We start from the raw sequence: 57,671 nt of genomic DNA on the forward strand, positions 1-57,671 counted from the left end.
AAGCTTATCTCCAGTTTTTTTTGTAATTCAAAAAGTATAGCATCTACTGAACTAAGAATGCTGTCTATCCTTTTAGAAATACCATCAGTTGTGACTTGTAGGTATAAGTCATCTATAGTGAAGTTTTTATGAAAACTTTGTAGATTACTATATTCCTGCTCGAAAGTTAATTTAGCCTCTTTCTCATAGTTAATTGATAGAGTAGATTTTATATGCAATAGCGTATGTTTTATTGAATATATACCTCCAATAAGTATATGATTTTCCTCTAAGTTATAAGATTCTTTGAGAGTTTCCCTCTTAATATTGTCCAAAGAATATCTTCTCCCTCTAATATTTATAGAAGTAGGTTCATTAGATGGGAAAATGTCTGATATATTATTGAATATCTCATAAGGATCTAGATTGAACTGATTTGATTCATTGACGAAATCTTTAGCAATTTCTAAACGTTTTTTTAAAATTGTTGCATAATTTCCTTTTTTAGACAGAAAAATTTTTAATATATCTTCTGATAGCGTCATCACCGATTCTATATTTGGTGATGAATCTTTGAAATTATCTAATTCTAACTTAGTTCTGGATAAACATATATCAAGGACTCGGTTATTATTTTTAAGGAGATACATAACCATCTCCTTAATTTGTTCGAATTTAACTTTTTCGGTTAAAACATTAAATATTATTTCATGTTTTAACTCATTAGCGATGTAGATACGAACAGTACTATATCCAAAGCTTTCTCTAAAAATTTTATCTTTAATAGAAAAGTAATCGGATAAAGAATCTATTCTTTTTTTTAAAGGCAATAAATAATCTTCAACATAGACTTCTATGTCTTCATCCTGTCCAACTTTTAAAAAAAATTGAACGTCATGAAAATCCATTACATTTATACAAGATGAAGAAATAGGATATATTTCTTCATCATTAATATTAATACTTAACTCCATTAGTAATTACCAGCAGAAGAAATCATATGTATTGAGATCTGAATCTCCATTACTGATAATTGTCTCTAGGCAATCTGAAGATTTTTGAAGATCATGAGAGAAAAGCAATTGATTAAGTGCATTTAGCCTGTTGCAGAAATTCTTCCCATTTCCTCGAATCTGTGGAAGAATTAATTGTAGTACTGCATAATCTAGAGCCAATACATCGTTATCATCAGAATAAGCTCTCATTAAAGGTCTTGCCTTATTACAATATTGACGAATTGCTATAGACTTACGGTTACTAATTTGAATAGTTTTACCAAATTCAAATTTTTTATCTTCTAAAATCAATTTAATTTGATCAAATATACGCTGTTCTTTATCTGTTAGCTCTGGAATATAGGCTACTGTGCCAAAGTAATATTCCATAACATCATATGTAACTGGCATATCCAATAAATCATTGGAGTTTTGAATCTTATCAATCATAGAAGCGGAAATATTACTATTTTCTAATAAGATAACAGGAGCTCTATCTAATACACGATGTGACAAGAACTCAGTTGTATTATCATAGTTAATAGTTGCTACAAATCTCAGATGTTCTGGAATTTTGAGATCATCCTCACCTAATTTAATAGGTTTATTCCCTTTTAAATCACTAATTCCCATAAACGATGACCAATAGTGTTCAATTGGGCTTAAGTTAGCCTCATCAAGTAAAATCAATGAACATGGGGTTTTGGTACCTTTTTCTAACTCTTTATTTAAAGCGTCAAGGAAATTATAAATTCCAGTGCTAGATGGTTGAAATTTATTAGATATTGGGTTGAAATAACCTATTAAATCTTTTTGTCCAGTCCATCCTCGTGCAACTGGAACTTCTAAGAATCTTTTTCTCTCAAGCCCTTTTACATCTGCCAAAAGACGGACTAATGAAGTTTTACCACCACCAGGTAATCCAGCAATAAAGCTTAAGAACGATTGTTGAATGGTTACTACCAAGTTAATAATTTCAATAGGTGAAATTGATCTATTCTTGATATTAAAAGAATGCTCAAAATAATTAATAAGAGTAGAAACAGTATTATTTCTATTGATATCAATACTATATGTAGGTATATGAACATCTAAATCGATGTTTTTTGATGTAGAGATATTATTCCCATTAATTGCTTCTACATAAGGCTTAAGTTCAAATAACTTAGATCTTAAATCGTCTTCAGATTCCTTATAAAGTTTATTTAAACGATCTGTCTCTTTTTCTAAGCTAATTTGTCGCGCAACCTCGTCACGATAATTGGTTTTTGCTTTACTCAAGTTTTCTAATAATTCGTCATATGTTTTTAAAGTTAAATATTTCTCATTTAAAGTATCATATTCTTGTTTTAAATTATTAAAGTCCTCTAGTTTTTTAGAAAAATCTTTATTTAGGTCAGAATTTTTCTTAGCATTATCAAGTAACTCACTATCAAACTTAACCTTATTACGGTCTTCGATTTCTTTACCTAATGCGACTAGCTCCTGTTTATTATTATTGATTTTACCTAATAAATCTTCTAGCTCTTGATTCTTCTCTCTAAGAGATTTTTCAATTTCATTACTATAGTTTTCTTTAATGCTCTTCAAATATTCATCTTTATTACGTGAAATAAAATTTTCAACGATTTGATCCCCTAAATTAGTCTTTAAGAACTTCTCGAATCCATCAACTAAATTTTCTTTGAAATCAAAATTGTTATTAGCAATTTCTTTGAATCTTGGAAGCTTATCTGTAATGGATTTTTGATTAAATTTAGGAATTTTTTTGATTTGAGCTTCTAGAAATAAGAAGTCAGCTTTCTTACTATTATAATTTAACTCTTTAGCAATTTTACTAAATAGTCCAACAATATCCTCATCAGAAGAGTAATCAATGGATGATAATTTTGGATTGTTATGTAATGTAGTAAGGTCTGTAAAGTACATTCTACTACCTTCTGGTAAGTCTTGGCATACTAATAAATTATCATCAAGCTGACTAAAATCACCTTTTAAAATATTACCTGTATATAGAACCCGACCAGGTAATGGACTATCAATTTTCTTTAAAAGAATTTTTTCTTGATCCCTTAAAACTTCCCATTTAAATGGACCATAACTAATTGATTCATTGTCTACTAAATAAATATATGTCGTACTAGGCTCAAATTTATAGTCAATCACAGGGAAGTTAGGATCAGGAAGGTCACTCAGTAGAACTTCAACAAATTCACGAGGTTTGATGTCTGTAGTTTTAAAACCTTGTGTAACGTAAATACAAGTACGATCATCTGGGATATCAGGGTTTCTGTACTGTGATTCAAATACTGTAACTTTAAATAACTCACGATCATCGTATTTTGAATCCAACTCATCATAAGCACTTGTAACAAACACTTTCCCTGAAGGACAAAAATTTTCGTTTGTTAACGGAATAAATTTTTCTCCATTCCATTCTGCTACAGGACGGATGTATCCTTTTATTAAATCTGCATGTGCATATAATTTATAGGCTATGATTTCACGTGAGCTATTTTTTTCCATGATAAAAATCAGTGTAAAATGAATTGTAATTATTATAACTATATATAATTCAAAATTTTATATATAACACTTTAAATTCAAGAGATATCATTAGATATCTAAGCATAAATTAAGCATTTGATTCATCTTTATTGCGAAAAAAGATTAAATTTCTCCTAAGATTGGCGTGCTAATCACATACCACATTGACACGATTTCAAATCTACTTAACATAAAATCTCTTATGCGAAGTCATTATCTACACTATACAACTCATAATATATAAGAAAAATTAGACTTAAAAATAGGAAAAGTGTCTCAAAAATTAAATGTAACAAAATTTTTATAACTCTCTAAAAGCATCGAACTAAAATTAATTCACCCCATTTCATTGAACTGCTACACTTCCTCCAACACATAAACAATATCAGACAGGTCATGATCGAAATCCACTCAAAACTCCCTGCACAAGGCGTGACTATTTTCAGCATCATGACCGCAATGGCACAACGCCTCAACGCACTGAATTTATCGCAAGGTTTTCCTGACTTTCCTGCACCACCAGATCTACTCCAAGCACTCAGCCAAGCCACGCTAGATGGCTATAACCAATACGCAGCTGGAGATGGATTGCTTCCACTTAGAGAACAAGTTTCACAACTCTTTCTAAATCGAGATCAATTACAACTCGATCCTGTCACAGAAATTACTATCACACCGGGCGCAACCATTGGGCTGTTTAGTGCAATTCAGGCTATCGTCCATGCAGGTGATGAAGTCATTATTTTCGATCCAAGCTATGACAGCTATGCACCTAGCATACAGTTGGTTGGGGCAAAACCAATTCATATTGCCCTAAATGCACCTGACTTTTCTGTGGATTGGAATCAAGTTAAATCTGCCATTACCGACAAAACCCGCATGGTGATTGTGAATACACCACACAATCCAACAGGGGCAATTTGGTCAGAACAAGATTGGTTCAATTTAATTGAATTGATTCAAGATAAAAATATCGTGGTGCTGTCTGATGAAGTCTATGAACACCTCATTTATGATGGCGAAAAACATTATTCAGCACTGTCATTTCCAGAACTACGAGAACGTAGCTTTGTGGTCGGCTCTTTTGGTAAAACCTTTCATGTGACAGGCTGGAAAACAGGTTATTGCGTGGCTGCGCCTGAGTTGATGAAAGTCTTCCGCCAAATCTACCAATTCGCCAACTTTTGCGGGGTGACACCTGTACAAATGGCACTTGCCAATTATATGCAACAACACCCTGAGCATATTTCAGGGCTTTCGAGCTTTTATCAACAAAAACGTGACCTATTTAATTCAGGCATTGCGGACTCAAAATTCAGCTTCATTCCATCAAAAGGTACATTTTTCCAAAATGTCGATTACAGCAATATTCGCCCCGATTTAAACGATCTTGAAATGTGCAAATTCCTTGCTGAAGAACATAAAATCGTGGCAATTCCTGTATCAGTTTTCTATAAACAAGCACCTGAAAATTTACGTTTGATTCGCTTTTGTTTTGCGAAAAAAGAGGAGACCTTAGTTCAAGCCTGTAAAATTTTAAATCAGGTTTAACTTTAGAAACGGAATAAAAACCAGAATAAATTATCAAAATAAGATATTTATGAATAATTTATGGAGCCTGAATTACTCAAATACTTAGGCTTTTTTACGCATGTTGTTATATGATCAAGGAGATAAAGACAGACGAAATTGACAGTAGAATAAAAGATGCCAGCTCGCCCCGACATGCTTCACCAGCCCAAGTTTTGGAAGGTTTTTTTAATCTTTCTAGGTCCACTGATTTTAACCAATATTTTGCAAAATCTGTCGGGCACGATTAATACCATTTTTGTCGGGCAAATGCTCGGTGTTGATGCAATTGCCGCCATCGCTGTCTTTTTTCCTATTTTATTTTTACTACTTGCTTTTGTGATCGGTTTATCCACAGGTGCAACTGTTTTAGTGGGTCAGGCGTGGGGCGCCAAAAACACTGAAAAAGTCCGTACCATTGTCGGTACTCTGCTCTTTATGACCATCATTGGTGGAACGATCATTGCAATTTTGGGTGTGGTTTTTGCCAAACAAATTCTTATGCTGTTAGGCATTGATCAAAGCATCATGCATCTTGCCTTGCCCTATGTGCAATGGATGCTAATGAGTAGCCCATTTCTGTTTATTTATATTACCTATACCTCGATTCTCCGTGGCGTGGGTGACAGTACGACACCTTTACTCGCTTCGGGTTTAACCATTTTAATCGGTGTGATTATTACGCCATTGCTGATCGGTGGCTATTTCGGTTTTCCAAAACTCGGTATCATCGCCCCTGCGATCGCCAGTGGTTTAGGATTTCTTGGAACATTGATTTTTCTTTATATTTATTTAAATAAAAAAGATCATGTGCTTAAACCTGATTTTGCAATGATTCAACACCTACGTTTTCACCCTGAGTTAAGCAAAACCATTTTAAAACTAGGAATCCCGACAGGTATTCAGATGATCACCAATTCTGTCGCAGGATTGGTTGTGATTGGTTTGGTCAATAAACACGGCGCACATGCAACCGCAGCTTATGGCGCAGTCAACCAGGTATTGAATTATATTCAATTCCCTGCGCTATCTATTGCTATCGCGGGTTCTATTTTTGCAGCACAAGCCATTGGTGCTGGGAAATCCGAACTGTTATCTAAAGTTACCAAAACAGCATTAGTCAGCAATATTGTGATCACAGGTTCATTGGTAATTTTGGCTTATATCTGTTCAAAATATTTGATGGCCCTGTTTATTACCGACCCTTCTGTGATTGAACTGGGACAACAGCTTTTATTTATTGTGTTGTGGTCAATTTTATTCTTTGGTGCAAGTGCTATTTTTGCCTCAATCATGCGCGCGAGTGGTACAGTCACTGTTCCGATGATTTTCAATATCTTGGCAATCATCTTAATCGAAGTCCCATGTGCTTACTTATTTAGCCAATGGTTCGGTTTAAAAGGCATTTGGTATGCGCTTGCACTGACTTTCTTTAGTTTGTGTCTCATGCAAGGTTTGTATTATCAATTTGTATGGAAGAAAAAGACAATTAAGGCTTTGATCTAAATGTGGATTCACATACATTTAGATCAATAAATAGCATTATTCTTTTGAATAAAGATCAATGACATCAAGTTTAGAATGACTTAAAAGCTTGCTTTTATTGCTTTCCAAGATTTGTTGCGTATTTGATTCTTTTGGATCAATTATCATCACTTGAGCAGGAACAGATGCGTCATCGATATACCCTCTCTCCAAGAGAATCAGAATTTTTCCATTTTCAAGTAATTCAACTTTTGCAGGTTTACTTGGTAATTTGAGTGTTACTTTCTCGCTATCTTGTTGTCTTTGATCGACAAGATTGAGCAGATAAAGATCCAAATTTTCCGCTTTAAAAGCAGTGTTTAGGTCATCAAATCGGCTAAAGTTTGCCTGTTCAACATAATATAAATAATCATCTCCCAAATATCCCATCAATACTGGTTGAGTCTTAGACGCAAGATCCTGATAACGATGATAAACAGATGTATCTGAATCAGGATCTTTTTCTTTAAATGCATCTTCTTCAACCAGAATTAAATTGACCGCCTGAGCCACACGGATGTCATAAATTCCGATCTGTATTGTGGAGTCATGATAAAACTCGACCACAGAACGATAGGGATCGACTTGATATAGCACTTTTTCAGGAATGTCATAATTGAGTTCGTAAAAGCTAAAATCATCCGTATTCATATAAATATAAGGATGATCTGACCAATCGCCCAAAATACGAATCGCTTTCTGATCAGACTCAAAACTCATGCCGATTTCACGGCAAAAATGCTCTTGATAATTATCCGGCAATGCCACTGTTTTGATGTTGCCTGATTTTAATTGAATGCGTGAAATACTATTACCCACACCGTTGTATACATATAAATTTGACCCTTTCGCATCCAATAAAATTTTTCGTGGATAACGTCCAACTGCAAACTTTTGTACGACTTGTTGAGTTGCCAAATCGATTGCAAAAACTTGGTCATAATCTAAAGAAGTTACATAAGCGGTTTTTCCATCATGACTCAATACCAGATCTGTCGCACCTACGCCACGACACATATTGTGATCACAACCATCTTCCTCTCGTGGCAGTCGATGCTCATAAATCAATTCTTCTTTTAAAGACTTCAAATTGAAACGGTAGACCGCATTTTTCTCCGTTTCGGTATAGTACAGATCATCACCATAACGCTTAAAATCTGCCATCGAATTCATATTTTGAATCGGTGCAATTTGTGAGGGAACTGGCGCGACAAAAACATGCTGATCATAAAATTTTCTTACCTCTGTTTTACGTTCAGCACATTCATTTAAAAATTGTTGTTTTAGTTTTTCGACATAATAAGCAATTTCACTAAAGTCATCACCTCTCCAAAGATAAGAACAATAAGAAGTTGCTCCTTTTAATTGATCCATCTCTTGCTCTAATGCCGAAGATTTTTGCTGCGCTTCTTGTTCAGAAGGAATTACCGCCAATAATGCTTTTACTTTCTTTATATTTGCTTCAGTCTGAGCTGCTCGTTGGTATTGTTTTGCATAGCTTGGAGCATGTTCAGCATCATAATTATCTAGTTCATGATAAGTTGCGATGAAAGCATCATAGGCTTTTATGTTGGCAGTTAAATAATGCCCAACCGCCAATGCCTGTTGATTTAAATAATTAATATTTTCTTGATGTTGCTTTCTTACCCGCTTCGACACAATTGAACCAAATTCATCCAATTTTTCTTGGTACTGATCAATGTGTTTGGTTAACTGCAACAATTTTTCCTGTTGTTTCTCTTGCACTTCTTTCATATCGTTTAATGCATAACGATAATTACTTCCCTGCTCATCATTAAACAATGGATATGGCTGATCAATCTGAATGTTATTTAAAATCACCTGATTGAATTCAACATAAGGGCTAAGTGCCTTTTGAATCTGTGCAAATTCAAGATTAATTTGAGTTAAATCTGAATACAACATCGCATCCAGTTTAGATAAACTTGGATCAATTTTACGTGCTTGCGTGTTCGACAATGTCGTTTTGTATAAATTTAGATATTGTGCTGATCGAGTAAAATATTTAGTCCAAAATTGTCTATTTTTATAGTCTTCTACAAATTGTGAATACAGTGAATCATCCGCATCTATTTTAAAATATTGAGGATATAAGCGTTCTACATCAGCTCTGAATGATTGACTAGATTCCTCAGCGTCTGGTTCTGAATGTACATGCTCGCCCATACTTGCATCAGCATAAGCGGATGCCGATGTATCTTCTGATTCCGCATAACAAGGCTGACCAATAGATAAAATAATGCCTAAACTGAGAGCTAAATATGTTTTTTTCATGTCTTACTCGATTTAAATTATCTTTCTAATAAAAATAAATACTTAATTTTTCGAGCACATCCTAACAAACTATTTTATGAATCCCAAATTTTAACCACAGATCAAAAAACTTACGTTTTGCTCTTATTTAAAAAATAAAGTGAATTTTAGGCAAAAAAATCGCCAATATATGGCGATTTTTTCAAAATCTAATTATTTCGGTTCAAAACGCTTGGTTAATTTAGTTAAACCAGTCGCCAGTTTTTGATAACCTGTTGGTAATAAACGCTGCGCCAAATCAACAATAACCGCATCACCACCAATCAATAAACGACGCTTATCTGCAATCACGGCATCCAAGATTTCTTGAGCCGCTTCAACTGCTGGCTTACGCAATAACTTATTAAATGCTTTTGCAGATTTATCAGGATTCATGCCCAATGATTTTAAACTGTCATTCATACGAGCATCATTGGCGATGTTAGTACGAATACCACCTGGATGGACACAAAGCGCACTCACACCGCACTTCTCAATATCAAGCTCTTGACGTAATGATTCCGTAAAACCACGTACCGCAAACTTCGTTGCATTATAACCAGACTGCGTTGGTTGCGCGGTTAAGCCAAAAATACTTGAGGTATTAATGATATGACCATCACCTGTTTTCTTAATATAAGGTAAGAATTCTTTAGTACCGTAAACCACGCCCCAGAAGTTGATCCCAACGATCCACTCAAGTTCTTCATAGCTTTCACCTTCAACGGTAGCGCCGAGTGCAACACCAGCATTGTTGAAGATCATATTAACAGAACCATGATTTTGAACAGTTTCTTCTGCCCAAGCTTTCATTTCTTCTTGTTTTGCAACGTTTACTTTTTTCGTTGTTACACGAACATTATAAGGCTTTACCAACTCAACAGTTTCAGCCAAGCCCTTTTCATTCACATCACTAATCGATAAATGGCAACCTGCTTTTGCAAGTAAAACAGCAAGTTGTTGTCCCATACCAGAGCCAGCACCAGTAATTGCAGCGACTTTGTTTTTAAAATTTTTCATTGTCTATCCTTTTTTAAATTCCGCACACAAAAATACAAATATGTGCAGCTCTCATGCACAATATAATTTTGACAATTCATATTGTCAATATTATATTATCAATTATCCGATGTTTTTTTATACAAAAATAACAGAATAGGTTTCAATGGCTTTTATTGCTAAAATAGCCGCTTCTTTGTGACAATCGATCATGACACGAGTATTTTTTTAAGATGACTGAGCAAACTTTAACTGAAAAGAAAACCATAAAAACAACAAAAGAACGTCAATTTAAAGGCATGTCTCTGTCTGAGCGTAAACTTGCACGTCGAGAAAAATTAATCGAAGCGGGGATTGAAGCCTATGGAAATCATGGTTTTTTTTCTGTGACGGTCAAAGACATTTGTAATGAAGCAAAACTGACTGAACGTTATTTCTATGAGTCATTCAAGAAAAGCGAAGATCTTTTTCAAACCATTTTTTTACAGCTCATTGAACAATTACAACAGACTGTCATGACAGGTGTTATGCAAGCTGCACCTGATCCAAAAAATATGATTCGAAGTGGTCTCACTGCAATTTTTACCATGTTAAAAGATGATCCACGCGTTGCTCGTATTATTTATGTGGATGCCATGTTGGTTCAAGAATTACACAATCATGCCACCATCCATGAAACCATGGGACGTTTCGATCGTTTAATCCATTCCTTTGTCACGCTGATGTTGCCTCATATTGAGCGCAGTGAACAAGAAATCTCCCTTGTTGCGACTGGACTGAATGGTTATGTTACTCAAATCGCCATTCGTTGGGTAATGGGTGGCTTTAAACAATCCCTCGATGAAATTGTTTCAGCCTGTGAAACCGTATTTGTCTCATTAATAGATTCATTTTCCACAAAATAGTTTTTACTTTTAATCATTTGAGTTAAATTAGATTTGTCATAAAACTGTCAAATTTTAATTATTTTCAAATCATTAAAGACACTTTTACTGAAAAATAAAAGTGACTTATTGTTCAAATGTCATAGTTCATTCATCAGAATGGCATTTTTTTGTCACATTTTTTTGCAAAAAAGCACCAACATCTCCTTTTTGCAATGATACTGTCATAATTAATCTTTGTAATAAGCCTGTCATAAATAAAAAACGGTACACCGTTCATACATAGGATATTGCGTTGTGAAAGATGACTATATATTAATCGTCGATGACGAACTTCCGATTCGAGAAATGATTCACACTTCATTGGATATGGCTGGTTTCCAATGTTTACAAGCTGAAGATGCGAAACAAGCCCACCAAATGATCGTTGACCAACGACCAGCTTTGATTCTACTCGACTGGATGATGCCTGGTGGTGTCAGTGGTGTAGACTTATGTCGTCGCTTAAAGCGTGATGAAAATTTGTCTGAAATTCCTGTCATCATGTTGACTGCCCGTGGTGAAGAAGACCATAAAGTTCAAGGTCTAGATGCGGGTGCAGATGACTATATGACCAAACCATTCTCAACACGTGAATTGGTTTCTCGTATTAAAGCAGTATTACGTCGTGCCAATGCACTCAGTGGCGAAAAAACCATTGATGCCAATGGCTTAGTCCTAGATCCTGTTAGTCAACGTGTTAGTTTTGGCAACAGCATTTTAGATATGGGACCAACGGAATATCGCTTATTGGCATTCTTCATGACCCATCCAGAACGTGCTTATACGCGTGCTCAATTACTGGATCAAGTTTGGGGTGGCAATGTCTATATCGAAGACCGTACCATTGATGTACACATCCGTCGTTTGCGTAAAGTGCTTGAACCTTATGGTGCTGACCGCTATGTACAAACTGTCCGCGGAACAGGCTATCGCTTCTCTACACGTGCAGATGTTGCTTTAGGCTAAATATTTTCAAAGCAATGATTCTCTAGGTAAAAAATTTTCTATGTATGAACCCTACCCCGTCCCAGACCTTGCACGTGAACATAAAAAATTCCGCTATAGCAGTCTGTGGGAGTTTGCTAAACAAGATTTACGTCTACTGGCTTTCTTAATCGTTATCGGTGGATTTATTGGTTTAGGGATCGGGTACTTTTGGATTTGCATTTCCATCGCCTTTGCTGTTTTTTTTATGTTTCAGTTGCGCTCTTTATACCTTGTGAACGAGTGGATTTCTAATCGACCTTACGATTCACCACCCAACTTAGAGGGGATTTGGGGCGCACTGCTTTTCAATGTTTATCGTGCTCAACGCCAAGAACGTGTTGTTCAAGCCGAAATGGTTGGGCTCATTGATCGCGCACAATCTTCACTGGTTGCCTTAGCTGAAGCCGTTATTCTTACGGATGAATTACACCAAATTGAATGGTGGAATCCTGCGGCAGAAAGACTACTCGGAATCCAGCCTTTGGATCGTGGACGCAATATTCTCACGATTATTCGTCAACCCAGTTTTATTGAATATTTTAATAATATTGACCAATCACCTGATGGAATCAAAATCAAATCATCAGTTTATGAAGAGCACTATGTTCAAATTAAATTGACCAGATTTGGTAGTGAGAGTCGTTTACTCGTCGCTTATGACGTTACACGTGTACATAACTTAGAACAAATGCGTAAAGATTTCGTCGATAATATTTCACATGAATTGCGTACACCGCTGACTGTACTCAGCGGTTATATCGAAACATTTACCGATCAAGAAGATTTAAATCCGCGTTGGAAACGTGCCTTTGAGCAGATGCAATCGCAAACCCGTCGTATGAATGCTTTGGTGAATGATTTATTGCTATTGTCACGTTTGGAAGGCAATAAGCAAATTGCGAAGAATCAAATCATTGATATGCCAAATTTAATGAATCAATTATTTGATGATGCACAAGCCTACAATGTCGATTATGGACATACTTTAAACCTCGACATTGACAGTCATTGTGACTTGATTGGTTCCGATGCTGAACTGGCGAGTGCATTTAGTAACTTAATTACCAATGCCATTAAATACACCCCGAAAGGCGGTACAGTAACCATCGGATGGCATGATGATGCTGAGCATGGTTATTTCACTGTTGAAGATACGGGCATCGGCATTGATCCGAAACATATCCCTCGTTTAACCGAGCGTTTTTACCGTGTGGATAGTGCGCGTAGCCGTCAAACGGGTGGAACAGGCTTAGGATTGGCGATTGTAAAACACGTACTTATGCAACACGGTGCTTACTTAGAAATTGACTCCAAAGAAAATCAAGGTTCAATATTTAGAGTGGTTTTCCCGAAAGAACGTCTTGATTTTGCAGGATAATTTAATCAAAAATCACGTAATTTATAGAAAATTCGCACAACACTTTTTAAATCACGCCAATTTAAAATAAAACACCTTCTAAATTAGAAGGTGTTTTTTAATCAGCGTAGTAAAGCAAATAGTTATGCTTAAATGATGATACTTAAACAAATAACAATTAAAGCGTATGACCTAAAGCTTCACCCATCACCACTTCCGAATTTGCCTTAAATTGTGCATCCCAATTCATTTTATCTTGTTCAAATAAAACAATCGCCGTAGAACCTAAATAGAAACGACCGAGTTCAGCACCTTTTTCTAACTTTAATTCGTGATGATTGAGTTCAACACGACCTGTAGGTTTGACCTTACCAGTCGCGACTGTTTCAATGCCCGCAACAATCATCGCGCCGACCAAAACCACTGCCATACGACCCAATTCAGTGTCAAATAAACAGACCATACGCTCATTACGTGCAAACAAACCTGGGATATTTTCAGCAGTGGTTTGATTCACTGAGAACAACTCACCCGGAATATACAAAGTTTCTGTCAAAGTCCCTGCAAAAGGTACATGCACACGATGGTAATCACGTGGTGATAAATAGACTGTCGCAAACTCACCATTGATAAATGGTGCAGCCAATTGTGGATCACCAATTAACTTATCAACTGAAAAGCTTTGACCCTTGGCTTGAAACACATCACCGTTTTCAATTTTACCGAGTTGCGAAATTGCGCCATCTGCTGGCGATACGATACTGGTTGGATCAGCATCAATTTCACGAGTCCCATCTTTTAAAGCTCGGGTAAAAAATTCATTAAATGATTTATATTTTAAAGCATCGGTTTGTTCTGCAATCGAAAGATCAATACCGTATTGCGCTTTAAATGCTTGAATTACGACATTTTTAATGATTGGATTTTCACTGGCTGCAACTTTACCGACAACACGGCTCAATTGCTGTTGTGGAACGACTTTTTGCGCTTGAATAAAAATTTGTTTTTTTAACTTAGATGTAAGACTCACGCAGGTGATTCTCCAGTAATAATTGGACTGTCAAGGCGATTGCCCCATTCGCTCCACGCGCCATCGTAGGCTTGAATTTTCCAATTCAATAAACGACCTAGAATATAAGCTAAACCTGAACGATGATGTGATTGACAATATACCACCACAGGTTGATCAAATCGAAAGCCCAATTGTTCTAAACGTTGTTGCGTGCGTTCTAATGGATGCAATTTTAAATGATTTTGACGATTAATTGCAGTACTCCACTCAAAATGTCGTGCACTTGGAATGTGACCGCCGCGTCTAGCTGCCAAGCGTTGCCCTGTATATTCTTCTGAAGTCCGACAATCCCAAACTTGAATCGCCTGTTGCTCAACTTTTTCGAGTAATTGATTATATTCAATACGATACTGATCAATATCGGTTAAATTTACCTGTACCAATGGGGTCACTTTCTCAAAAGTTTCTATGTCTGATGAGGTTGGATAAGCTTCCGCCAACCATGCGTGAATGCCACCATTTAGTAGACTGGTATTATAAAAACCTAAACTATGCAGGTTCCAAATGAGACGCCCAGCCCAAGCACCACCTTCATCATCATAGACCACCACATGATGATCTGGGGTGATATTTAGATATTCAACTAAAGCCTTTAAGCCCTCTTCATCAGGCAACAAACCCGAAGCTTGTTCTTCTTGTCGAACCAATAACTGCGGTTTTACATGTAATGCATGCGGAATATGTAACTGTTCATAAACTGAAGTTCGACTTAAATCGACAATACGGATTTTGTCGTGCCCTAAAAATGGCACAAGTTGTTCTGCTTCAATGAGTAATCCGAAGTTAAAGCTTGTAGTTGTCATACAATTTTTCTATTTTAAGACCTTGGACAGTCATGATCTTAGCACAGTGTATTTCAGCAATATGCTGATTTTTCGCATTCTTTTAGCAAAAAATCAGCTATCAATTTTCCATTATTCAACAACTTCTGGTATTTCAAACACCTGACGTAGATATGCCAAGAAAGTGTCATTATCGGTCATGGTTTTACCAGGACTATCTGAAATTTTAGCCACAGACTGTCCATTACATTCTACCAATTTCAACACAATATTAAGCGGTTTTTGCCCCATATCATTGGTGAGATTTGTTCCAATACCAAAACTGACTTGAAAACGATCTTTGAAATATTGATATAACGCCCAAGCTCGTTCGATATCCAAACCATCACTAAAGGTCAACATTTTAGTTTTTGTATCAATTTTAAGCTTACGATAGTGCTGATAAGCTTTATCGCCCCATTCAAATGGATCACCACTGTCATGACGTAAGCCATCAAATAACTTGGCAAAATATAAGTCAAAATCACGTAAAAATGCATCCATACCGACCACGTCAGTCAGTGCAATTCCTAAATCACCACGATATTCCTGTACCCAAGTTTCAAGTGCCGATTTTTGGAAATCTCGTAAACGAACATCTAGCGCTTGAAAGGCTTGAAGAAATTCGTGTGCCATGGTTCCGATTGGGAAAATATTTAACTCTTTGGCGATCAATACATTACTGGTACCGCGAAATACGTTAGGCACAGCTTTATGGAAAGTCTCAATCACATGACGTTGCCAATCTAAGCTATAACGACGACGCGTCCCAAAATCAGAAACCAAAAGTGGTGGATCATTCGGATTTTGTTCTTTTTCATATTGCTTGAGCAAAGCCACTTTTGCCTGCAGTCGGCGTTCACCTTCTGCCAAAACTTCATCGGAACGAATGCGTTGGAAATAGAGTTCATTCACAATAGCGAGAACGAAAATTTCAAACATCATCGCTTGAACCATCGGGCCTTCAACCCAAATATCCAAACGACCTTCGCTGTCGATCCCAGCTTTAATAAAGCGGCGTTTTAGTTGGAATAATTCTAAATAATCAACAAAATCACTTTTGATAAAGCGTAAACTGCGCAAATAGACCAATTCATCTTCTTTGAATTTTAAGGTACAGAGCAAGTCTAATTGTTCGTTCAAATCATCCAAAATATCCGTCAATGGATATACCGTGTCATCTAAATTTCGACAACGAAAGTGATACACACTATGCGTTTGAGGGAATTTGTGTAAAACCACTTGTAGCATGGTGAATTTATATAAGTCCGTGTCCAACAAAGACTGAATTATTGGTTGCATAGCAAACTCTTTAGATAATCTTGTTCCACTATAAAAAGTAAATCCTTTCTTGCAAATCTAAAATTACGATTTTCAGAAATATTTCACACATTGTTCCATATTTCTATCAATAACGTTTAATTTTCTACTGTTCAAGATAAATAACAGAAAAGAGATTGTTACTAAAACAAAAACATTAACATACTATTATCATATAATATTATTCAATATTTTTTTATTCACCGTGATTGTAATCACATTAGTTTTTAATTATGATTCATCTTAACAAAAATTGTACTTTAATGTTCATAAAAACAATTTACTACCTCGCCTAAAAGGAAACTCAAATGGCAAAATTTAGTTTAAATGCGTTAGTTGATATTGATGGGTTTATTGCTGCTGCATTAGTTGACAGTTCAAGTGGTTTAGCACTTGCAACTGCAGGTTCTGGACTTGATTTGGAGCTTGCTGCTGCTGGTAATACCGAAGTGATTCGGGCAAAACGCAAAGTTGCTAATGCATTAAATCTACAAGATAAAATCGAAGATGTTTTAATCACTTTGGGCAAGCAATATCACATCTTGCGCCCACTCGATAACAACGATGAATTATTTTTATATTTGGTTTTAGATCGTCAAAAATCAAATCTTGCAATGGCACGCCATGAATTAAAAGCGTTTGAAAAAGGTTTGGATTTCTCTTAATTCATTTATTTGCTTACATAAAATAGCCCTATTCATTAGGGCTATTTTATTTTCACAATCACATGATTTTTTAAACCTAATTTATGTTCATTTGACATTATTTATCTTGTATTGTCATTCTGAATATTTTGTACTTTCGTTGCATACTCAATCCCATGAGTATTGAGATAATCACGAATTAATTGACGCACAACCTGTGACGGTGTCAAATCCTGACGATGACATAATTCTTCAAATGCTTGCTTTTTAATAGGATCGATTAAAATCGTCAACCTTGCTGTTTTATTTTCCATGTCTTAATCCAATTTTAATTACCATCAAATGATAATATGATTATCATCTTATTTTTTCAAGCAATACCCTTGACCGCAAAGTATCTGAACAAAATTAAAACATTACTAGCGTAGCTGAAACTGATTTAAATAACCATATTTTTATTATGGTTTTATTTGTAAATTATCTAATATTCTTAAAAATCCTTTTTAATATTTTAAACCTCTAATTTTTATAAAATTAATCGCCAAGTATCTAAACTATTCAAACTCAGCTATTTATATACCACTCAATTTTAATTTTATAGAAAATACAAAATGAATGGGATTTGTTAAACTTTAAAAATATATCAACTTTTAACTGTATTTACGAAATGCGCGCATTATTACAAAGAGTTCTTGAAGCCAAAGTGGTTGTCGATGGTGAAACAACGGGTGAAATTCAAAAGGGAATTTTAGTTTTTTTAGGATTGGGCAAAGAAGACAATCTTGAAAAGGGCAAAAAGCTAATTGATAAAATCTTAAAATATCGTTTTTTTGATGATGACCAAGGCAAAATGGGCTGGAATGTCAGCCAAGCCAATGGTGGCTTATTATTGGTTTCTCAATTTACCCTAATGGCACAAACACAGAAAGGCTTACGTCCAGATTTTGGTCCAGCAATGCCTCCTGCTGAAGCGAAAGCATTGTATGAACAACTAGTTGAGTATGCGCAATCACAATTTGAACATGTACAAACTGGTATTTTTGCCGCAGATATGAAAGTGCACTTGGTCAATGATGGGCCTGTGACCTTTAATTTAGAAGTGGAATAAGCTCATTACTTTATAAAGAGCCGTAAACAAAAAAAGCCCTTATGAGATAGTACTGATCAATAAGAAAAATAATTGGATAAATTCTTAAAATCTCCCTTAACCCCTCTTTGAAAAAGAGGGGGACTTGTTGTTACTAAAATAATTTTTAGTATTGAAAAGCTCCCTCCTTTGGAAAAGGAGGGTTGGGGTGGATTCAAGAATTCTTAATTGACTAGCATTACGTATGAAAGGCTTTTTTTAGAACTAAACTCTAAATCAAATTATTAAAACGATTTACCCGTTTTTTCTTTTAAGAACTGACGCGCCAATTTAATTTTATCTTTGACTGGCTTTGGCACTTTAGGTGGAATCAATTTCGCCACTTGGTTAAACCATACCAATAAACTGAAATCACCTTCCATCTTGATCGTGCCATTCTGCATACCCGTCATAAATGCAGTTGGATCACCTTTAACCAAAGTTTTTACACCTTGCTCACTATCAGCAAATTGCAAAACAAAATCCGCTTTTTCTTCAGCACCAGAAACTGTTTCAATTTGACCATTGTTGACAATAATCTGGCGAGCTACACCCAAGTCTGTACCAATTTGAATACGGAACTGACGGTCATGGGTTAATTCAATAAATTTTGGACTAGTACGTGCCAATTGCTTCATACGAAGAGATAAACCCAATACAAGTAAATCCAGTGGATCTGTACTTGCATCAACGATTGGTAACTTCACAACTGGAATTGCAGAGAGTTTCATGACATTAAAGCCTGTTGTATTTTAAATTAGATTTGAATTTGTTCATCCTAGCATAACTTGTCATTTATTCGACATGGCTTTTGGAACAAAGTATAAGCTGAAAAAAAGGTATACCATTTTGATATACCTTTAAATGTCTAAATTGAATTTTTTCGTGTAATTAAAGTCATTGTGATTGTTTATAGATTCTCAGAAAACTTTCAACACAACTCATTCATCATCATACACTGGAGTATGTTCGATATATTGGCGATTTGCCAATGCTTTTTGCGCGCGATTATCTTCACGTAACAACAACACAATCAAAGCAGACATCGCTAACATGATCGCTGTTAAATAACTATATGCCATCGAAATGTCGAAAACATTTTGTACACTATAACGAATCGCTTCGAGCGTCGCCCAAAACAGCATTCCAGCAAACATAAAACCTAACCAATGACGGTAAGGGGAAAAGAAAACAGTAGCCAACGCTGCAGCAATCAGACCGAATCCAATAAGAGTTGCAAATGTCGCTGATACCATAAGAACCTCCGTCACAATAATGTCTTTCAAATACCGTCTAAATGGTGTTTCACAACACAACAAGCTTTATAATTTTTCTTTAATCATCTTAGAAAGCTTATGCTTTGCATTATGTCGTGTTTTTAACAGAAGAAAAGCGCTGTTTTCACTCCAAACGACATACTTTGTCGCAACATTCATTTGTCATTACATTTTTTAAGAATCCTGTTTTTCGTAGAATCTAATCACCATCAATCTTGGCGTGTCATTACAAAAAAATACACACAGTTTTTAAACATAAAAAAACTTTTTTAAGTTCGAAATGAATATTTTTACTGGTCTGTTTAAAAGTGATACAACCACCATGATGTGTTTAATTTACATACAAAAATAGCGGCTTATTCGCCGCTATTTTGTCATCGTTTTGCAATATATCGTTTACAGATTATGCACGACTTAAATCTTTATCATGCACACCGAGCAGATACAAAACACCATCTAAACCGACGCTCGAAATCGCTTGATTGGCATTTTGACGAACCAAAGGTTTAGCACGGAAAGCAACGCCTAAACCTGCGATTGAAAGCATAGGTAAATCGTTTGCACCATCCCCTACCGCAATCGCTTGTTCAGGTGAGATACCCATTTTTTCAGCCAATTGAGTCAATAGGAACGCTTTACGCGCACCATCCACAATATGACCTTGAACTTCACCCGTCACCACACCATTTTCAACATCGAGAATATTGGCATGCACTTCATCAATGCCCAATTTCTCTTGCAGATACTCAGCGAAGTATTGGAAGCCACCAGATAAAATCGCAGTTTTATAACCCAAAGATTTCAGTGTTGAAATTAAACGTTCAGCACCTTCAGTAATGGTTAAGCGTTCTGCAATTTTCGGTAATACCGCAGCATCTAAGCCTTTTAACAATGCAACACGGGCACGGAAGCTTTGTTGGAAATCCAACTCACCTTGCATGGCACGTTCAGTAATTTCAGCAACTTGATCACCAACGCCAGCTTCTTTAGCGAGCTCGTCAATCACTTCTTGCTCAATCAATGTGGAATCCATATCAAAGCAAACAAGGCGACGGTTACGACGGTACGCATTGTCTTCTTGTACAGCAACATCGATGCTAGATTCGGCAGAAAGACGTAAACACGCTGCTCGCATGGCTTGTGCATCGAGCATTTGCCCTTTTAAGCCAAACTGAACACAAGAACGCTTTGGTCCTTCATTTTGCCCATCACGTTCTGGACGACCAGATAACCGAGTAACAGTTTCGATATTGAAACCTTGGCTCGATACAATATTGGTCACTGCTTGTAAATGCGCAGCGGTTAATTCGGGTGCTAAAGCCGTCACGATATAACGGGTTTGCCCACCTTCACTCACCCACTGGTCATATTCTGCCCCGGAAATCGGTTTAAAACGAACTGTTAAACCAATATCATGTGCTAAAATAAGGATGTCTTTCATTGCTAAAGCTGTTGCAGTTTGATCGTTTGACGAAACTACAATACCTAAAGTCAATTGATTATGGATAACCGCCTGCCCTACATCTAATATTTGCAAAGAATGTACGGACAACACTTGCATTAATCGAGTAAACTGATTGGGTTGGTCAGGTCCTAAAAATGAAATAAGAATGATTTCTCGCATGAATTGACTCGGGTCTGAGCTACAACAATTGTTAGAATCATAATCGAAATCGAAAATTTTTGCTTTGGAAGTTTACGTTGAATGCGCCAAGACAAGGGCTATTTGCTAGCCTACTCATTGTAAGTTTTGCATTTCATACCTTTTTATTGGTAGTTGCAACAACACATCAGTTAAATGAAAACCGTGCCAGTCAAGGTCAGCTCATGACCAGTCAGCTGGTGACAGACAGCTTATCTGAACTTGAACCTGCCAATACAGTTTCATTGGCATTGCTTGCAAATCGCTATGCGACCAATCCAAGTGTGGCATCGATTCGTATTCTTGATTCAAAAAAACAGGTACTTGCAACCAGTGGCATGGCAAAAACCCGCCAAGGTGAGATTTTTGTCCGTGATGCATTACAGAATGAAAAGAATGTCGGTACAGTTGAAATTACTCTGATTAAGCCAAGTATTGGTGAAATTCTGCGTACTCAATGGCTCGCTATTTTGGTGTCATTCCTGATTCATGCTTTCTTATGGTTAGCTTATCGTGCCATTGCTCGTCCGACACGGAGTGAGTTTTTAGCACGTATGAATCATGAAGCGCGTTTAAAGCATGAAATTCAACAACTCACTGAAGCATTGGAAGCTGAAAAAGCCAATCACACCATTGCGATGGCGCAAGCTCAGCAACAGGCTCAAGTGAAAGCAAAACCTGAACCTAAAGTTTTGGTCACTACACCAACAGAAAACGATCGTGAAGTGATTGCACTGAACATTCAGTATTACGATCCAAAACAATTGATGAATACAGTCAATCAATCTGTTTCATTGCCTTATTTTAATTTATGTCAAATTTTCTTAAATAAAAGCATTGAATTATGTGCGCAACATTTCAAATTAAATTCTAAAGATTTCACTGTGCACCAAGAATTTAATCAAAATGGTGCTTTGGTTAGCATCGACGCTGAAAAAACCAATGCAGCTCAATCCATTTTAATGATTGGCTCGGTCTTTCAACTTTTATCTGAAGTGCTGTATAAACGTTATCGTGAAGATAAGCGTTTTGTTCTTCAAACCCGTTGTGCCGTGACCAATTCGGTTGAAGCGATGCAATTGGATGCTTTAGAAGCTGCAGATCGTTTGGTGAATCATCTGATTGCCAAAGAAATGGCATTGTATTTAAGCAACGATCAGCTCAAGCATATCGATGAATGTTATCAATTGGTTGCATTACCAAATCCAACCAATGTACTGACACGTCATTCATTTATGATCAATGGGATGAACAATGATTGCGCTGAACTTGCACAGTCTATTCGTACCGAAATTTTAAAAGGTAAAAAGAATTCAACAGCGTCTGAATCTACCTCATAAAATAAATCGATCATGCAAAAGCCCTCAACATTTTAATTGCTTGGGGGCTTTTTTATTGTGAGAAATATCTATTACGAGAAATTTCTCATAAGTTAATCTTAAATTTATCGCTATGAATGTTGAAACTTTATACAAAATTAACTCAAATCAATTTTTCTTCTCTTTTCATACCCCTACAAGCTTGTGTATAACTATGTAGCGCAAAGGAAGATGATTAACATAGGCAAAATACGTAAAAACACGTAAACTATGTGCCGAATCAATTAAACGAAAATGTCATACGACAGAACAAAAAGGTGAAGGTTGATGCCGCTCAATACCGTTGAAGAGCTTGTAGCAGACATCCGTGCAGGGAAAATGGTTATCCTGATGGATGATGAAGATCGTGAAAATGAAGGCGATTTAGTCATTGCTGCAACACACGTACGTCCTGAAGACATCAACTTTATGATCACCCATGCTCGTGGTCTAGTTTGTTTAACTTTAAGCCGTGAACGCTGTAAACAACTCGATTTACCCTTAATGGTAGATAGCAATGGTGCACAACACGGTACAAATTTCACGCTTTCAATTGAAGCTGCGAACGGTATTTCTACGGGTATTTCACCGGCAGAACGTGCTCATACCATTCAAACAGCAGTCGCTGCGCATGCAAAACCTGCTGACATCGTGCAACCCGGTCATATTTTCCCATTGATGGCTCAACCTGGTGGTGTATTACATCGCGCAGGTCATACTGAAGCTGGCTGTGACCTATCACGTTTGGCTGGTTTAGAACCTGCTTCTGTCATTTGCGAAATTATCAATGAAGATGGTTCGATGGCACGTCGTCCAGACCTTGAAGTATTTGCAGAAAAGCATGGTTTAAAAATTGGTACGATTGCAGATTTGATTCATTATCGTATGACCAATGAGCAAACTGTTGAACGCATTGATCAACAAAGCATCGACACAGAATACGGTACTTTTGAACTATACCGTTATCGCGAAATTGGTAATCCAGATATTCATTTGGCTTTAGTTAAAGGTGAGCCTAAAGAAGGCGTAACCACTGTTCGTGTACATGGTTTTAATCCTGCACGTGACTTGCTCAAATTGAATAAGCAAGATGGTGAAGCCGCATGGAACTTGGACAAAGCACTTAAGACGGTTGCTGAAAGTGATCGTGGTGTTTTAGTCTGGATTGGTCAACGTCATCTGACTGACCTCGGTCCTGCACTTGAAAACCTAGGCAAGCCAAAACCAACCAAATCAAATGCTGCACTTTCACAACAGTATCAAACCATTGGTGTGGGTGCACAAATTTTACGTGATCTGGGTGTAGAGAAAATGAAGCTTCTCAGCTCACCATTACGTTTTAATGCATTATCAGGCTTTAATTTAGAAGTGGTGGAATACATCACTGCTGACAACAAAACAGCGCAATAATTTTTTTGATCGTCGCTACTTCTTGTTATAAAAAAGTAGCGACGAATAAATAACTTCACTATTAAATACATCGAGGTTGCTATGGCGATTCGCCGAATTGAAGGTTTATTACATCTCGCAAGCGAAGACCGTTACGCGATTTTAGTTGGTCGTTTTAACAGCTTTGTTGTTGAACATTTATTAGAAGGTGCAATTGATACATTGCATCGCCATGGTGTAAGCGACGATAATATCACTGTCGTTCATGCACCAGGTGCATGGGAACTACCTGTAGTTGCTAAAAAATTAGCTGCTTCTGGTAAATTCGATGCAGTCATCGCACTTGGCGCAGTGATTCGTGGTAGTACACCACATTTCGACTTCGTTGCAGGTGAATGTGCTAAAGGTTTAGGTGTAGTTGGTTTAGACACTGGCTTACCTGTAATCAATGGCGTATTGACGACTGACAGTATTGAACAGGCGATTGAACGCTCTGGTACAAAAGCAGGTAATAAAGGTGGCGAAGCTGCCCTTACTGCAATTGAAATGGTTAACCTGTTAAAGGCAATTTAAAGCATGTCGCAAACACTCCAAGCTACTTATGCAGCAAAACGTAAAGCTCGTCGTTTTGCTGTACAAGGGATTTATGAATGGCAAATGAGCCACAACCCAGTGCATGAAATCGAAGCACGTACACGTACTGACAATGCGATGCATAAAGTGGATCTCGGCTATTATCATGAGTTGCTCACTGCTGTGATTGCAAATCATGAAGCATTGGATGCTTTACTGATTCCAGTTCTAGATCGTGAGATCGAAGCATTGGATGGTGTCGAACTTGCTACATTACGTTTAGGCGCGTATGAATTGAAAGATCATCTTGAAATTCCATACCGTGTCGTACTTGATGAAGCCATTGAACTGGCAAAACACTTCGGTGGTGCAGACAGTCACAAATACATCAATGGTGTATTAGACCGTTTGGCAACTAGCCTCCGTGATGCAGAAAAGCAACAAGCGAAATAAGTTGTTTTTACATGGCTGAGTTTTCAATTATTGAAACCTATTTCAATCGTCGAAATAATACTGACGTAGATTTGGGGGTCGGCGATGACTCAGCCCTGCTCACCCCTCCGCGAAATCATCAGCTGGTGATTTGTGCAGATACTTTGGTCGCTGGACGACATTTTCCTTTAGATACATCCCCACATGCGATTGGTTGGAAATCTGTTGCTGTCAATTTATCTGACATTGCTGCAATGGGCGCCAAGCCACACAGTATTCTTCTGGCATTGAGCCTACCCCAAATTGATCATGACTGGCTGAAAGATTTTAGTCAGGGTTTATATGATTGTTGCGATCAATTTGGGGTACGTTTAATTGGTGGTGATACCACGCAAAGTCCACATTTGACCCTCAGTGTGACAGCACTCGGTTGGATTGAAACAGGCAAAGCTGTGACACGTTCAGGGGCGCAAGTCGATGATCTGATCGTGGTCAGTGGTTCAGTTGGCGATGCAGCTTTTGCTTTGCAACATTTAGGTCATCCATTACAACAACGCTTAGACTACCCAACTCCACGCTGTGAATTAGGCAACATGCTTAAGGGTTTAGCCTCAAGTATGATTGACGTTTCAGATGGTTTAGCTCAAGATTTAGGCCATATATTAAATGCATCTGATGTCGGTGCAAAAATTCAGCTAGATCAACTCCCTATTAATAATGCTTTAAGGGATTTAGATAACAATCAGCGATGGAAATATGCCTTAGCGGGTGGTGATGATTATGAGTTATGCTTTACAATAACAATGCAAAACTACCAAAAACTTTTGCAATTACAGCCAAATGTAAAAACTACAATCATCGGTGAAATTACTCAACAACGCGGATTAGTCTTTGAAAAAGATGGCTTAGATCATCCTCTTCATTTAAATGGATATCAACATTTTGCATAAACCTCCAATCGTCTTTAAAAATATGACTTGGGCTGAACGTTGCATCGTCTTTTGTGGTGTAGGTTTTGGTTCTGGTTTAGCACCTAAAGCGCCAGGTACGTTTGGTTCAGCATTCGCCTTATTATTCGTTCCCATTTGGCTTGCAATTGGTTTTTATGGCTCCATTTTAGCGATATTGATCATGTCACTGGTCGGAATTTGGATTTGTGGCAAAACAGCTGACATCATCCATGTACATGATGATGGGCGTATTGTTTGGGATGAATTTGCTGGGCAATCTATTACCTTTCTGCCACTGATCTATATCGGTCAAATGAATTGGATTTGGGTATTGGTCGGTTTTGCATTGTTCCGTTTATTTGATGTTTGGAAACCTTGGCCAATCCGTGTCATTGATCAAAAAGTCGATGGTGGCTTTGGCATTATGTTTGATGACATCATTGCTGGTTTCTGGGCAGCAATTTGTATTGTAATTTATTTATATTTTAAAATGGCTTAAGCCAAATCAGTTAGGTGTGATATGTCAACAACTGTGATCATTCTTGCTGCAGGTAAAGGAACACGTATGCGTTCTAGTTTGCCCAAGGTACTTCAACCTTTAGCAGGTCGTCCTTTACTTGGTCATGTGATTGAAACAGCAAAACAATTACAAGCAAAAAATATTATAACAATCTTTGGTCACGGCGGTGATCTGGTTCAAAATGCCTTTGCCAACGAAAATGTAGAATGGGTTGAACAAACAGAACAACTCGGTACAGGCCATGCCGTTAAAGTGACTTTGCCTGTATTACCACAAGATGGAATTTCCCTGATTCTGTCAGGTGATGTACCTTGTGTACAGCAAAGTACCTTGCAAAAATTAGTCGATGCCTCTACTACAACAGGTATTGGTCTAGTCACTTTAACCTTGGATGATTCAACAGGTTACGGTCGTATTGTACGCAAAGATGGTAAAATTCAAGCCATTGTTGAACATAAAGATGCTTCAGAAGAACAACGTCAAATCAAAGAAATTAACACAGGGATCTACTGTGTCAGCAATGCCAAATTGCATGAGTGGTTACCAAAACTCAGCAACGACAATGCGCAAGGTGAATATTACCTGACCGATATCGTGGCAATGGCTTTGGCAGATGGGATGGAAATCGCTTCGATTCAACCTGAACTTGCTTTTGAAGTTGAAGGCGTCAATGACCGCGTACAACTTGCTGCTTTAGAACGTGAATTTCAAAATTATCAAGCAAAGAAATTAATGCAACAAGGTGTTCATTTAATAGACCCTTCTCGTTTTGATTTACGTGGTCAGCTCAATGTCGGGCAAGATGTACGAATCGACATCAATGTCATCATCGAAGGTGTTTGTGAGTTTGGTGACAATGTCGAAATTGGTGCAGGCTGTGTGATTAAAAATACCAAAATTGCTGCAGGTACTAAAGTTCAACCGTATAGCGTGTTTGACAATGCTATTGTCGGTGAAAATGTACAAATTGGTCCATTTGCCCGCTTACGTCCTGGTGCAAAACTGGCGAATGAAGTACATATCGGTAACTTTGTAGAAGTGAAAAATACTTCGATTGGTCATGCATCGAAAGCCAACCATTTTACCTACTTAGGTGATGCAGAAATCGGTGCTGAGTCGAATATTGGTGCAGGTACCATTACCTGTAACTATGATGGTGCCAATAAACACAAAACGATCATTGGTGACAATGCTTTTGTCGGCACCAATAACTCATTGGTTGCCCCTGTAAAAATTGGTAATGGTGCAACAACAGGTGCAGGCTCAGTGATTACGCATGATGTTGCTGACAATAGCCTTGCATTTGAACGTGCAAAACAAATTTCTAAAGAAAATTATCAACGTCCCCAAAAGACTACGAAATAAGAGGATATAACGATGTGCGGAATTGTTGGTGGCGTTGCTGAACGTAGCATTACAAATATTTTAATCGAAGGCTTAAAACGCCTTGAATACCGTGGTTATGACTCTGCTGGTGTTGCATTGGTCGATCATGGTCAAATTTTACGTGAACGTCGTGTCGGTAAAGTTGCAAACCTTGAACAAGCGGTTTCTGAGTCTAATATTTTAGGTTCTTTGGGGATCGCACATACCCGTTGGGCGACCCATGGTAAACCAACTGAAAATAATGCGCACCCGCATATTTCAAGTAATGTAGCTGTAGTTCATAATGGTATTATCGAAAATTATCAAGAGCTTAAAGACGATCTCGAAGCCCTTGGTTATGTGTTTACCTCACAGACTGATACAGAAGTGGTTGCACATTTAGTGCATGAAGCTTTGAAATCTACACCTGATCTACTCAAAGCAGTTGAACAAGTGGTTCCACAACTCAAAGGTGCGTATGCCTTAGGTATCGTACATACTGATCATCCAGATGAATTGATCGCTGTGCGTGAAGGATCTCCATTGGTCATTGGCTTGGGCATTGGTGAAAACTTCATCAGTTCTGACCAACTCGCACTATTGCCTGTGACGAATCGCTTTATGTACCTTGAAGAAGGCGATATTGCACGTTTAACCCGTAGTTCAATTGAAGTATTTGTAAATGGTCAAGCTGTAGAACGCCCAGTCAAAGAGCTAGATGCAACTATAAGTAATGCGTCTAAAGGCGAATATAAGCACTACATGCTTAAAGAAATTTACGAGCAACCTGAAGCCATTCAGCAAACCATTTCTCAAGCTTTAAATGGCAATGCTTTACGTGATGACTTCTTAAAAAATGCAGAGTTAGATTTTAAAAATATTCAGCAAGTGCAAGTTCTTGCATGTGGTACCAGTTACCATGCTGGGATGATTGCTAAATATTGGTTAGAGCAGCTGATCGACTTACCTTGCCAAGTCGAAATTGCTAGCGAGTTCCGTTATCGCTTACCTGTGATTGTTGGTAATACACTTTACGTTTGTATTTCACAATCTGGGGAAACTGCGGATACTTTAGCTGCACTACGTGATACTCAAAAGCGTGCTAAAGCAAAAGGCTTAAATATCAGTACGATGACCATTTGTAATGTTGCAACATCATCAATGGTACGTGAAACTAATCACCATTTATTGACGCTTGCAGGTCCTGAAATTGGTGTGGCTTCTACTAAAGCATTTACCACCCAACTTGCAGCATTAATGTTGCTGACTCTAAAATTAGGTCAAGTGAAGCAAACAATTTCTGAAGAACGAATTACAGAAATCACCTCAGCTTTATGGCACTTGCCAAAAGTGATCTTAGATACATTGCAAGGTGATAAAGCTATTTTACGTCTTTCTGAACTGTTTAAAGAAAAGCAACATTGCCTATTCTTAGGTCGTGGCACAGAGTTCCCGATTGCACTTGAAGGCGCATTGAAATTAAAAGAGATTTCATATATCCATGCAGAAGGTTATGCTGCGGGTGAACTGAAGCATGGTCCACTTGCATTAGTAGACAATGACATGCCTGTAGTGATTCTTGCACCGAAAGATGACATGTTAGATAAACTCAAATCAAACATGGAAGAAGTACAAGCACGTGGTGGAGAATTATTTGTTTTCGCTGATGAAAACAGTGGAATCAAAAACCAAGACCGTCAACATGTCGTGCATGTACCGACTGTAAATACTTGGTTAGCACCAATTGTTTATAGTGTTCCAGTTCAGTTGCTTTCTTATCATGTTGCAGTACTTCGTGGTACAGATGTTGACCAACCACGAAATCTCGCAAAATCCGTAACTGTAGAATAATCAATAACTTATACAAATTTATTTGTATAGGAGAGCACTTTTAAGTGCTCTCCTTGCTATTTTAAATCACATACAAACAAACTGTATCTCTTCTATTTCACCGTAACTTTCACGGGCGTAGAAAAAATTTGATAATAATTCTGTGCATCCATTTGATATTTATAACCCGCCAAAATATAAGCAGTTCCTTTTTCTAGAAAATACAACTGACCATTTTTAAACTCATATTGTGGCGAACCCGCTAAAACAACAAAATGATCCGTCACTTCATTCAATTCTTGACCATCCTGTTGTTTTAATTCTACATTCATAGATACAGGATTCCCCCTTTGAACTTGAGCACTTTTCGGTGCTTGAATATCAACGATGTATTTAGAATAAAGCTGTGATGAATTAGTGGTAATCCCATAAGTCCCTGCAATATAGAGTTTCTTAAAGGTTTCCGCATCTAAAGCCCAAGGCCAAAAACTAATACCACGATGTTTAGTATTTTCCAAAAGAGCAATTAAATCTGCACGATACGCTGGATTATAGGTCGAATTATATTTTTGAACATCTGCATTAATCTGTTTGGCATTGGCTAAAACACTGCGGCTATTTTGCATATTTCCCACCAATAGACCTCGAGAAATCTCTGGAATTTGAGACTGAGCTCGCGCAACTTGAGCCGTATTAAATGAAGTCGTTACCACCTGATTTTCAACTTGGTATTTTTTAATTTCTTCCTGCATTTTGGGCACTAAAGCAGGGTTAGCACTTTTCATTTCAATCATTAATACAAAGTTAGGATTTTTTTTAAATGCTGAAAAATATTCGGCTAAGGTTGGGATTTGATAGCCTTTATTTTTGGCTTTTAGTTGTTTTACTTGAGCAAGTGTCATCTCCTCAATCTTGCCCGTTGCAGTTGTCGTACGATCAACCGTCGCATCATGCATCACTACAAGCTGTTGATCTTTAGTCAAATAAATATCATTTTCAACAATATCAGCTCCCAATACTACCGCATGTTTGGCACTTTCTAAGGTATTTTCATCTTCTAAATCAGGAACCCCACGATGCCCAATAATAAAAGGTTTTCGTAATAACGTATTTTTTGGAAATTGCTGTAAAACTTGCGTGAACAAAGGACTCTGCGTCGTGATCACACCATTCACGCCAGACGTTAAAATATAAGCTACATCCTGTACTTGGCTGGTGGAAGACTTCATCCACACGGTCATCAAATGCCGTTGAATAAAACTGATACTGGATTTATTGGCGAGGTTTTCTGGCAATATCACGATTCGTGCATAGGCTTGATTGGTACGTCGTAAAATATTAGATAATGTTTGCTGATTATCTTTTAATTTTTCGGCACTTAGATCTAAAGTGGTACGGACTTGAGGAACCAGTTGATGAGCCGATTTCAAAATCTCTTCATTCTTTGACAATAAGGTAATGTCGCTAATGTCTTGTGTTTTTGAGAATAATTTTAAAGCCTCTAGAACCTGAATATCTTTGACTTCTAATACAGCAATAGTTTGACGTTTTGGATTGCTGAGATAGTGTTGCAAATGTTCTACAAGCTGTCCCGCTTGATCAATTAAGTTTAAATTGGCATCAAGTTGATAATACTGTTGATTGGCAATATTCATTGCACTATTTGCACTAACAATCGTCTGAATAATGGTCGGGGCTAAACCGACATTGCTCGGAATGTCTTGAACTTGTATTACTTTATTCTTTAATTCTGGCAAGGTACTTACTTGTTCAAAAACGTGTAGTTTTTTAATTTTAAGAATTAAGCCCGTCGCTGAAAAACCGATTCCACCTTTGGCAGATAATTTCTCAATTTCAGTGTCTTGCATGAGTTGATTATTTAAATAATGTTGTACACGTTGTCCAGAAACCACAATACTTGCTTTATACCACTGATTTGGATGTATATTTTCAGAATAGCCTTTGGTTTCAATCACATCCCATGAACCATTACTTTTACGGCGACCAAATTCAGTCCCATTTTTTGCAGACGTATCAGCACGTAGTGTAAATTGATAATAACTGTTCGGAATCACACCCTGCGTTTCTGTCACATCATAGATCACACTGCCCCAACGTGAACGATTCACAGGCTGGTCTAAAGTGAATTCAAAATCAATGCGATAATTTTGTTGTTTTTCTAAATTTTGTGGCAATAGAATTGTGGTTGGTGCTGAGGCATTGGCACGACCATCGATGTTTAATGTGCCATTTTCCACATGAACAGTACCTGGATTATTACCAGGAATCCGCCAACCTGTCGGAATGGATTGTTGCTGTGCAAAGTTTTGTTGATATAACGTTTTGAGCGGTGCTGTGGTTTGGCTCGTTTGAACTCGTGAAGTTATGTTTGTAGATACTTCAGCATGGCTGATCATCGGTAGCGTAAATAATACAGCCAAAATTAAAGCAGATAATTTCATAACATGTCTATTCATTTAAAATGCCCATTAATCCCAATGAACTGTTTTTAAATGAAATCAGCCTAATTCAAATTTTAGCCATATTTTAAACCTTTCTGTGACCTTCGACAAAGAATCCTGCTTAGAAATTTTAGAATATACCTCAGCAGTAACAAAACAAAATTACTGTTGTTGCTGTTCCTGTTGCCAACGACGTTGCTGTAAACGCTCACCCTCAACCTCACGTTTATTACGTGCAGATTCGTACAATTTTGTGCCCTTTAACTCTGGTGGCAAATATTCCTGACGGACAAAATGTTCTGGATAATTATGCGGATAGAGATAATCCACACCATAACCTTGTTCTTTCATTAACTTGGTTGGCGCATTTCTTAAATGTAATGGTACAGGTAAATTTGACGTACGCTCTGCCAATTCTAAAGCTTTGTTAATGGCTAAATAGGTACTATTACTCTTAGCACTGGTTGCTAAATACACCGCACATTGTCCAAGAATAATTCGGCATTCTGGCATTCCAACCGCCTGTACCGAACGGAAACATTCTCCAGCCAATAACAGTGCATTTGGATTCGAGTTTCCAATATCTTCTGATGCAGCAATCAGCATACGGCGCGCAATAAAGACGGGATCTTCACCACCTTTTAACATGCGCGCCATCCAATACAAAGTCGCATCTGGATCACTACCACGAATTGATTTGATAAATGCTGAAACAAGGTCGTAGTGTTGCTCGCCCGATTTGTCATAACGTGCAATATTTTGCTGTGCGACTTTGACGACAATCGCATTGGTGACAATATTTTCAATTTCAGGTTCAAAGGTACTGGCAACCAAATCAATCAAATTTAATGCTTTACGTGCATCACCAGCAGCAAATTGAATCAGTGCGTCAAACTCTTCAATTTGAATATGGCGTTCTTGCAAAAATTGATCTTGTTGAATAGCACGACGAATCAATTCTTCAATCGCTTCATTGTCCAATGCTTTTAAGGTGTAGACCTGACAACGTGACAATAATGCGCTATTCACTTCAAAAGATGGGTTTTCAGTGGTCGCACCAATTAAAGTAATTTTGCCTTTTTCGACAGCATTCAATAAAGCATCTTGCTGCGACTTATTAAAACGATGGATTTCATCAATAAAAACCACAGGGGTCAGCAAATCACCACTTTCAGCAATCACTTCACGGAGTTCTTTAACGCCTGTGTTGAGTGCAGACAAACTCACAAATGGACGATCGACTGCTTGTGCAAGCAATAGCGCAATCGTGGTTTTTCCCACACCTGGTGGCCCCCAAAAAATGATTGAGGGCAAATGTCCTTGATCAATCATTTGGCGTAAAGGTGCATCTGTACCAAGCAAATGATCTTGCCCGATAATTTCAGACAAATCTCGTGGACGTAGGCGCTCAGGAAGTGGAATATTGGTGTCTGACATGCTGCTTTTTTAATTGGTGAATGCTTTCCCTAGTCTACTATGGAAAGCATTAAATAGGATATTTTCACAGTTAAAATTCAGCGAATAAAATGAATCAGCACAAACTAAGTAATAGCGATAAAATTAAAATAAACGATTGTTTAAAACATCCATCAATGACGCTTGGAATACCTGCCCATGACTCAAATGTGGGTACAACATCAATTTTGCCTCAACACCTTTATCGGCAAGATCGCGCACCGCCTGACGATTATTTTCAATCATTAAACTGTCTGCATTTGGACTCATACGCTCACCTTTAGACTGAATAAGATCTCCTTCCATCACCAGCAATTTTTGCCCTTTTTTCCAATCAATTTGAGCATTTTGAATCGCTTTTAACATTCGAGAATCTGCCCAAGATAATGATGGGCTCGCGGCAAAATAATGAGAGAACCTTTGCTCATTTTGGTGTGCATTCAAGACAGTATCTAAAACAAATAACCCGCCATACGAATGTCCCCAGAGTGCCGTACGTTGTACATCCAATTTCACTTGAGTATTCACCCAAGGTATGATCTGCTCAAAAATGACCTGCCTAAACGGATGACTTCCGCCCGCCATCCGTTCAGGATTGCGTGGATCAGGCGTGATTTTTCCTGATTCATCAGGCGGAGTGTAATCCACTGAACGTGAGGCCGATTCAAAAGGTAAATTACTTTGATAACCAATGGCAATAAGTGCTGGACGATCATGCTCAGATAGATTTTTCAGCAGTTGCTCATCTAAACGTGACATGACTGAATTACCATCCAGCAGATAGAGTGCTGGTAATGATTGATTTTTATTGTGATGCTTAGGGATCGCTAACCATACTTTATAATTGCGTAAACGATCAGCTGATTGGAAATTTTGAACTTTAAATTGGTAATACTGCGAACCTTGATCAGCGATATTTTCACCCAATGGCTTTAAATCAGGCTTTGCAAACACATTCAAAGCAGCACTAAAACAAAGGCTTATTATCAATAGATGAAAGCCAAATTTTTTCCACAACACGTTTACAACAATCATTTCGATTATAGCTAAAATTTGAAATTGATTGATCATATTACCATTTGATAATGATTATCAATTATTATTTTAAATATTGTATAACCAATTTAACGTACCCAACGTACAATATATTCATCAATTTCGTCTTCATCGACATCTGTTTCCGAAATACAACGTCCTGCGACTGACTTTCTTGCCTTAATCACATTATGTCGAGAACCAGTGATTAAATGATGCCAATTGGGTAGGTTCTTGGCTTCATACACACGTCGATAAGCACACGTTGAAGGTAACCAATGAATGTGTTCTAATTTTTCAGGTGTAAGTTGTACACAGTCTGGTACATGCTGGAAACGGTTTGCATAATCTGAACAATGCCCTGTTTGGCAATCCAATAACTTACACGCCACTTTGGTATAGGCAATTTCATGCGTTTCATCATCTTCAAGTTTGATTAAACAACACAAACCACAACCATCACACAATGCTTCCCACTCAGCTTGATTTAACTCGGTGAGAGTATATTTTTTCCAAAATTGCGGACGAATTTCGAGTGTCATAAAGCCATTCAATTACATGAAATAATGGATATATTATACTGCTATAACAATATAAACGAGAAAATATAAAACATCACAAATGGATTACATATCAAGACATTCATCACATTTTTTACACAGAACGCAACAACAGCGAGATCGAAGAAAATTTATACTCAACTTGTCAATCAGAGATGGAGGTAAAACAATGTTTCGATGGGCAATTTTTGCAATGATCCTTGCTTTAATCATCAGTTTATTAGGGTTCTACGATCTTGCGGGTATCTCTAAAAAATTTGGAATTTTATTTTTAATTCTCGCTGCCATTTTAGCCGCTTTTGGGTTTATTTTTAGAGGTAGAGCTTAATTTTTAAGTTATCACCTCTCGATCATTGAGCCTTTATTTTAGTTGAATTAACACATAATAAAATCAGTAAAAATTTCATAAATAAGCTCTATCTCATCATGTGTAGATATCAAATGTTTTTTTCACATGAACTAAACACAACATCACAAACCCTGTTGCCATTTATACCTATAGTAAAATGACATAAAAACAAAACGGAGATTAGAATATGTTTCGTTTGGCTATTATCTTTGCTGTAATCGCCTTAGTTGCAAGTTTATTTGGCTTCGGTGGTGTCGCAGGATTATCAAAAGAATTTGCAATTATTCTACTGGTGATTGCAGTGATTCTTGCAATTGTTGGATTTCTTTCCAGAGGGAAAGTTTAACAAGCTTCTAATTCTCACTAAATAAAAAAGAAGGTTTAAAACACCTTCTTTTTTATGCCTTTTTTACTTTTATAAGATTCATAATTTCTCACATTTCTATCGTAAGTATTCGTAAATTAGTCATTTGAATTCTTATTATTTATGCTTTAATCAAGATCATTCTCACTGATATACAAGGATTTAACAGATGGCTCATGCAATAACAACCCGTGAAATTCAATATCAAGCAAAAGATGGCACAACGCTCATCGGTTATTTTGCTGCACCTGAATCTACACAAGCTGTTGCAGGTGTCATTGTTTCACCCGAATGGTGGGGACGTAACGAATATACAGAACAACGTGCTCGTGAACTTGCTGAACATGGTTTTGCTGCATTGGCAATTGATATGTATGGCAATAAAAACGTGACTACAACTGCATCACAAGCCAATGAATGGATGATGCAAACATTTCAAACAGCTGGAACCATTGTAGATCGTGCATCCGCAGGTTTAGCTACACTTGCTGCACAACCTGAAGTAGATGCAACACGCCTTGCTGCTATCGGCTTCTGTTATGGTGGCAAAGTGATTTTAGATTTGGCACGTTCAGGTGCTGAGCTAAAATCAGTCGTGACTTTCCATGCCAACTTATCTGCCCAACAAGCTGCTGAACAAGAAACTTTTAAAGCTGAGGTTCTCGTTCTACATGGTGAAAAAGACAGTATGGTGTCTTTAGCAGATGTTGAATCATTTAAACAAGAAATGAGCAATGCTCAAGTTAAATCTGAAGTCATCGTACTCAAAGATGCAAAACATGGCTTTAGTAACCCACAAGCCGATGAACGTGCCAAAGCCAATGGTGTCGATTTAGGTTATAACCAAGAGGCTGAAAAAACTGGATTGGCTGCAATGTACAGCCTTTTAGATCGTACATTGGCATAATAAAAATGCTGAATAAGTCGATTTAAAATAGACAAAGAGGACTTAAAAATGACTGAAAAAAAATGCCCTTATTGTGAATTTGATGAATTCGATATCATTGATAAAAATGAATTTGGCGTCATTCTTCCAGAACTGAATCCTTTAACCAAGGGACATTCTGTCATTATCCCTTTACGTCATGTTGAATCATTTTTTGATGTGACTGAAAAAGAGCGTAAGAGTTTATCGACACTTCTTGAGTTGGCACGTAATGAATTAAAACTTCGTTATCAACCTGAAGGTTTTCATATCGCATTTAATGATGGTAATGTTTTTGGTGAAGAACAAGCGGAACATTTCCATATTCACATTATTCCACGTTATCCAAATCAAGCTTTGAAATTAGATAAACGTTGGGGTGTAGTGGCTGAAAATTAATTTTTTCTCAAGATAAATCAATTCAGATACTCAAAGGAAGGCGCATCGTCGTCTTTCTTTGCTTTTAGCTTTAAAATAAATCCATCTCATCCAACAGTACATTTCGCTATACTAAAGCTCAAGTTTTTCCTCCCTCGTTCATGATCAATATGTCGCAATTTTCATTTTCAGATGCACTCCTTACATGGTTCGATCAACATGGTCGTCATGATCTGCCGTGGCAAGTGGCGGATGATCCGTACAAAGTTTGGGTTTCTGAAATCATGTTGCAACAGACACAAGTGAAAACTGTATTGCAATATTTTGATCGCTTTATAGAACGCTTTCCAACAGTGGATGACTTAGGCAAAGCCTCATGGGATGAAGTTGCACCCTATTGGGCAGGCTTGGGCTATTACGCACGGGCACGTAATCTACATAAAGCTGCGGGTGTGGTCAGCCAACAAGGACATTTTCCTGAAAATCTAGAGCAGTGGATGGAACTTTCAGGCATTGGACGCTCTACAGGTGGTGCACTGATGTCACTTGGTTTACGTCAATACGGCGTGATTATGGATGGCAACGTGAAGCGAGTTTTGGCACGTTTTTTTGCCATTGAAGATGATCTCAGTAAACCGATTCATGAACGGGAAATGTGGCAACGTGCAGAAGACTTATGCCCGACTGAACGCAACCATGACTATACCCAAGCGATTATGGACTTAGGTGCAACCATTTGCACGCCGAAAAAACCACTATGTCTATACTGCCCGATGCAACAACATTGCCAAGCACATGCGCAAGGTTTAGAAACAGAACTGCCTTATAAGAAGCCGAAAAAAGCTGTCCCTGTAAAAACTGCAAAAGTACTGTTAATCGAATCTGAGGGACAATGGCTGTGGCAACAACGTCCTCACTCAGGTTTATGGGGTGGTTTATGGAGTCTGCCGATTATTGAAAATGATCTTGAATTTGATCAACTTTGTCAGCGTTTAAAATTAGTTTCTAAAACTGAAGTTGTGCAAATTTCACATAGCTTTACCCATTTCACTTGGATTTTAAATGCGCATATTTTCCAAGTTGAAAATGATCAAAAAGAATATCTTTTGGCTGAACTTGGCGGTGAATGGCTTTCGCCACAAAAAGCTACACAAATGGGCATTCCTACAGCCATGAAAAAATTGATCTCAGCAAGCAATCTATGACATAGTCAGACACGGGTTTTCGGCTTAAATTTTCAATTTTAATATGTTCATTTTGCAACTCACCCATTTTAAAAATTGAAGAATTACAAATAAGGATTTCTCGTGTCCCGTAGCATTCAACTTTGCATTCTTGCTTTTATTGCCATTCTTTTAAGTGCATGTACCACTGCTCCTAAAAAAACAACACCAAGCAAACCACAGTTACCGATTGAACAAATCAATCGCTTAAAAGCCATGCCGATGCCCAATCGCTTACCCATACCCGTTGATGGTGTAAAACCCCAAAAGCTAACAGATACTTGGTATGCATCACGTAGTTCAGGGCGAGTTCATGAAGGAATTGACATCATGGCTTCACGTGGAACAAAAGTGTACAGTAGTACCGAAGGTGTGATCATGAGCCTAAGAAATAATAACTTGGGTGGCAAAGTGATTTGGTTACTCGGTCCAAGCGGTGCCTATCACTACTATGCGCATTTAAATGATCATCGACGTGGTTTGAAAGAAGGTGACTATATCAAACGTGGCGAGTTAATTGGCTACGTTGGCAATACAGGAAATGCACGACACACTGCCCCTCACTTGCACTATGGATTATACTTAAATGGTAAAGGACGTGGCGCAGTCAATCCTTACCCGTATTTGCGTTAATATGTTGTAAAGTTTTTAGTTGAAAAATAGACTTAGGAAAATTTCATGTCAGAAGCGTTGATCGAACGTTTGGTTAAATTTGCAGAATCAGGCAATCAGCAAAAAATTGTCTTAAATGGACTAAGCCATCAAGGTTGGATCATGGAAATTACCGAGGAAGCCTTATTGATCAGTACAGGTTTTGCTGATAAAACAGGCAAAGATATTTGGGTAAAATTCACAGATTTACCACAGGCAGAACTGTCATATTGGGATAATAAAAATGACCAATGGACGAGCTTTAGCTTATAGCATACACTTTCAATTTATCTCTTTGATTCAAATAAAATACAGTAGCAGGAGCAACAACGATGACAATTAAACGCTGTGGTTGGTGCTCCGATGACCCACTTTATATCGACTACCACGATCATGAGTGGGGCAAAGTCAATCGAGATGAACAGCATCTTTTTGAAATGCTCTGCCTAGAAGGACAGCAAGCAGGGCTATCATGGATTACTGTGTTAAAAAAACGTGAATCTTATCGAGAACATTTCTTCCAACACTCCATCGAACACATTGCCAATCTGACTGATCAACATCTCGAATATAAATTACAAGATGCGGGAATCATTCGTCATATTGGTAAACTCAAAGCCATTCGTGACAATGCGATTGCATGGCAAAACATGAAAGCGCAAGGCATCGACATGGTGCAATGGTTATGGGATTTTGTAGAACAACAACCGCAAATCAATGATGTGCCTGATTACAAACAAGCCCCTGCACAGACTGACATCAGCCAAAAAATGTCAAAAAGCTTAAAGAAAAATGGTTTTAAATTTGTAGGACCGACCACCATGTATGCCTTTATGCAGGCAGTCGGCATGGTCAATGATCACGAAAATGATTGTATATCACGCTAATTTTCAACATTAAAAAAATAGGAAGGATTCAAATGACAGATAATACCATTCACGCTTATGCAGCCTTGGAAGCAGGTGCTACACTTGTACCTTATGATTTTGATGCAGGTGAGTTACAAGCGCATCAAGTCGAAGTGAAAGTTGAATATTGCGGGCTGTGCCATTCTGATGTTTCAGTGATTAATAATGAATGGCGCAATGCAGTTTATCCTGTGGTGGCAGGTCATGAAATTATTGGAACAATCACCCAACTTGGTTCTGAAGCCAAAGGCTTAAAGGTTGGTCAACGTGTCGGAATAGGTTGGACTGCGGAAAGCTGTCAACACTGTGACCCGTGTGTCAGTGGTCAACAAGTGCTATGTACAGGTGACAAAACAGCGACGATTGTCGGTCATGCAGGCGGATTTGCAGATAAAGTTCGTGCAGGTTGGCAATGGATTATTCCACTTCCTGAAGACTTAGACCCTGAAAGTGCAGGTCCGCTGCTTTGTGGTGGGATTACCGTTTTTGACCCGATTTTAAAACATCAAATCCAAGCGATTCACCATGTCGGTGTGATTGGCATCGGTGGTTTAGGACACATGGCAATCAAACTGCTCAAAGCATGGGGCTGCGAAATTACTGCATTTACCTCAAGTTTGGACAAGACTGAAGAACTCAAAGCGATGGGTGCAGATCATGTGGTGAATAGCCGTGACGCGGATGCACTAAAAAGCCAACGTGGTAAATTTGATTTATTGCTATGCACGGTCAATGTCAGTTTGGATTGGAAATCTTATCTGAATACCCTCGCCCCAAATGGCACGATTCACATGCTTGGTATGGTACTTGAGCCGATGCCAATTCCTGCGGGTACACTGATCAGTGGTGCAAAATCGGTGACAGGCTCTCCGACAGGTTCACCTTTTGCTTTACGTCAATTGTTGCAATTCGCAGCACGTAAAAACATTGCCCCGCAAATTGAATTGTATCCAATGTCACAAATTAACGAGGCTTTGGAGCGACTACATTCAGGTCAGGCACGTTATCGGATTGTATTGAAAGCGGATTTTTAGTCTATTTCCCTTTTTCAAAATATAGGTTAGCCGAATATCATCAGTTAACCTCAAAAAACAATTGCCAATAATGAATTCAAACTAGCGGCGCTATCGCGTTAGGCGACATGGATGTCGCCGTTGGGCGGGGATATAGGATGTATCCCTCGCCCAACAAAGGATTTTTGTCCCTTTTGATCCTTCAAAAGGGAGGCTTCGCCTACGCAAATTAATCTAAACTCTGTAAAGCAAATAGGGCTGTGCTAGCTCAAAAATAGTAAACTTCTTACGAAAGTTGATTCCAAATTAATTCAGCTCAATATTGAAAGTTTTCATCCTTATGGGATGAGAATCGAGTTTTGTAAGAGGGAGAGGTTTGCTATTTAAAAGCCCCTCATTTTAACCTTCTCCCTGAGCCATATATGGCGCAAGGAAAAAGAAGAAAACTTCTTGTAACTAAAATGATTTTTTGTAATGAAAAGCTCCTCCCTTTGGAAAAGGGAGGTTGGGAGGGATTCAAAAATGTATGAATCCTAAGCCACATTTTCTACAGACAATTGCGCTCTGACCCAATCTGCCAACAACACAATCGCATCCTGAATCTCTTGCGATAACTCATGCCCTGCATTTAAACGAATACAATTGTTATAGCGCTTATCCTCACCAAAAATTAAGCCAGGGACGATATTGATGCTGTGCTGTTGCGCATAATAATACATGGCTAAACTGTCGATCTGTTTTGGCAGTTGCAACCACAACGCATAACTGCCATGTGGCTGATTCAGTCGAATCTCAACCCCATAAAAAGCCTGAGAAATAAACTGTCGATATTGCTCAACCTGCGCCATGAGTTTAGGACGCAATTCACTTAAATGTTGCCGATAAGCTCGACTGAAAATCAAATCGGCAAGCCCTAACTGTAAGGGCATATTGACAGAGTCATTTTGCAAAATCAGCGTGGCATGTAAATGTTTCAAACGCTGAGGCAAACAAAACCACCCTACTCGATAAGATGGTGATAAAGACTTAGAAATCGAACTGCAATAAATCACATAACCTGCCCGATCCCAATATTTAATCGGTAAAGGGCGTTTAGCATCAAAACTGCACTCCGCATAAATATCATCTTCGATCACATAACATTGATATTTTTCAGCCAATTGGGCAATTTTTTCTTTCTCTTCATTGCTTAAACAAAAACCCAAAGGATTTTGAAAATTAGCCGTCAGTAAACATACTTTTGCCCCTGAGTTTTGCATCACCTGTTCAAGACGCTCGATATCAAAACCTTCAGTATTTGCAGGAATTTCGATGATTTTTCTTTTTAATAATGCCAACAATTGCAACTGACCATTATAGTTAGGTGTTGGAACAATGATGCTATCTCCTTCATTACTAAAGCTTTGTATCATCACTGACAATGCAGGCATACAGCCATTGCTGATGTAAATATCATCCTTGTCGATATAAAAACCATCCTCTGCCCAATGCGCTGACAACGCTTCACGCAAACGTGGATGACCTTGTCGATTGTTATATAAAAAATCCTCAGGCTTACAATGCTTTAATGCACGTTGAATCGAACGTCGAAGTGCTTCAATCGGAATAAAATTCGGTGATAATTGAATTGATCCGAGATGAATCAGACGATTATTGGCAGAGGCTTCATGAATTTGAATTTGCAACTCTAAGTTAGAAACTTCACGGGATTTGGACTTAAAATCGGGATGATCAGGCAGTGCAATATTTGGTGTTTTTTGCTGTGTTTGGACAAAATAACCTGACTTTTCTTTGACATAAATCAAGCCTTGCGCTTCAAGCAATTCATAACAACTTTTTGCCGTATTCAAGCTAATGTTTTGTAAAGTTGCAAATTGGCGCAATGAACTTAAACGCTGTCCTGTTGCCAATTCACCACTATAAATTTTCTGTGCAATCTGTTGCGCTAAAGCCTGATATTGAAAAGCCATATCTGTACCCAAATTTTAATATTTGTTGTATCTGTATCTATAAACTTAACAGATTTATGCTTCTTTCACAGCCAATTTTTATCACTGGATACATTTGAAAGGAGAAAATAATGAAAATAATCACCCTCATCGGTACAGCTTTGATTTTGAGTGCATGCCAACCACAGCAAGTCAACCAAGCTGCTCAGCAACAACATTTTATTTGTAAATCTTTGATCGAAGGCTTTTTAAAAACACAGCGTTTGGGTGAATATCAACTTGATCATTTACAACCGAATTTACATCACACAGCGGCAAACAGAGCCTACAGCTATCGTGTCAGCAGTGATGTCAACATGCGTATTAACATGCCAATACAGCAGAATTTGGATTTTGAATGTCAGCAAAATTCAGCACAACATTTTGAGATCAAACTGCTGAACAAAGCGCAAGGAAACAGCCAAAGCTTGCTCAGTTTGGACTTACCTCCACAAAAAACTATCGATACTTTGACAGCTTTTGCGCTAAAAACTCAATAAATAAACGGACACGTTTTGGCAAGTGCTCTTGCTGATAATACACCGCATGGATGCGCTGTTCATACAGCTCAATTTGATCTTCAAAGAGCGCGATCAAATGACCTTGTTTTAAATCTTTCGAAATTTCAAACTCAGATAATCGTGCGATTCCATGCCCACGCAAACACAATTGGCGCACCGTCTCTCCACTGGAAGCTTTAATTTTGGGTCTCACAACAAGCTTTTCACCCGTATTGACACGAATCGGCCATGTATTCAGATGACCGCCTTTACTAAAGCCAATTTGTGCATGCTTTAAAATGTCTAAAGGCTTTTCAGGATAACCATTCCGTTCTAAATATTCAGGGCTTGCAACAATATATAAGCGACTTTTACATAATAATCTGGCATGTAAACTTGAATCATTCAATTCACCAAAACGAATTGCCACATCAGTTTTATGCTCTAATAAATCAATAATTTGCTCATTGGTATTTAACTCAATTTCAATATCTGGATAAAGTTGAACAAATTCAGACATCAATGGTGCAACCACGTGTAACACAAAAGGAGTGGCTGAATCCACTCGGATCAAACCCGATGTATCACTATCTGATTTGAGTAAAGCATCTTCTGCTTCATTCAGATCATGGATAATTTTTCGGGCTTTTTCTAAAAATAACTGCCCTTCTTGGGTCAATTTTAACTTACGTGTAGTACGCTCCAACAAAGTCACATTGAGTTTAGATTCAAGGCGTTGCAAAGCTCGACTGACACCTGATGTGGTTTGTTGCAAATGCTCAGCTGCACCGACAATCGAACCACTATCGACAATGTGAATAAATGCCTGTAATTCTTCTAAGGTGGATTTCATTAGCTTCATCCTTATGTGATATGCAAATTTCTAAGCTTTCTATCGTCTGTAAAAATTTATTGGACGTCCCTTCTCCCTTTGGGAGAAGGTTAGGATGAGGGAGGTTTTCAGTTAAATTTTTCCCCTATTGTAAAACCATATTCCTTATACTTTCAAACGGAAAGCAACTTTTGAAAAAATTAAAATCATTTATAAATTAGTACTATAACTCACAACCAATACAAGTTTAGGCTGTTCAAAAAAGTTTAATCAATATTGTAACACACCAATTATTATTGATTAATAGTCAACAATATTTTGCATATTCACCTATTTTTTAGCAACAATAAAAACTACAAAATAGCCGTAACTAAAAATGAAGCATCTCCCATGAATAAAATCGTCCCCCAATTTGGTGTTGGTACATTTCGCCTAACAGGACAAACTGTGATTGATTCTGTCAAAACAGCACTTGAGGTTGGCTATCGTGCGATTGATACCGCACAAATCTATGGCAATGAAGCAGAAGTCGGACAAGCCATTGCTGAAAGCTCTGTGAATCGAAATGACTTATTTATCACCACGAAAATTTGGACAGATAACTACGCAGCCGACAAGCTTATTCCAAGTTTAAAAGACAGCTTACAAAAGCTCAGAACGGATGTAGTCAATCTCACTCTGATTCATTGGCCTGCACCGAGTTTAGGAATTTCTGTCGCAGAAATGATGCACAATCTGCTCGAGGCTAAACAACAAGGTTTAACTGAACATATTGGGATTTCAAATTTCAATATTGATTTAACTCAACAAGCCATTGATGCTGTGGGCATTGAAAATATTGCCACCAATCAAATTGAACTCAGTCCATATTTGCAGAATCATCAATTGGTGAATTTTTTACAATCACAAAATATTGATGTGACTTCATATATGACTTTGGCGTATGGCAAAGTGTTAAATGACCCTGTGTTGAATGAGATCGCCAAAAACCATCAGGCATCAACTGCACAAATTGCCTTAGCTTGGGCATTACAACGTGGTTTTTCTGTGATTCCATCATCAACCAAACGTGAAAATTTGATTGTAAATTTAAAAGCTCAAGATATTCAATTAAGCCTTGAAGAAATGCAAATGATTGAAGCCTTAGAGCGAAATGGGCGTGAAGTAAATCCCGAAAATCTAGCGCCTAAATGGGATTAAGAGAATCAATTCATGAAAATTAACTTTCCCCTCCTCGCCCTAGCCATCGGTGCATTTGCTATTGGCACTACAGAATTTTCACCAATGGGCTTTTTGCCACAAATCGCTGAAAATCTGAATATTTCCATTCCCACCGCAGGCATGCTGATCACTGCATACGCTTTGGGTGTCATGATTGGCGCACCGATCATGACCTTATGGTTTGGACACTTTTCACGGCGTAAAGCACTGATGATTGCCATGAGTATTTTTACGATTGGCAATATTTTAGCCGCGATTGCACCAAGCTATTGGGGCTTGATGGGCGCACGGATTCTCACCAGTTTAAATCATGGCGTATTCTTTGGTATCGGTTCAATCGTCGCGACCAGTGTCGTGCCGAAAGATAAACAAGCCAGTGCAGTTGCAATGATGTTTATGGGTTTAACCATTGCCAATATTGGCGGTGTACCTTTGGCAACATGGGTGGGACAAAATATTGGTTGGCGCATGGCATTTGCCGCAATTGCGGGATTAGGTGTCATCACCATGTTGGCATTGTGGAAAGCATTACCTGAGGGTGCCGTTGGACAACGTCCCAATGTCAAAGCTGAACTACAAGTGTTAACCCGTAAACCTGTCGTCCTTGCCTTGCTCACCACTGTCATGAGCGCAGGCGCGATGTTTACCCTGTACACTTATATCGCCCCAACACTGCAAAATATTACCCATGCCAGTCCAAGTTTTATCACCATGATGTTGGTTTTGATTGGGGTTGGTTTCTCCATCGGTAATCATTTCGGGGGCAAATTTGCAGACTTGTCTTTGACCAAAACACTTACAGGCTTCTTATTGTTGCTAATGACAATGATGTTGCTATTTCCGATTCTTGCACAAACCAAGATGGGTGCGGCATTGGCATTGGTTGTATGGGGCGCAGCAGCCTTTGCGGTTGTCCCTCCTTTACAAATGCGCGTCATGGCTGTAGCGCATGAAGCACCCGGCTTGGCATCTTCAGTGAATATCGGAGCGTTTAACCTAGGTAATGCGGTTGGTGCTGCCGCAGGTGGTGCAGTTCTCAGTATGGGAATGAGCTATGCGGCTGTGTCTATTACAGGCGCTGTCCTCACAGCATTGGCATTGATTTTGGTTTTGATCCAAATGAAAATGTCGAGACCAGCCATGACTGAAACTGTTTGCTAATAAGTATAAAAATCCCACAATCATTGATATTGTGGGATTTTTTATTACGCTTTTTAGGCCATGCCTTGTAATCCAAATTTTTGATTTATCTTGAAAATCTCGGCTTAGAACATTATTTTAAAACAGCAGGTAAAGCAGGCAATGCTTTATTTTTTGCCAATTCTGCTTTCATCTTTTGCAACATCTGATAAGGCTGTTGTTCAACCAACATATTAGTCACACTTTGTGGAATCGAACCTTCAGGATCAGCAAAACCTGTGGTACTGACTTTGACTTTATTAGCCGAAACTTTTTGGAACGTCCAATCACCTTCATAATTTTTTAAACGGATAAAATTGGCATCAATTGCTTTGCCTTGTGTAATCGCTTTATTTTTAATGCTAATCACACCATTACTGTCTTTGGCAATTTTGCCTTTGACGACCATATCTCGGTCTTTCAATGGAAATGGAAAATCCAAAACCATATATAAAGTGAACTCACCTTTGGCATCATCACGACTCAGTACTTCGGCTTTTGCCACATTCGGTACCCATTTTGGCGCGTTATTGACATCTAAAACCAATGCGACAGCACGTTCAATCGGTGCATCCAACGTAGTTTCTGCCTTATAAGACATCACCGTGTTTTTCGGATCTTTAAAAGTCCATACTTTGATATTGTTTTTGTCGAGGCTAAGTTTTGCATCACTTGGCGCTACTGCCTGTGCAGTCAGGCTCATGGCACTGACTACACCTGCAAAAAACATCACTGTTTTTTTCATTTTTTTATTCAAATTGCTATCGTTGTTTTAAATCATAGCGGATTGTGTTTTAAGCTTGAATATCATTTAAGCCTAAAACATCCTTCATATCGTATTTTTTTGCATCTTTGCCCACAACCCAAGCTGCTGCACGCACTGCACCAGAAGCAAAGTTCATACGACTGGTCGCTTTATGCGTCACTTCTACACACTCACCTTCACCAATAAACATCACCGTATGTTCACCCACGATGTCACCACCACGAATGGTTTCAAAACCAATGGTTTCACGCTCACGTGGACCTGTATGCCCTTCACGACCATAGACAGCCACTTTTTTCAAATCACGACCTAAGGTATCAGCAACCGCTTCACCCATCATCAATGCTGTACCTGATGGCGCATCTACTTTGTGACGGTGATGTGCTTCAATGATTTCAATATCCACCGTATCACCAAACACTTTTGCAGCCAGCTCAAGTAATTTGATTGAAACATTCACACCCACCGAATAGTTTGCAGCATAGACCACAGGTGTTTGCGTCGCAGATTCATTTAAAACTTGCTTTTGCTCATCTGAAAAACCAGTCGTACCAATGACCATGGCTACGCCCGCTTCACGACATAACTTTAAGTTATTTTCAGTTGCCGCAGGTGCAGTAAAATCAATCACCACATCCACATCTTTGAGCACTTCTTCTAAGCTGCCAACAACCTTAATCCCCACTGCGCCAATCCCTGCAAGCTCACCTGCATCTGCACCAATGAGCGAACTTTCTGGGCGTTCAACGGCTGCTGCCAATTGATAACCTGCTTGTTGTACCGCTTGGATCAATGTACGACCCATACGACCACCTGCACCTAAAATACCAATGCGTGGAGTTGCTGACATGTTGATCTTCCTAAATCTAAATTTAAACATTGTGCCTACTATAGCAAAACTCTGAACCGAGGCTAAGTTAGATCGTTAAAAATACTATGAAGTTTTTTCAGCCCCTTGAAAATTTGGAGTAAAAAATTACTGATCTACAATCAAAGTAATTGATTTTAAAAACAAGCATTGCTAAAAGGCTAAAAATTTAAGACCTAATTAAGCCATTTTCATCAAAGTGCAAAAATCACACAGCAGACTACATGCCACGAATGAAAATAAAATGATTTATAAGGAGATCTATATGCATTCGAATAAAATCGCTTTCGCACTTATCATGGGAATGATGGCTACAACAACTTGGGCAGCATCTGCACCTGAAGTACAACCGACCACAACGACTCAACCCGCAGCAACGCCGACATCGACATCTGAACCACAACCTGAAGTCCGCGTTGAAGACATTGATGCACCGATTTTAGAATAATGACATTTCAAGCATCATCTTTAGAGGATATACCCGTATCCTCTTACTTTTTAAATCAAGTAACAACCTAACAGAATCCATAAAATCAAATAAAACACCACGATTCATTTACATCAAAAATATAAAATATTTTAAAAATTTAATTAGAATAAGCCTTGTTTGAAAACACTGAAAATTGAGTATTAAGGATAATGTAATGCAACTTAAAAAAATAATACTAGGTCTAATTTTATCAATAAGTTATGTACATGTATGGGCAGATGATACCACAACACCCGATTCGCAAAATACTGAAACACAAACCACCACCACGACAAAACCTGCTGTTATCCTCCCTCAAGATGAGGATGAAATTGATGCGGCCCCCGATGATCATGAATTTGAAGTTACACCTAATAAATAGTTTTAGACATTTAAAAATCAAAAATAAACCATAAAAAAACGGAGCAATTTAAGCTCCGTTTTTATTTCATCGAATATTGAAATTAATCAAATAAACGATCGAAGAATGATTTTTTCTTCGGTGAAGATTTATTGTCATCACTTTCCATTGTCGCTTGAAGTTCTTTCAATAACTCACGTTGACGACTGGTTAAGTTCACTGGCGTTTCAACCACAATACGGCACAGTAAATCACCTTGCATACTGGTACGAACAGGTTTTACACCTTTACCACGTAGACGGAACATTTTACCTGTTTGAGTACCCTCAGGTACTTTCAAACTGACACGACCATCTAAGGTTGGAATTTCAAGCTCTTTACCCAAAGCAGCATCGGCAATGCTGACAGGTACATCCATATAGAGATCTGCGCCATCACGTTGGAAAATCTCGTGTTCACGAACAACCACTTCAACGTATAAATCACCTGACTGACCATCACGAATCGCTTCACCTTTGCCAGATAAACGAACGCGATCACCATTGTCCACACCCGCAGGAATGGTCACTTCTAAAGTTTGTTGACGGTCTTTTACACCCGAACCATGGCAAGTGTTACAAGGGTTTTTTATGATCTTGCCTTGACCACGACATGTGCTACAGGTTTGTTGTACTGAGAAGAAGCCTTGTTGCATACGCACTTGACCAGCGCCATGACAAGTCTTACACGTTTCAACATCATTTGGATTTTTAGAACCTTTACCATCACACACATCACATGGTGCAGGTGCAGTAAAAGTAATGGTTTTCTTCACGCCTTTAACCGCTTCTTCTAGCGTCAATTCCATCACATAACGTAAATCTGAGCCACGGCGCGCACGTTGCTGACCACGGCCACCACCACCAAAAGCGCCACCGAAAATGTCACCAAACTGGCTGAAAATGTCTTCGGCACTGAAACCACCGCCAAAGCCACCACCGCCCATACCGCCTTCAAAGGCACTATGTCCCATACGGTCATAAGCACTGCGTTTATCGCTATCCGAAAGAATTTCATATGCTTCTGCACATTCTTTGAATTTTTCTTCAGCTTCAGCGTTGTCTGGATTACGGTCTGGATGATACTTCATCGCCATCTTACGGTAGGCTTTTTTAATTTCATCATCACTAGCGGTTTTAGCAACACCTAAAACCTCATAATAATCACGTTTAGCCATGATTGGCGATGCTCCACAAAATTTGATAATACTTCTATGCAGAGTAAATTGGGGGCGATGTTATTTTTTACAAGTTTGAATATTGAATTTTTTTAAAAAACAGCTTTTTTCTGCATATATTTACTAAATCCCTGAAACCAAACATTCAGTAAAAATAACCATGCAATTGCGCTAAAGACTACACCTGCAACGGTACAGGCTTTCACCCAAATCATACTATCCCAATAAAAGAAGATGAGCGGAATAAACCACAGTCCAGCAAAAGCAGCAAGGATCAAAAAAATGACAGCATTACGCATAATCCACAATGCTTGTGCATGAATCCAAACCTCAGCATCATCCACCACCGCTACTTTACGTGCTAACCAGTAGGCGAGCACCGCTGTAATTACCGTAAATAATGCGAGGAACATCAACAAATAAGCACTCGTGATATATCTACGATGCTGTTCTAAATTTGTTTGCCCCATGTGCGCTTTTGACCTCAAACTCATTGCATAGCGACTCTTGTTATATAGCGTTATTATGCAACGAAATTTCCTGTGTTATTTTCTATAAAAGATTAAGTGCTACTATATTGAAATTTTCAATATTTCGCACCTAATATTCACAAAAATTTATGTATTTTCGACAGGTTTTTTCACTTTAAACCATGTTGCATAAAGCGCAGGTAAGAAAAATAACGTTAAAAGCGTCGCAATAATTAAGCCTCCCATAATTGCAACAGCCATCGGTCCAAAGAAAATACTCCGAGAAAGTGGAATCATTGCCAGTACAGCTGCCAAAGCAGTAAGAATAATCGGGCGTGCTCGACGTACAGTTGCATCTAAAATCGCATCCCATTGATTGTGGCCTGCGCGAATATCTTGCTCAATCTGATCAATCAGAATTAAAGAGTTACGCATGATCATACCTGACAGTGCAATCGTGCCCAGCATCGCCACAAAGCCAAATGGTTTGTTAAATAAGAGTAGAAATAACACCACACCGATTAAACCTAAAGGTGCTGTTAAAAACACAATAAATGAACGTGAAATACTTTTCAACTGAATCATTAACAAGGTAAAGACCACAGCAAGGAATAATGGCATCCCTGCATTGACAGACGTTTGCCCTTTGGCAGATTCCTCAACGGTTCCTCCAACTTCAACTAAATAACCACTTGGTAAGGTTGCACGGAGTTGATCTATTTTTTCAGTCAACTCATTCACCACCGTTGCAGGCTGTAACTTGGTTCGAATATCTGCACGTACCGTAATGGTCGGTAAACGATTGCGATGCCAGATAAGACCGTCTTCAAACTTATACTGTAGTGTCGCGATTTGTGCCAATGGGACTGTAGTGCCATTACTGGTCGGTACAGCCAAACTTGATAATGCTTCAACATTAATTCGTTCAGCCTGATCCCCACGGATACGTACATCAATCAATTCACGTTTTTCACGATATTGATTAATGATCGCCCCTGAAATTGAACTATTTAAGAAATTGGCTAAGTCCTCGGAAGTGACTCCCATTTGACGTGCACGATCTTGATCAATATTGAGTGAAATAATCTTGCTTTGCTCACCCCAATCCAGATGCACATTGGTGGTATTTGGATTTTCACTGATCAATTTCGCGACTTTTTGTGCTTCTTGGCGCACGGTTGGAATATCTTCACCAGACACACGGAACTGCAATGGATAACCCACAGGTGGGCCATTTTCCAACAAAGACACACGAGTACGCACTTGTGGCAGTAATTGACGAATTTGCGTATCTAAGGACTTACGGATTTCATCACGATCATCCAAAGAAGATGCCAAGACCACAAACTGTGCAAAACTGGCTTGTGGCATTTGCTGATCTAATGGCAAATAGAAACGTGGTGTGCCTGTCCCCACATAAGCCACATAATTATCAATGCCTTTTTGCTTGGCTAAGAATGCTTCCACTTTTTTCACGGCATTTTCAGTTGCTGTCAGAGATGCACCTTCTTCCAACTTTAAATCTACCAAGATTTCAGCACGATTCGAGGGTGGGAAAAACTGCTGTGGTACAAATTTAAACATGACAACTGAAAGTACAAAGATACCCACAGTAATTGCAATCACTGTTTTACGATAGCTCACACACCAATTCACCACCTTTCTAAAGCCTTGATAAAAATTCGACTGGTACGGATCGAAATGCTCACCTGTATGATGAATTACAGGTTGGGGTTCAGGTTGTTTGCGTAAGCGTGCTAAGAGGCGCTGATACCACGGCGCTTTTTGTGCCTCTTTAGTAAAATCAGGCAGTAATTTATCACCCAAATACGGGACAAAAATCACCGCTGCAAACCATGAAACAACCAGTGCAATAGTCACCACTTGGAAAATCGAACGAGTATATTCCCCTGTACTTGATGCTGCTGTGGCAATCGGTAAAAAGCCTGCTGCGGTAATTAGAGTTCCTGTCAACATCGGAAATGCAGTACTGGTCCATGCAAATCCTGCCGCTTTCATTCGGCTATAACCTTGCTCCATTTTAATCGCCATCATTTCAACGGCGATAATGGCGTCATCGACCAATAGTCCTAAGGCGAGGATCAAAGCACCTAAGGAGATTTTATGCAGTCCAACATCAAATAAATTCATTCCCGCAAAGGTCATTGCCAAGACCAATGGAATAGAAAATGCCACCACCAGACCTGTTCTAAATCCTAAGGAAAAGAAACTTACCAATAAAACAATAATCACGGCTTCGGCTAAAACTTTGACGAATTCATGAATACTACGCTGTACCGCGACAGGCTGATCAGAAACTTTTTTCAGTTCCATGCCAAGTGGTAAAGTCTTTTGTAAAGTTTGGAATTCTGTTTCCAAGTTTTTCCCTAAGGCAATGATGTCACCACCTTTACGCATCGACACGGCGAGCCCGATACCATTTTCACCATTAAAGCGCATACGCGGTTGCGCAGGATCACTAAATCCGCGATAGACCTCTGCCACATCACCCAATTGAATGGTTTTATCACCAACCAATAACGGCATATTTTTCAGATCATCAACGCTATGTAAGGCACCACTGACACGGACTTGAATACGATCAGTTCCCGTTTCAAAAAAACCTGCATTATTGACACTATTTTGTTTTGCCAAAGCAGCTTGAATCGTCGTAACAGGAATGCCCATTTGCGCAGCTTTGGTATTAGACAATTCAATCCAGATTTTTTGATCTTGCAAACCAACCAAATTCACTTTGCTGACATCTTTAACCCGTTGTAAACGAAGCTGTAAGCGGTCTGCATATTCTTTCAAAGTGGCATAATCATAATCTTTGCCTGTGAGTACATAGATATTGCCGAATGTGTCACCAAATTCGTCATTAAAAAATGGACCTTGAACGCCTGAAGGAAGCTGAGTTTTGATGTCACCAACTTTTTTACGGACTTGATACCAAACATCAGGAATCTGACTCGATTTTAATGAATCTTTTGCCATAAACATGACCATCGACTCACCTGGACGTGAGTACGCCATGATCTTGTCGTACATGCCTGTACTCATCAATTCTTTTTCAATCTTATCGGTGACTTGTAAAGACACTTCTTGCGCTGTCGCACCTGGCCAATAGGTCTGTACCACCATCACTTTAAAGGTAAACGGTGGGTCTTCACTTTGAGAGAGTTTTGAATAGGAAAATAGCCCGACGATACCGAGCAAGATCATAAAATAAAGCACCAAACCTTTATTTTTGAGTGCCCATTCAGACAAATTAAAGGAGTGAAATAGACTCATACTCATGCTCCTTTTTGAATGGTAACAGCACGATTTTCACGATCTATCGGTTTAATTTTTTGCTTTTCACGTAATAAATGCACGCCACCAACAACCACCCATTGCCCTGCATTTAAACCGCTCAAAACAGGAACACTGTCACGACCATACGCACCCAAGCTTACATTCACTTTATGAATGGTTTGATCTGAATTTACCACCCAAACATAAGGCTGATCAGTATTTGAAGATACACTTGAGAGTGGAACACTTAACACATTTTGAATATTTTGATTAAAGAATACCCGCGCACTTTGCCCCAATTGAATCGCTGACTGCCCTTCTTTCAAAGCCACTTTGACACTAAAGGTACGTGATTGATCTGCTGCAGGCGAAATTTCTCGAACATAGGCAGCAAACTTATCTTGCGGTTTAGACCACAAAGTAATCCATGCATTTTGCCCCACTTTAATCTCTGAAATCGCTTGCTCAGGTACACCGATGACCACTTCACGGTCACCATCAATTGCCAATTGATACGCTGCTTGCCCTGCTGAAATCACTTGCCCTACTTCAATATTGCGTTGCGTAATTACCCCATTTTTATTGGCGATCAATTGGTTATAGCCAGTTTGATTGGCGGATACATCATAATTAGACTGTGCTTGCTTTAAACTTGCCTGCGCAGCATCGTATTGATTTTTGACTGAATCATATTGTGAACGACTCACGGCATTGATCGGAAGAAGCTGTTGAAAACGCTTAAATTCATCTGCAGCAACTTTGGCTGCCGACTGCGCACTTTCAAGCTGCGCTTTGGCTGAATTCAATTGTAGTTGTGCGTCTTTGACATCGAGTTTTGCCAACACTTGTCCAACTTTGACACGATCGCCAACATCGACATAACGTTCAGTAATTTGCCCACCGACTCGGAATGCCAATGCCGTTTGTTGTCTTGCTTGCACCTCACCTGCATAACTTTTTTGATCTTCATGTGAAGTTGCAGGTTGAGCAACCATCACCAATGGAATTTGTTCTGCTTCAGGTGCAGGTTTGCTACACCCCACTACGGTGACACTACACAAGATCAACAAGCTTGTGACCATCAAATTTAGACTACGCATAGGCAAGGCTCTTATTCAAATGCATTTTTTAGGGCAAAATAGAATGACGAGTGAAGCTAGAATGGCATTTCATCTGTAAAATGCGACAAAACTTCAATTGTTCATTTTTTAATTAATATACTGCATGGTACAATAATTGTGAATACGGTATCTTGTAATTGACCACTTTTGTTTTTTTGGAAATTATTGTGCAAACAACTGTTGGACGTCCAAAGGACTTAGAAAAACGCAAACATATTGTAGAAGCAGCAAAAATGCTGTTTTTAAAATTGGGCTATCACGGTTCCAGTATGAATCGTATTGCTCAAGAAGCAGGCGTGACCAAACTTACGGTATATAACCATTTTCAAGACAAAGAAACGCTGTTTACCTGCGCCATTGAACAAACCTGTGAAGAGTCGATCAGCGCTCGCCCTTTGCGTTTAACGGAAAATAGTGACTTTCAAGCATCGTTTTACCAAGCTTGTGAATTGGCAATGAATGTGATCAACTTGCCTGAAGCCATCAAACTTGAACATTTACTTTTAGAATTGGCGAGTGAAAATAACCCCTTAGCCATGCGTTTTTATACTGCATCCCACAAAAGAATGTCCGATGTCTGGCTCGATTTTTTTGAACAAGCAACGACACTAAAATTTATCAAAGCAGATGTACTCGAAAAACAAATGAATTTAATGCTGTCCTTGCTACTTGGTGTACGCCACCATGAAGTGCTACTCGGCATTCGCCCATCGCCAACACCCGAAGAAGCCCAGCAAATTATTCGTGAAAGTATTGATTTATTTATGTTGAAATATAAAGCCTGATCGAACTATTAAAAAACTAAATAATCTCTAATTCTTGTTTCAGGCATACTCGAAGCATATATCAATCTATTGACCTATGTTTAATGAAGAAAATCAATTTAAAAATAGGCAATGAAATACCTGTAATTTAGACATTAGCTCCGAGCTGAAATACACCACTGCTGACTTCTTATACAGTCCTTTACATACTTTTGTAGGGAGTCACTTGGAATGTGAACAAATCGAGTTATAGTCGAAAGAACAAGAACTGGAGAGTGACAGATGATTCAACAAATTGATGCTCCACTGCGTGAAGATGTACGCTTACTCGGAAACCTTTTAGGCGAAACATTAAAGGAACATGCAGGACAAGATTTGTTTAATCAAATTGAACAAATTCGTGCATTAGCCAAAGGCGCACGAGATGGTCAAATTGAGGCAGAAAAACAACTTGAACAACTGTTTCTCAATCTAAAAGATGATGAAATCTTGCCACTGACCCGTGCATTTTCACACTTCTTAAACTTTGCCAATATCGCAGAACAATATCATGTGGTACGTAGCCGTCGCCAAAGTGAGTTTGAAGAAGCTCAACCTTCGCCGAACGTGTTAATTCCACTGTTTGAACAATTTAAAAATAAGAACATCAGCACAACGCAACTGTATCAACAAATTTGTGAACTTAAAATTGAACTGGTACTGACTGCGCATCCAACAGAAGTCAGTCGTCGTACCCTGATCCAAAAATATGATGGCATTAACAATTGTCTATCAACTTTTGATCAGCAAAAACTGACACCTAAACAACGTGTAGCAGTACTGGAAGATTTAAAACAGCTGATCGTTTCAGCATGGCAAACCGATGAAATTCGTCAGCACCGTCCAACGCCTGTCGATGAGGCAAAATGGGGCTTCACCACAATTGAGCAAACCCTGTGGAATGCAGTGCCAAAATTCATTCGTGAGTTAGACGGTTTGGTACAAGACAATTGTGAAAAACCATTACCACTGGATATTTCTCCAATTCGTTTTGCTTCGTGGATGGGCGGTGACCGTGATGGTAACCCAAATGTAAAACATCACATCACCCAAGAAGTACTATGGTTATCGCGTTGGAAAGCCGCTGACTTATATGTCCGTGATATTGAAGACCTACGTTGGGAATTGTCGATTGAAGCCTGTTCAAATGAACTCACTCAAGCTTTAGGTAAAACTCATCCTGAACCATATCGTGAATATTTGCGCTCAACCCGCGAACGCTTAAAAGCAACACGTCAATGGCTCGCAGACAAATTGCGTGGACTGCATTCAGATGTCGACCGTAGTCTAATCATTCGTCATAAAGATGAATTATTACAACCGCTTTTACTTTGCTATCGCTCATTGATGGCATGTAATTTACCTGAAATTGCCAATGGTAAATTGCTCGACTTTATCTACCGTGTAAATTGTTTCGGTATTGAATTACTGAAATTGGATATTCGCCAAGAATCAGGTCGTCATCGTCAAGCGATCTCAGCCATTACCGAATATTTAGGACTGGGGAATTTTGAAACGTGGACTGAACAAGCCCGTCAAAACTTCTTGATTCAAGAATTACAAAGCAAGCGTCCATTGTTGCCAAAACATTTAAATGAACCTGCGGGTAGCTTGATTCAGCATCCAGATGTACAAGAAGTCTTTGCTACGATGCGTACCTTGGCAGAACAGCCAAAGGAAAGTTTAGGCGCATACATCATTTCCATGGCGGAATATGCCAGTGATGTGTTGGCGGTTTTATT

54 protein-coding genes (1 of these 54 running past the window's edge) are annotated in these 57,671 nt (G+C 38.4%); 31 read left to right on the forward strand and 23 right to left on the reverse strand.

Annotated features, from left to right (window positions below; translation table 11 throughout):
- Both EXE10_RS10905 and EXE10_RS10910 read right to left on the reverse strand, forming a co-directional pair.
- Nucleotides 1–953, reverse strand: a 953-nt coding sequence (locus tag EXE10_RS10905; RefSeq protein ID WP_130113381.1) for a hypothetical protein, incomplete at its 3' end; no start/stop codon positions are given.
- Nucleotides 954–959: 6 nt separating this feature from the next.
- Nucleotides 960–3,500 (reverse strand): hypothetical protein, encoded by a 2,541-nt coding sequence (locus EXE10_RS10910; RefSeq protein ID WP_130113382.1) that lies wholly within the window; start codon nt 3,498–3,500, stop codon nt 960–962.
- A 417-nt stretch (nt 3,501–3,917) separates the two neighbouring features.
- Here EXE10_RS10910 and EXE10_RS10915 point away from each other — a divergent pair, with 417 nt between their 5' ends.
- Both EXE10_RS10915 and EXE10_RS10920 read left to right on the forward strand, forming a co-directional pair.
- Complete coding sequence (locus EXE10_RS10915; RefSeq protein ID WP_130113383.1) at nt 3,918–5,072, forward strand: methionine aminotransferase; 1,155 nt, start codon at nt 3,918–3,920, stop codon at nt 5,070–5,072.
- Nucleotides 5,073–5,228: 156 nt separating this feature from the next.
- The gene (locus tag EXE10_RS10920) at nt 5,229–6,596 is read left to right on the forward strand and encodes an MATE family efflux transporter (RefSeq protein WP_130113384.1); all 1,368 of its coding nucleotides are present in this window, start codon (nt 5,229–5,231) and stop codon (nt 6,594–6,596) included.
- Between the two features lie 36 nt (nt 6,597–6,632).
- On the opposite strand, the gene EXE10_RS10925 is transcribed toward EXE10_RS10920, so the two are convergent.
- Complete coding sequence (locus EXE10_RS10925) at nt 6,633–8,909, reverse strand: YncE family protein (protein WP_130113385.1); 2,277 nt, start codon at nt 8,907–8,909, stop codon at nt 6,633–6,635.
- Nucleotides 8,910–9,101: 192 nt separating this feature from the next.
- Entirely contained in the window at nt 9,102–9,947 is an 846-nt protein-coding gene (locus tag EXE10_RS10930) for an SDR family NAD(P)-dependent oxidoreductase (protein ID WP_068973401.1), read from the reverse strand.
- 212 nt (nt 9,948–10,159) lie between these two features.
- Here EXE10_RS10930 and EXE10_RS10935 point away from each other — a divergent pair, with 212 nt between their 5' ends.
- The 3 genes from EXE10_RS10935 (at nt 10,160) to phoR (ending at nt 13,217) form a co-directional block, all read left to right on the forward strand.
- Entirely contained in the window at nt 10,160–10,831 is a 672-nt protein-coding gene (locus tag EXE10_RS10935) for a TetR/AcrR family transcriptional regulator (RefSeq protein WP_068973400.1), read from the forward strand.
- A 276-nt stretch (nt 10,832–11,107) separates the two neighbouring features.
- The gene (phoB, locus tag EXE10_RS10940; protein ID WP_068973399.1) at nt 11,108–11,818 is read left to right on the forward strand and encodes a phosphate regulon transcriptional regulator PhoB; all 711 of its coding nucleotides are present in this window, start codon (nt 11,108–11,110) and stop codon (nt 11,816–11,818) included.
- A gap of 40 nt (nt 11,819–11,858) precedes the next feature.
- Entirely contained in the window at nt 11,859–13,217 is a 1,359-nt protein-coding gene (phoR, locus tag EXE10_RS10945; protein ID WP_087552631.1) for a phosphate regulon sensor histidine kinase PhoR, read from the forward strand.
- A 157-nt stretch (nt 13,218–13,374) separates the two neighbouring features.
- Here phoR and asd read toward each other — a convergent pair whose 3' ends face one another.
- From asd to pncB, 3 genes are all read right to left on the reverse strand, one after another.
- Nucleotides 13,375–14,226 (reverse strand): archaetidylserine decarboxylase, encoded by an 852-nt coding sequence (gene asd, locus EXE10_RS10950; RefSeq protein WP_087552632.1) that lies wholly within the window; start codon nt 14,224–14,226, stop codon nt 13,375–13,377.
- Entirely contained in the window at nt 14,223–15,071 is an 849-nt protein-coding gene (locus tag EXE10_RS10955) for a sulfurtransferase (RefSeq protein ID WP_130113386.1), read from the reverse strand. The genes asd and EXE10_RS10955 overlap by 4 nt, the downstream gene beginning before the upstream one ends.
- Before the next feature lie 111 nt (nt 15,072–15,182).
- Nucleotides 15,183–16,391 (reverse strand): nicotinate phosphoribosyltransferase, encoded by a 1,209-nt coding sequence (gene pncB, locus EXE10_RS10960; RefSeq protein WP_130113387.1) that lies wholly within the window; start codon nt 16,389–16,391, stop codon nt 15,183–15,185.
- Between the two features lie 326 nt (nt 16,392–16,717).
- Between pncB and EXE10_RS10965 the strand changes: the two genes are divergently transcribed.
- Complete coding sequence (locus tag EXE10_RS10965) at nt 16,718–17,074, forward strand: hypothetical protein (protein ID WP_068973394.1); 357 nt, start codon at nt 16,718–16,720, stop codon at nt 17,072–17,074.
- Between the two features lie 101 nt (nt 17,075–17,175).
- On the opposite strand, the gene EXE10_RS10970 is transcribed toward EXE10_RS10965, so the two are convergent.
- The gene (locus EXE10_RS10970) at nt 17,176–17,367 is read right to left on the reverse strand and encodes a ribbon-helix-helix domain-containing protein (protein ID WP_130113388.1); all 192 of its coding nucleotides are present in this window, start codon (nt 17,365–17,367) and stop codon (nt 17,176–17,178) included.
- Between the two features lie 353 nt (nt 17,368–17,720).
- On the opposite strand from EXE10_RS10970, the gene dtd reads away from it, so the two are divergent.
- Nucleotides 17,721–18,161 (forward strand): D-aminoacyl-tRNA deacylase, encoded by a 441-nt coding sequence (gene dtd / locus EXE10_RS10975; RefSeq protein WP_130113389.1) that lies wholly within the window; start codon nt 17,721–17,723, stop codon nt 18,159–18,161.
- Nucleotides 18,162–18,424: 263 nt separating this feature from the next.
- On the opposite strand, the gene EXE10_RS10980 is transcribed toward dtd, so the two are convergent.
- From EXE10_RS10980 to serB, 3 genes are all read right to left on the reverse strand, one after another.
- Entirely contained in the window at nt 18,425–18,910 is a 486-nt protein-coding gene (locus tag EXE10_RS10980) for an SCP2 sterol-binding domain-containing protein (protein WP_068973391.1), read from the reverse strand.
- Between the two features lie 210 nt (nt 18,911–19,120).
- A complete protein-coding gene (gene aciT / locus EXE10_RS10985) occupies nt 19,121–19,435 on the reverse strand; it encodes a ciprofloxacin tolerance protein AciT (protein ID WP_068973390.1) in 315 nt (104 codons plus the stop codon).
- Nucleotides 19,436–19,859: 424 nt separating this feature from the next.
- Nucleotides 19,860–21,080 (reverse strand): phosphoserine phosphatase SerB, encoded by a 1,221-nt coding sequence (gene serB / locus EXE10_RS10990; protein ID WP_068973389.1) that lies wholly within the window; start codon nt 21,078–21,080, stop codon nt 19,860–19,862.
- Between the two features lie 77 nt (nt 21,081–21,157).
- On the opposite strand from serB, the gene EXE10_RS10995 reads away from it, so the two are divergent.
- From EXE10_RS10995 to glmS, 8 genes are all read left to right on the forward strand, one after another.
- Nucleotides 21,158–22,438 carry a hypothetical protein gene (locus tag EXE10_RS10995; protein ID WP_130113390.1) on the forward strand — a complete coding sequence of 427 codons (1,281 nt, stop codon included), beginning with the start codon at nt 21,158–21,160 and terminating at the stop codon, nt 22,436–22,438.
- 306 nt (nt 22,439–22,744) lie between these two features.
- Nucleotides 22,745–23,866: a bifunctional 3,4-dihydroxy-2-butanone-4-phosphate synthase/GTP cyclohydrolase II gene (gene ribBA, locus EXE10_RS11000; RefSeq protein WP_068973387.1), complete on the forward strand. Its 1,122-nt coding sequence runs from the start codon at nt 22,745–22,747 to the stop codon at nt 23,864–23,866.
- 81 nt (nt 23,867–23,947) lie between these two features.
- Complete coding sequence (gene ribE, locus EXE10_RS11005; protein WP_004718750.1) at nt 23,948–24,418, forward strand: 6,7-dimethyl-8-ribityllumazine synthase; 471 nt, start codon at nt 23,948–23,950, stop codon at nt 24,416–24,418.
- Nucleotides 24,419–24,421: 3 nt separating this feature from the next.
- The gene (nusB, locus tag EXE10_RS11010) at nt 24,422–24,871 is read left to right on the forward strand and encodes a transcription antitermination factor NusB (protein ID WP_130113391.1); all 450 of its coding nucleotides are present in this window, start codon (nt 24,422–24,424) and stop codon (nt 24,869–24,871) included.
- An 11-nt stretch (nt 24,872–24,882) separates the two neighbouring features.
- Nucleotides 24,883–25,800, forward strand: coding sequence for a thiamine-phosphate kinase (thiL, locus tag EXE10_RS11015; protein ID WP_130113392.1), 918 nt, complete (start codon nt 24,883–24,885; stop codon nt 25,798–25,800).
- A complete protein-coding gene (locus EXE10_RS11020) occupies nt 25,778–26,299 on the forward strand; it encodes a phosphatidylglycerophosphatase A (protein ID WP_130113393.1) in 522 nt (173 codons plus the stop codon). Before thiL ends, EXE10_RS11020 begins: the two co-directional genes overlap by 23 nt.
- Before the next feature lie 21 nt (nt 26,300–26,320).
- Entirely contained in the window at nt 26,321–27,685 is a 1,365-nt protein-coding gene (gene glmU, locus EXE10_RS11025; protein WP_130113394.1) for a bifunctional UDP-N-acetylglucosamine diphosphorylase/glucosamine-1-phosphate N-acetyltransferase GlmU, read from the forward strand.
- A gap of 12 nt (nt 27,686–27,697) precedes the next feature.
- On the forward strand, nt 27,698–29,536 hold the full coding sequence (gene glmS / locus EXE10_RS11030) for a glutamine--fructose-6-phosphate transaminase (isomerizing) (protein WP_130113395.1): 1,839 nt from the start codon (nt 27,698–27,700) through the stop codon (nt 29,534–29,536).
- 92 nt (nt 29,537–29,628) lie between these two features.
- On the opposite strand, the gene EXE10_RS11035 is transcribed toward glmS, so the two are convergent.
- From EXE10_RS11035 to EXE10_RS11050, 4 genes are all read right to left on the reverse strand, one after another.
- Nucleotides 29,629–31,977 carry a glycerophosphodiester phosphodiesterase family protein gene (locus EXE10_RS11035; protein WP_130113424.1) on the reverse strand — a complete coding sequence of 783 codons (2,349 nt, stop codon included), beginning with the start codon at nt 31,975–31,977 and terminating at the stop codon, nt 29,629–29,631.
- A 162-nt stretch (nt 31,978–32,139) separates the two neighbouring features.
- Nucleotides 32,140–33,414: a replication-associated recombination protein A gene (locus EXE10_RS11040; RefSeq protein WP_130113396.1), complete on the reverse strand. Its 1,275-nt coding sequence runs from the start codon at nt 33,412–33,414 to the stop codon at nt 32,140–32,142.
- 123 nt (nt 33,415–33,537) lie between these two features.
- Nucleotides 33,538–34,467: an alpha/beta hydrolase gene (locus tag EXE10_RS11045; RefSeq protein WP_130113397.1), complete on the reverse strand. Its 930-nt coding sequence runs from the start codon at nt 34,465–34,467 to the stop codon at nt 33,538–33,540.
- A gap of 89 nt (nt 34,468–34,556) precedes the next feature.
- Entirely contained in the window at nt 34,557–35,009 is a 453-nt protein-coding gene (locus EXE10_RS11050) for a YcgN family cysteine cluster protein (protein ID WP_087553371.1), read from the reverse strand.
- 187 nt (nt 35,010–35,196) lie between these two features.
- Here EXE10_RS11050 and EXE10_RS11055 point away from each other — a divergent pair, with 187 nt between their 5' ends.
- The 9 genes from EXE10_RS11055 (at nt 35,197) to ahr (ending at nt 40,859) form a co-directional block, all read left to right on the forward strand.
- A complete protein-coding gene (locus EXE10_RS11055; RefSeq protein WP_068973377.1) occupies nt 35,197–35,355 on the forward strand; it encodes a DUF1328 domain-containing protein in 159 nt (52 codons plus the stop codon).
- A gap of 208 nt (nt 35,356–35,563) precedes the next feature.
- Nucleotides 35,564–35,722, forward strand: a complete 159-nt coding sequence (locus EXE10_RS11060) for a DUF1328 domain-containing protein (protein ID WP_130113398.1) — start codon at nt 35,564–35,566, stop codon at nt 35,720–35,722.
- A gap of 187 nt (nt 35,723–35,909) precedes the next feature.
- Nucleotides 35,910–36,647, forward strand: a complete 738-nt coding sequence (locus EXE10_RS11065; RefSeq protein ID WP_130113399.1) for a dienelactone hydrolase family protein — start codon at nt 35,910–35,912, stop codon at nt 36,645–36,647.
- Between the two features lie 48 nt (nt 36,648–36,695).
- Complete coding sequence (locus EXE10_RS11070; RefSeq protein ID WP_068973374.1) at nt 36,696–37,064, forward strand: HIT family protein; 369 nt, start codon at nt 36,696–36,698, stop codon at nt 37,062–37,064.
- 149 nt (nt 37,065–37,213) lie between these two features.
- Nucleotides 37,214–38,248 (forward strand): A/G-specific adenine glycosylase, encoded by a 1,035-nt coding sequence (gene mutY, locus EXE10_RS11075; RefSeq protein WP_130113400.1) that lies wholly within the window; start codon nt 37,214–37,216, stop codon nt 38,246–38,248.
- Between the two features lie 102 nt (nt 38,249–38,350).
- Nucleotides 38,351–38,899 carry a M23 family metallopeptidase gene (locus EXE10_RS11080; protein WP_087553368.1) on the forward strand — a complete coding sequence of 183 codons (549 nt, stop codon included), beginning with the start codon at nt 38,351–38,353 and terminating at the stop codon, nt 38,897–38,899.
- A gap of 45 nt (nt 38,900–38,944) precedes the next feature.
- Complete coding sequence (locus tag EXE10_RS11085; protein ID WP_130113401.1) at nt 38,945–39,190, forward strand: hypothetical protein; 246 nt, start codon at nt 38,945–38,947, stop codon at nt 39,188–39,190.
- Between the two features lie 59 nt (nt 39,191–39,249).
- Nucleotides 39,250–39,804, forward strand: a complete 555-nt coding sequence (locus EXE10_RS11090; RefSeq protein ID WP_130113402.1) for a DNA-3-methyladenine glycosylase I — start codon at nt 39,250–39,252, stop codon at nt 39,802–39,804.
- Nucleotides 39,805–39,836: 32 nt separating this feature from the next.
- Entirely contained in the window at nt 39,837–40,859 is a 1,023-nt protein-coding gene (gene ahr, locus EXE10_RS11095; protein ID WP_130113403.1) for an NADPH-dependent aldehyde reductase Ahr, read from the forward strand.
- Between the two features lie 512 nt (nt 40,860–41,371).
- On the opposite strand, the gene EXE10_RS11100 is transcribed toward ahr, so the two are convergent.
- On the reverse strand, nt 41,372–42,808 hold the full coding sequence (locus EXE10_RS11100; protein ID WP_130113404.1) for a PLP-dependent aminotransferase family protein: 1,437 nt from the start codon (nt 42,806–42,808) through the stop codon (nt 41,372–41,374).
- A gap of 110 nt (nt 42,809–42,918) precedes the next feature.
- Between EXE10_RS11100 and EXE10_RS11105 the strand changes: the two genes are divergently transcribed.
- Nucleotides 42,919–43,326: a hypothetical protein gene (locus tag EXE10_RS11105; protein ID WP_130113405.1), complete on the forward strand. Its 408-nt coding sequence runs from the start codon at nt 42,919–42,921 to the stop codon at nt 43,324–43,326.
- On the opposite strand, the gene EXE10_RS11110 is transcribed toward EXE10_RS11105, so the two are convergent.
- Entirely contained in the window at nt 43,286–44,179 is an 894-nt protein-coding gene (locus EXE10_RS11110; RefSeq protein WP_130113406.1) for a LysR family transcriptional regulator, read from the reverse strand. The genes EXE10_RS11105 and EXE10_RS11110 overlap by 41 nt on opposite strands.
- 369 nt (nt 44,180–44,548) lie before the next feature.
- On the opposite strand from EXE10_RS11110, the gene dkgB reads away from it, so the two are divergent.
- Nucleotides 44,549–45,358 (forward strand): 2,5-didehydrogluconate reductase DkgB, encoded by an 810-nt coding sequence (dkgB, locus tag EXE10_RS11115; RefSeq protein WP_130113407.1) that lies wholly within the window; start codon nt 44,549–44,551, stop codon nt 45,356–45,358.
- Between the two features lie 12 nt (nt 45,359–45,370).
- On the forward strand, nt 45,371–46,540 hold the full coding sequence (locus EXE10_RS11120) for an MFS transporter (protein ID WP_130113408.1): 1,170 nt from the start codon (nt 45,371–45,373) through the stop codon (nt 46,538–46,540).
- Nucleotides 46,541–46,652: 112 nt separating this feature from the next.
- Here EXE10_RS11120 and EXE10_RS11125 read toward each other — a convergent pair whose 3' ends face one another.
- Together EXE10_RS11125 and dapB are read right to left on the reverse strand one after the other, a co-directional pair.
- Nucleotides 46,653–47,303, reverse strand: coding sequence for an START domain-containing protein (locus EXE10_RS11125; protein ID WP_130113409.1), 651 nt, complete (start codon nt 47,301–47,303; stop codon nt 46,653–46,655).
- A gap of 49 nt (nt 47,304–47,352) precedes the next feature.
- Nucleotides 47,353–48,174: a 4-hydroxy-tetrahydrodipicolinate reductase gene (gene dapB, locus EXE10_RS11130; protein WP_130113410.1), complete on the reverse strand. Its 822-nt coding sequence runs from the start codon at nt 48,172–48,174 to the stop codon at nt 47,353–47,355.
- A gap of 283 nt (nt 48,175–48,457) precedes the next feature.
- Here dapB and EXE10_RS11135 point away from each other — a divergent pair, with 283 nt between their 5' ends.
- Together EXE10_RS11135 and EXE10_RS11140 are read left to right on the forward strand one after the other, a co-directional pair.
- Nucleotides 48,458–48,640: a hypothetical protein gene (locus EXE10_RS11135; protein WP_087553359.1), complete on the forward strand. Its 183-nt coding sequence runs from the start codon at nt 48,458–48,460 to the stop codon at nt 48,638–48,640.
- Nucleotides 48,641–48,836: 196 nt separating this feature from the next.
- Nucleotides 48,837–49,043, forward strand: a complete 207-nt coding sequence (locus tag EXE10_RS11140) for a hypothetical protein (RefSeq protein WP_130113411.1) — start codon at nt 48,837–48,839, stop codon at nt 49,041–49,043.
- 82 nt (nt 49,044–49,125) lie between these two features.
- Here the strand turns inward: EXE10_RS11140 and dnaJ are convergent, their stop codons facing one another.
- From dnaJ to EXE10_RS11160, 4 genes are all read right to left on the reverse strand, one after another.
- A complete protein-coding gene (dnaJ, locus tag EXE10_RS11145) occupies nt 49,126–50,238 on the reverse strand; it encodes a molecular chaperone DnaJ (protein ID WP_068973359.1) in 1,113 nt (370 codons plus the stop codon).
- 92 nt (nt 50,239–50,330) lie between these two features.
- Entirely contained in the window at nt 50,331–50,708 is a 378-nt protein-coding gene (locus EXE10_RS11150) for a hypothetical protein (RefSeq protein WP_068973358.1), read from the reverse strand.
- A 147-nt stretch (nt 50,709–50,855) separates the two neighbouring features.
- Nucleotides 50,856–54,002, reverse strand: a complete 3,147-nt coding sequence (locus tag EXE10_RS11155; protein WP_130113412.1) for an efflux RND transporter permease subunit — start codon at nt 54,000–54,002, stop codon at nt 50,856–50,858.
- A gap of 2 nt (nt 54,003–54,004) precedes the next feature.
- Complete coding sequence (locus EXE10_RS11160) at nt 54,005–55,105, reverse strand: efflux RND transporter periplasmic adaptor subunit (RefSeq protein WP_130113413.1); 1,101 nt, start codon at nt 55,103–55,105, stop codon at nt 54,005–54,007.
- Nucleotides 55,106–55,293: 188 nt separating this feature from the next.
- Between EXE10_RS11160 and EXE10_RS11165 the strand changes: the two genes are divergently transcribed.
- Both EXE10_RS11165 and ppc read left to right on the forward strand, forming a co-directional pair.
- Nucleotides 55,294–55,911, forward strand: a complete 618-nt coding sequence (locus tag EXE10_RS11165) for a TetR/AcrR family transcriptional regulator (protein ID WP_130113414.1) — start codon at nt 55,294–55,296, stop codon at nt 55,909–55,911.
- Nucleotides 55,912–56,172: 261 nt separating this feature from the next.
- On the forward strand, nt 56,173–57,671 hold the 5' portion of the coding sequence (gene ppc, locus EXE10_RS11170) for a phosphoenolpyruvate carboxylase (RefSeq protein ID WP_068973354.1). Its footprint extends 1,192 nt past the window's final position; 1,499 of the gene's 2,691 nt are visible here — the first part of the coding sequence; it begins with the start codon at nt 56,173–56,175; its stop codon lies off the right edge, out of view.

It is taken from the genome of Acinetobacter sp. WCHAc060033, assembly GCF_004209125.1.
In the GTDB taxonomy this organism is placed as follows: Bacteria; Pseudomonadota; Gammaproteobacteria; order Pseudomonadales; family Moraxellaceae; genus Acinetobacter; species Acinetobacter wuhouensis.

Excerpts from the sequence above, each read along its gene's own strand:
- EXE10_RS11055 (WP_068973377.1), top strand. The coding sequence starts at position 35,197 with ATGTTTCGATGGGCAATTTTTGCAATGATCCTTGCTTTAATCATCAGT.
- EXE10_RS11110 (WP_130113406.1), bottom strand. The coding sequence starts at position 44,179 with ATGAAATCCACCTTAGAAGAATTACAGGCATTTATTCACATTGTCGAT.
- dtd (WP_130113389.1), top strand. The coding sequence starts at position 17,721 with ATGCGCGCATTATTACAAAGAGTTCTTGAAGCCAAAGTGGTTGTCGAT.
- serB (WP_068973389.1), bottom strand. The coding sequence starts at position 21,080 with ATGCGAGAAATCATTCTTATTTCATTTTTAGGACCTGACCAACCCAAT.
- EXE10_RS10935 (WP_068973400.1), top strand. The coding sequence starts at position 10,160 with ATGACTGAGCAAACTTTAACTGAAAAGAAAACCATAAAAACAACAAAA.
- EXE10_RS11085 (WP_130113401.1), top strand. The coding sequence starts at position 38,945 with ATGTCAGAAGCGTTGATCGAACGTTTGGTTAAATTTGCAGAATCAGGC.
- EXE10_RS10920 (WP_130113384.1), top strand. The coding sequence starts at position 5,229 with ATGCCAGCTCGCCCCGACATGCTTCACCAGCCCAAGTTTTGGAAGGTT.
- EXE10_RS11070 (WP_068973374.1), top strand. The coding sequence starts at position 36,696 with ATGACTGAAAAAAAATGCCCTTATTGTGAATTTGATGAATTCGATATC.
- aciT (WP_068973390.1), bottom strand. The coding sequence starts at position 19,435 with ATGGTATCAGCGACATTTGCAACTCTTATTGGATTCGGTCTGATTGCT.
- pncB (WP_130113387.1), bottom strand. The coding sequence starts at position 16,391 with ATGCAACCAATAATTCAGTCTTTGTTGGACACGGACTTATATAAATTC.
- EXE10_RS10965 (WP_068973394.1), top strand. The coding sequence starts at position 16,718 with ATGGCAAAATTTAGTTTAAATGCGTTAGTTGATATTGATGGGTTTATT.
- EXE10_RS11040 (WP_130113396.1), bottom strand. The coding sequence starts at position 33,414 with ATGTCAGACACCAATATTCCACTTCCTGAGCGCCTACGTCCACGAGAT.
- EXE10_RS11150 (WP_068973358.1), bottom strand. The coding sequence starts at position 50,708 with ATGGGGCAAACAAATTTAGAACAGCATCGTAGATATATCACGAGTGCT.
- EXE10_RS11090 (WP_130113402.1), top strand. The coding sequence starts at position 39,250 with ATGACAATTAAACGCTGTGGTTGGTGCTCCGATGACCCACTTTATATC.
- thiL (WP_130113392.1), top strand. The coding sequence starts at position 24,883 with ATGGCTGAGTTTTCAATTATTGAAACCTATTTCAATCGTCGAAATAAT.
- EXE10_RS11045 (WP_130113397.1), bottom strand. The coding sequence starts at position 34,467 with ATGATTGTTGTAAACGTGTTGTGGAAAAAATTTGGCTTTCATCTATTG.
- glmS (WP_130113395.1), top strand. The coding sequence starts at position 27,698 with ATGTGCGGAATTGTTGGTGGCGTTGCTGAACGTAGCATTACAAATATT.
- EXE10_RS11140 (WP_130113411.1), top strand. The coding sequence starts at position 48,837 with ATGCAACTTAAAAAAATAATACTAGGTCTAATTTTATCAATAAGTTAT.
- ahr (WP_130113403.1), top strand. The coding sequence starts at position 39,837 with ATGACAGATAATACCATTCACGCTTATGCAGCCTTGGAAGCAGGTGCT.
- phoR (WP_087552631.1), top strand. The coding sequence starts at position 11,859 with ATGTATGAACCCTACCCCGTCCCAGACCTTGCACGTGAACATAAAAAA.
- EXE10_RS11105 (WP_130113405.1), top strand. The coding sequence starts at position 42,919 with ATGAAAATAATCACCCTCATCGGTACAGCTTTGATTTTGAGTGCATGC.
- EXE10_RS10910 (WP_130113382.1), bottom strand. The coding sequence starts at position 3,500 with ATGGAAAAAAATAGCTCACGTGAAATCATAGCCTATAAATTATATGCA.
- dkgB (WP_130113407.1), top strand. The coding sequence starts at position 44,549 with ATGAATAAAATCGTCCCCCAATTTGGTGTTGGTACATTTCGCCTAACA.
- EXE10_RS10930 (WP_068973401.1), bottom strand. The coding sequence starts at position 9,947 with ATGAAAAATTTTAAAAACAAAGTCGCTGCAATTACTGGTGCTGGCTCT.
- EXE10_RS10970 (WP_130113388.1), bottom strand. The coding sequence starts at position 17,367 with ATGGAAAATAAAACAGCAAGGTTGACGATTTTAATCGATCCTATTAAA.
- ribE (WP_004718750.1), top strand. The coding sequence starts at position 23,948 with ATGGCGATTCGCCGAATTGAAGGTTTATTACATCTCGCAAGCGAAGAC.
- EXE10_RS11050 (WP_087553371.1), bottom strand. The coding sequence starts at position 35,009 with ATGACACTCGAAATTCGTCCGCAATTTTGGAAAAAATATACTCTCACC.
- ribBA (WP_068973387.1), top strand. The coding sequence starts at position 22,745 with ATGCCGCTCAATACCGTTGAAGAGCTTGTAGCAGACATCCGTGCAGGG.
- EXE10_RS11035 (WP_130113424.1), bottom strand. The coding sequence starts at position 31,977 with ATGAAATTATCTGCTTTAATTTTGGCTGTATTATTTACGCTACCGATG.
- dapB (WP_130113410.1), bottom strand. The coding sequence starts at position 48,174 with ATGTCAGCAACTCCACGCATTGGTATTTTAGGTGCAGGTGGTCGTATG.
- EXE10_RS10925 (WP_130113385.1), bottom strand. The coding sequence starts at position 8,909 with ATGAAAAAAACATATTTAGCTCTCAGTTTAGGCATTATTTTATCTATT.
- mutY (WP_130113400.1), top strand. The coding sequence starts at position 37,214 with ATGTCGCAATTTTCATTTTCAGATGCACTCCTTACATGGTTCGATCAA.
- EXE10_RS11155 (WP_130113412.1), bottom strand. The coding sequence starts at position 54,002 with ATGAGTCTATTTCACTCCTTTAATTTGTCTGAATGGGCACTCAAAAAT.
- EXE10_RS10980 (WP_068973391.1), bottom strand. The coding sequence starts at position 18,910 with ATGAAACTCTCTGCAATTCCAGTTGTGAAGTTACCAATCGTTGATGCA.
- EXE10_RS11065 (WP_130113399.1), top strand. The coding sequence starts at position 35,910 with ATGGCTCATGCAATAACAACCCGTGAAATTCAATATCAAGCAAAAGAT.
- dnaJ (WP_068973359.1), bottom strand. The coding sequence starts at position 50,238 with ATGGCTAAACGTGATTATTATGAGGTTTTAGGTGTTGCTAAAACCGCT.
- glmU (WP_130113394.1), top strand. The coding sequence starts at position 26,321 with ATGTCAACAACTGTGATCATTCTTGCTGCAGGTAAAGGAACACGTATG.
- EXE10_RS11135 (WP_087553359.1), top strand. The coding sequence starts at position 48,458 with ATGCATTCGAATAAAATCGCTTTCGCACTTATCATGGGAATGATGGCT.
- EXE10_RS11060 (WP_130113398.1), top strand. The coding sequence starts at position 35,564 with ATGTTTCGTTTGGCTATTATCTTTGCTGTAATCGCCTTAGTTGCAAGT.
- EXE10_RS11120 (WP_130113408.1), top strand. The coding sequence starts at position 45,371 with ATGAAAATTAACTTTCCCCTCCTCGCCCTAGCCATCGGTGCATTTGCT.
- EXE10_RS11125 (WP_130113409.1), bottom strand. The coding sequence starts at position 47,303 with ATGAAAAAAACAGTGATGTTTTTTGCAGGTGTAGTCAGTGCCATGAGC.
- EXE10_RS11160 (WP_130113413.1), bottom strand. The coding sequence starts at position 55,105 with ATGCGTAGTCTAAATTTGATGGTCACAAGCTTGTTGATCTTGTGTAGT.
- nusB (WP_130113391.1), top strand. The coding sequence starts at position 24,422 with ATGTCGCAAACACTCCAAGCTACTTATGCAGCAAAACGTAAAGCTCGT.
- EXE10_RS11100 (WP_130113404.1), bottom strand. The coding sequence starts at position 42,808 with ATGGCTTTTCAATATCAGGCTTTAGCGCAACAGATTGCACAGAAAATT.
- EXE10_RS10955 (WP_130113386.1), bottom strand. The coding sequence starts at position 15,071 with ATGACAACTACAAGCTTTAACTTCGGATTACTCATTGAAGCAGAACAA.
- EXE10_RS10915 (WP_130113383.1), top strand. The coding sequence starts at position 3,918 with ATGATCGAAATCCACTCAAAACTCCCTGCACAAGGCGTGACTATTTTC.
- EXE10_RS11020 (WP_130113393.1), top strand. The coding sequence starts at position 25,778 with ATGGATATCAACATTTTGCATAAACCTCCAATCGTCTTTAAAAATATG.